General features: G+C 58.9%; 44 protein-coding genes and 1 tRNA gene. 16 read left to right on the forward strand and 29 right to left on the reverse strand.

What is annotated here, in order from left to right; genetic code table 11:
• Window positions 1-574 (forward strand): IS630 family transposase (locus AC1Q7F_RS31065; RefSeq protein ID WP_492512425.1); only part of this gene is annotated, 574 nt, incomplete at its 5' end.
• Here AC1Q7F_RS31065 and AC1Q7F_RS31070 read toward each other — a convergent pair.
• The 8 genes from AC1Q7F_RS31070 to AC1Q7F_RS31105 form a co-directional block, all read right to left on the reverse strand.
• Window positions 534-974, reverse strand: coding sequence for a hypothetical protein (locus AC1Q7F_RS31070; RefSeq protein ID WP_492512426.1), 441 nt, complete (start codon window positions 972-974; stop codon window positions 534-536). The two genes, AC1Q7F_RS31065 and AC1Q7F_RS31070, sit on opposite strands and share 41 nt — an antisense overlap.
• A 44-nt stretch (window positions 975-1018) precedes the next feature.
• Complete coding sequence (locus tag AC1Q7F_RS31075) at window positions 1019-3118, reverse strand: UvrD-helicase domain-containing protein (protein WP_492512427.1); 2100 nt, start codon at window positions 3116-3118, stop codon at window positions 1019-1021.
• A 34-nt stretch (window positions 3119-3152) separates the two neighbouring features.
• The gene (locus AC1Q7F_RS31080) at window positions 3153-4697 is read right to left on the reverse strand and encodes an AlbA family DNA-binding domain-containing protein (protein WP_492512428.1); all 1545 of its coding nucleotides are present in this window, start codon (window positions 4695-4697) and stop codon (window positions 3153-3155) included.
• Between the two features lie 18 nt (window positions 4698-4715).
• Window positions 4716-7736 (reverse strand): site-specific DNA-methyltransferase, encoded by a 3021-nt coding sequence (locus AC1Q7F_RS31085; protein ID WP_492512429.1) that lies wholly within the window; start codon window positions 7734-7736, stop codon window positions 4716-4718.
• A complete protein-coding gene (locus AC1Q7F_RS31090) occupies window positions 7736-9613 on the reverse strand; it encodes a GmrSD restriction endonuclease domain-containing protein (RefSeq protein WP_492512430.1) in 1878 nt (625 codons plus the stop codon). The genes AC1Q7F_RS31085 and AC1Q7F_RS31090 overlap by 1 nt, the downstream gene beginning before the upstream one ends.
• Window positions 9613-12633 carry a BPTD_3080 family restriction endonuclease gene (locus tag AC1Q7F_RS31095; protein ID WP_492512431.1) on the reverse strand — a complete coding sequence of 1007 codons (3021 nt, stop codon included), beginning with the start codon at window positions 12631-12633 and terminating at the stop codon, window positions 9613-9615. The genes AC1Q7F_RS31090 and AC1Q7F_RS31095 overlap by 1 nt, the downstream gene beginning before the upstream one ends.
• A gap of 200 nt (window positions 12634-12833) precedes the next feature.
• The gene (locus AC1Q7F_RS31100) at window positions 12834-13355 is read right to left on the reverse strand and encodes a hypothetical protein (protein WP_492512432.1); all 522 of its coding nucleotides are present in this window, start codon (window positions 13353-13355) and stop codon (window positions 12834-12836) included.
• Window positions 13355-14107 (reverse strand): hypothetical protein, encoded by a 753-nt coding sequence (locus AC1Q7F_RS31105; RefSeq protein ID WP_492512433.1) that lies wholly within the window; start codon window positions 14105-14107, stop codon window positions 13355-13357. The genes AC1Q7F_RS31100 and AC1Q7F_RS31105 overlap by 1 nt, the downstream gene beginning before the upstream one ends.
• A gap of 235 nt (window positions 14108-14342) precedes the next feature.
• Here AC1Q7F_RS31105 and AC1Q7F_RS31110 point away from each other — a divergent pair, with 235 nt between their 5' ends.
• Window positions 14343-15551: an IS256 family transposase gene (locus AC1Q7F_RS31110; RefSeq protein WP_492512434.1), complete on the forward strand. Its 1209-nt coding sequence runs from the start codon at window positions 14343-14345 to the stop codon at window positions 15549-15551.
• Window positions 15552-16110: 559 nt separating this feature from the next.
• A complete protein-coding gene (locus tag AC1Q7F_RS31115; protein ID WP_492512435.1) occupies window positions 16111-17223 on the forward strand; it encodes a site-specific integrase in 1113 nt (370 codons plus the stop codon).
• Between the two features lie 95 nt (window positions 17224-17318).
• Here the strand turns inward: AC1Q7F_RS31115 and AC1Q7F_RS31120 are convergent, their stop codons facing one another.
• The 5 genes from AC1Q7F_RS31120 to AC1Q7F_RS31140 form a co-directional block, all read right to left on the reverse strand.
• On the reverse strand, window positions 17319-18071 hold the full coding sequence (locus AC1Q7F_RS31120) for a hypothetical protein (protein WP_492512436.1): 753 nt from the start codon (window positions 18069-18071) through the stop codon (window positions 17319-17321).
• 5 nt (window positions 18072-18076) lie between these two features.
• Complete coding sequence (locus tag AC1Q7F_RS31125) at window positions 18077-18880, reverse strand: hypothetical protein (protein WP_492512437.1); 804 nt, start codon at window positions 18878-18880, stop codon at window positions 18077-18079.
• Window positions 18881-18968: 88 nt separating this feature from the next.
• Window positions 18969-19769, reverse strand: coding sequence for a hypothetical protein (locus tag AC1Q7F_RS31130; protein WP_492512438.1), 801 nt, complete (start codon window positions 19767-19769; stop codon window positions 18969-18971).
• Between the two features lie 134 nt (window positions 19770-19903).
• On the reverse strand, window positions 19904-21985 hold the full coding sequence (locus tag AC1Q7F_RS31135) for a matrixin family metalloprotease (protein WP_492512439.1): 2082 nt from the start codon (window positions 21983-21985) through the stop codon (window positions 19904-19906).
• A gap of 518 nt (window positions 21986-22503) precedes the next feature.
• The gene (locus AC1Q7F_RS31140) at window positions 22504-22821 is read right to left on the reverse strand and encodes a helix-turn-helix domain-containing protein (RefSeq protein WP_492512440.1); all 318 of its coding nucleotides are present in this window, start codon (window positions 22819-22821) and stop codon (window positions 22504-22506) included.
• Between the two features lie 174 nt (window positions 22822-22995).
• Between AC1Q7F_RS31140 and AC1Q7F_RS31145 the strand changes: the two genes are divergently transcribed.
• The 6 genes from AC1Q7F_RS31145 (at window position 22996) to AC1Q7F_RS31170 (ending at window position 32333) form a co-directional block, all read left to right on the forward strand.
• Window positions 22996-23721 carry a hypothetical protein gene (locus tag AC1Q7F_RS31145; RefSeq protein ID WP_492512441.1) on the forward strand — a complete coding sequence of 242 codons (726 nt, stop codon included), beginning with the start codon at window positions 22996-22998 and terminating at the stop codon, window positions 23719-23721.
• 332 nt (window positions 23722-24053) lie between these two features.
• Window positions 24054-26105: an AAA family ATPase gene (locus AC1Q7F_RS31150; RefSeq protein ID WP_492512442.1), complete on the forward strand. Its 2052-nt coding sequence runs from the start codon at window positions 24054-24056 to the stop codon at window positions 26103-26105.
• A gap of 323 nt (window positions 26106-26428) precedes the next feature.
• The gene (locus AC1Q7F_RS31155) at window positions 26429-26617 is read left to right on the forward strand and encodes a hypothetical protein (protein ID WP_492512443.1); all 189 of its coding nucleotides are present in this window, start codon (window positions 26429-26431) and stop codon (window positions 26615-26617) included.
• A gap of 50 nt (window positions 26618-26667) precedes the next feature.
• A complete protein-coding gene (locus tag AC1Q7F_RS31160; protein ID WP_492512444.1) occupies window positions 26668-28332 on the forward strand; it encodes a recombinase family protein in 1665 nt (554 codons plus the stop codon).
• A gap of 448 nt (window positions 28333-28780) precedes the next feature.
• Window positions 28781-30562: an ATP-dependent nuclease gene (locus tag AC1Q7F_RS31165; RefSeq protein WP_492512445.1), complete on the forward strand. Its 1782-nt coding sequence runs from the start codon at window positions 28781-28783 to the stop codon at window positions 30560-30562.
• Complete coding sequence (locus tag AC1Q7F_RS31170; RefSeq protein WP_492512446.1) at window positions 30555-32333, forward strand: ATP-dependent helicase; 1779 nt, start codon at window positions 30555-30557, stop codon at window positions 32331-32333. The genes AC1Q7F_RS31165 and AC1Q7F_RS31170 overlap by 8 nt, the downstream gene beginning before the upstream one ends.
• A 456-nt stretch (window positions 32334-32789) precedes the next feature.
• On the opposite strand, the gene AC1Q7F_RS31175 is transcribed toward AC1Q7F_RS31170, so the two are convergent.
• The 3 genes from AC1Q7F_RS31175 to AC1Q7F_RS31185 all read right to left on the reverse strand — a co-directional run bounded on the left by AC1Q7F_RS31175 (window position 32790) and on the right by AC1Q7F_RS31185 (window position 34765).
• Entirely contained in the window at window positions 32790-33845 is a 1056-nt protein-coding gene (locus tag AC1Q7F_RS31175) for a relaxase/mobilization nuclease domain-containing protein (protein ID WP_492512447.1), read from the reverse strand.
• A complete protein-coding gene (locus tag AC1Q7F_RS31180) occupies window positions 33842-34198 on the reverse strand; it encodes a plasmid mobilization protein (protein ID WP_492512448.1) in 357 nt (118 codons plus the stop codon). The genes AC1Q7F_RS31175 and AC1Q7F_RS31180 overlap by 4 nt, the downstream gene beginning before the upstream one ends.
• Before the next feature lie 273 nt (window positions 34199-34471).
• Complete coding sequence (locus AC1Q7F_RS31185) at window positions 34472-34765, reverse strand: helix-turn-helix domain-containing protein (protein ID WP_492512449.1); 294 nt, start codon at window positions 34763-34765, stop codon at window positions 34472-34474.
• Window positions 34766-34937: 172 nt separating this feature from the next.
• On the opposite strand from AC1Q7F_RS31185, the gene AC1Q7F_RS31190 reads away from it, so the two are divergent.
• The 5 genes from AC1Q7F_RS31190 to AC1Q7F_RS31210 all read left to right on the forward strand — a co-directional run bounded on the left by AC1Q7F_RS31190 (window position 34938) and on the right by AC1Q7F_RS31210 (window position 38652).
• Window positions 34938-35348, forward strand: coding sequence for a hypothetical protein (locus tag AC1Q7F_RS31190; RefSeq protein WP_492512450.1), 411 nt, complete (start codon window positions 34938-34940; stop codon window positions 35346-35348).
• A 74-nt stretch (window positions 35349-35422) separates the two neighbouring features.
• A complete protein-coding gene (locus AC1Q7F_RS31195) occupies window positions 35423-35839 on the forward strand; it encodes a hypothetical protein (protein ID WP_492512451.1) in 417 nt (138 codons plus the stop codon).
• A 160-nt stretch (window positions 35840-35999) separates the two neighbouring features.
• Window positions 36000-36680, forward strand: coding sequence for a hypothetical protein (locus AC1Q7F_RS31200; RefSeq protein WP_492512452.1), 681 nt, complete (start codon window positions 36000-36002; stop codon window positions 36678-36680).
• A gap of 13 nt (window positions 36681-36693) precedes the next feature.
• Complete coding sequence (locus AC1Q7F_RS31205) at window positions 36694-37197, forward strand: hypothetical protein (RefSeq protein WP_492512453.1); 504 nt, start codon at window positions 36694-36696, stop codon at window positions 37195-37197.
• Window positions 37198-37203: 6 nt separating this feature from the next.
• Window positions 37204-38652, forward strand: a complete 1449-nt coding sequence (locus AC1Q7F_RS31210) for a type IV secretory system conjugative DNA transfer family protein (protein WP_492512454.1) — start codon at window positions 37204-37206, stop codon at window positions 38650-38652.
• 8 nt (window positions 38653-38660) lie between these two features.
• On the opposite strand, the gene AC1Q7F_RS31215 is transcribed toward AC1Q7F_RS31210, so the two are convergent.
• The 8 genes from AC1Q7F_RS31215 to AC1Q7F_RS31250 form a co-directional block, all read right to left on the reverse strand.
• Window positions 38661-39008, reverse strand: coding sequence for a hypothetical protein (locus tag AC1Q7F_RS31215; RefSeq protein ID WP_492512455.1), 348 nt, complete (start codon window positions 39006-39008; stop codon window positions 38661-38663).
• Window positions 39009-39162: 154 nt separating this feature from the next.
• A complete protein-coding gene (locus tag AC1Q7F_RS31220) occupies window positions 39163-39495 on the reverse strand; it encodes a hypothetical protein (protein WP_492512456.1) in 333 nt (110 codons plus the stop codon).
• A gap of 23 nt (window positions 39496-39518) precedes the next feature.
• Entirely contained in the window at window positions 39519-39806 is a 288-nt protein-coding gene (locus AC1Q7F_RS31225; protein WP_492512457.1) for a hypothetical protein, read from the reverse strand.
• 74 nt (window positions 39807-39880) lie between these two features.
• Complete coding sequence (locus tag AC1Q7F_RS31230) at window positions 39881-40165, reverse strand: zincin-like metallopeptidase domain-containing protein (RefSeq protein WP_492512458.1); 285 nt, start codon at window positions 40163-40165, stop codon at window positions 39881-39883.
• Window positions 40113-40490, reverse strand: coding sequence for a hypothetical protein (locus tag AC1Q7F_RS31235; RefSeq protein ID WP_492512468.1), 378 nt, complete (start codon window positions 40488-40490; stop codon window positions 40113-40115). Before AC1Q7F_RS31235 ends, AC1Q7F_RS31230 begins: the two co-directional genes overlap by 53 nt.
• Before the next feature lie 59 nt (window positions 40491-40549).
• Window positions 40550-40825: a hypothetical protein gene (locus AC1Q7F_RS31240; RefSeq protein ID WP_492512459.1), complete on the reverse strand. Its 276-nt coding sequence runs from the start codon at window positions 40823-40825 to the stop codon at window positions 40550-40552.
• 8 nt (window positions 40826-40833) lie between these two features.
• Complete coding sequence (locus tag AC1Q7F_RS31245) at window positions 40834-41118, reverse strand: hypothetical protein (RefSeq protein WP_492512460.1); 285 nt, start codon at window positions 41116-41118, stop codon at window positions 40834-40836.
• Between the two features lie 113 nt (window positions 41119-41231).
• Window positions 41232-42146: an ArdC family protein gene (locus tag AC1Q7F_RS31250; protein ID WP_492512461.1), complete on the reverse strand. Its 915-nt coding sequence runs from the start codon at window positions 42144-42146 to the stop codon at window positions 41232-41234.
• A gap of 375 nt (window positions 42147-42521) precedes the next feature.
• Between AC1Q7F_RS31250 and AC1Q7F_RS31255 the strand changes: the two genes are divergently transcribed.
• Window positions 42522-43769 (forward strand): AAA family ATPase, encoded by a 1248-nt coding sequence (locus AC1Q7F_RS31255; RefSeq protein WP_492512462.1) that lies wholly within the window; start codon window positions 42522-42524, stop codon window positions 43767-43769.
• 2 nt (window positions 43770-43771) lie between these two features.
• Entirely contained in the window at window positions 43772-46348 is a 2577-nt protein-coding gene (locus AC1Q7F_RS31260) for a S8 family peptidase (protein WP_492512463.1), read from the forward strand.
• A gap of 73 nt (window positions 46349-46421) precedes the next feature.
• On the opposite strand, the gene AC1Q7F_RS31265 is transcribed toward AC1Q7F_RS31260, so the two are convergent.
• From AC1Q7F_RS31265 to AC1Q7F_RS31285, 5 genes are all read right to left on the reverse strand, one after another.
• On the reverse strand, window positions 46422-47348 hold the full coding sequence (locus AC1Q7F_RS31265) for a nucleotidyl transferase AbiEii/AbiGii toxin family protein (protein WP_492512464.1): 927 nt from the start codon (window positions 47346-47348) through the stop codon (window positions 46422-46424).
• The gene (locus tag AC1Q7F_RS31270) at window positions 47338-47745 is read right to left on the reverse strand and encodes a DUF6088 family protein (RefSeq protein WP_492512465.1); all 408 of its coding nucleotides are present in this window, start codon (window positions 47743-47745) and stop codon (window positions 47338-47340) included. Before AC1Q7F_RS31270 ends, AC1Q7F_RS31265 begins: the two co-directional genes overlap by 11 nt.
• Before the next feature lie 118 nt (window positions 47746-47863).
• The gene (locus AC1Q7F_RS31275) at window positions 47864-48409 is read right to left on the reverse strand and encodes a hypothetical protein (protein WP_492512466.1); all 546 of its coding nucleotides are present in this window, start codon (window positions 48407-48409) and stop codon (window positions 47864-47866) included.
• Window positions 48410-48586: 177 nt separating this feature from the next.
• The gene (locus tag AC1Q7F_RS31280; RefSeq protein WP_492512467.1) at window positions 48587-49897 is read right to left on the reverse strand and encodes a tyrosine-type recombinase/integrase; all 1311 of its coding nucleotides are present in this window, start codon (window positions 49895-49897) and stop codon (window positions 48587-48589) included.
• 170 nt (window positions 49898-50067) lie between these two features.
• Window positions 50068-50144, reverse strand: a tRNA-Met gene (locus AC1Q7F_RS31285).
• Window positions 50145-50276 lie beyond the last annotated feature (132 nt).

The following is a 50276-nucleotide window of genomic DNA, read 5'->3' on the forward strand; positions in this document are numbered from 1 at the left end:
CCGCGCTATCGCGCTTACGCAAAGACTCCCAGCTACCGACCACCAAACACAAGGCGGCTCACACCGGACGCGTACGGACGAGGCCCGTGTCGGCCAGAAGAACAAGATCACCCGGCGCTGGGCCAAGTGCGGAACCCGCCCCGCAGCACCCCACGATCAGCGCACCAAGTCGGCCTATATCTTCGGCGCCATCTGCCCCGAGCGCGGCGTCGGTGCCGCCCTCGTCATGCCTCGCTGCGATACAAAGGCCATGCAATGGCATCTGGATGAAATCGCCTCCCAGGTGGCACCCGGCGCCCACGCCGTGCTCATGATGGATCGGGCGGGGTGGCACACAACCGACAAACTGGCCGTGCCTGCCAACATCACAATTCTACCGCTGCCGCCCCAATCCCCCGAACTCAATCCAGTCGAGAACATCTGGCAGTTCATCCGCGACAACTGGCTATCCAACCGGGTCTTCGAATCCTACGACCAGATCGTCGCCCTCTGCTGCCACGCCTGGAACCGTCGCATCAATCAGCCTTGGAAAATCATCTCCATTGGCCACCGTCAGTGGGCACATGGGTTCTGATCAGTGCAAATTGGTATAAGCTCAACAGGAACTCGCGACCCTGGGCGGAACGGCGCAATTCACGTTTCCAGAACCCGAGCCCTTTGGTTGTCAATTCCTTCGCCGTCTGCCACCCGTAACGGGCACCCAGTTTCAGGAAAACCGGCTCCCATGCCCACGGATTACCGTCATAAAAACGTCGCCACCATTCCGCCGCAAAGAGGCAGAAAAGTGCGGCAAGATGGCTTTCCACCCGACTATGGTCGATACGCGCGGCGGTCAAGCGATCCGACAGGGACACCAGTTCGGCATCGGTGCAGCGGTAAGCGTAAAGTGGCCGCCCGTCCGGGGCGCTTAGGCCGCGTTGAGCCAGAAATTCACTGCTCAGCCACCGCATGGCGAGAAAGTCGGCCTGGCTCAAGTTCCTCTCTCCCTTCGGCTGATTGACTGTCACATAAGGCTGGATCAAGACTCCATCAGGTCGGCCAGAAACTCCGACCCCGGCTCGATCCCGGTGATGCAGACATGGTCGCGTGCGCGGGTGCAGGCGACGTAGAGCAGATGCCGCTCCGTGTCGAAAATCTCGTCCAGCTCGGATTCTTCACCGGCGGAAGAGATACGTTCCTGAAGCGGAATGACTTCATCGTCGCAGGCCATGACGGACACGGCCTTGAACTCAAGGCCCTTGGCCAGATGCATGGTGCCGACGGCAATCCGGCCAGCATCCCCATCGCCACGGTCCTGCAACGTGATCCAGGGATATCCTGATTTCTTCACAGCCGACTTCGCCCGGTCCAATTGATCGGACGTACGGACAAAGATGCCAACCTCCTCCGGCGCTATTCCCTTGGCCACGACGTCGCTGATCCAGGCCGCGACATAGGCGATCTCATCGTCTGCCGTATCGAACAGACCGACATCCGGCTCCGGCCCATCAAAGACGGAAATAGTGCCCTTGCGCTGATCTTCCACCCCATCGACATCGCGCACATGGGCGGGCAGCAGAAGGTCGGCACGTCGGCGGATCTGGTGCGAGGTGCGGTAATTGACCTTCAATGTCCATGATCGCCCGCGGACATCCACCCCCTGCGACAGCCAGGAAAAGGGCTGCTGGAAGATCCGCTGGCCCAGGTCGCCAGCAAAGAAAAGGTTGTCCGAGCCATTGGGCACCAGCGCCGCCAGGAAGCGGAGCTGCGGGATGCTGATATCCTGCGCCTCGTCAATCACCGCCGCCGTAAAAGGCTTCTTCTCTCGGCCCCGATGATACTCGGCCACCCGCGCCACCGCCTCTGCCCAGGTGACAACGTTGCGCGCCTTGAGTATGGCCTGAGCCTGCTCAAACAGCGCCCACAACGCCTCGCGCTGATTGCCGCCAATCCGGGTGCGTCGGCCCAACCGGGAGACATCGCGATAGGCTTCCCAGGTGCGAAGCTGCCAGGCATCGACAACGTGCCGCCATTCATTCATCAGGAAACGGTGGGCAAAGCGGGTTTCCCCGCGTTCCTGCGTGGCCGTCTTGATCGCGGTTTCAACCTGGGAGGCGGAAGCGATATTGGGCGTGATGCCAAACGCCTCCTCAAACAACCCATGGGCGACGCCGTCCACATAGGTGACAGTGATGCGCGCCGCCGTGGCGCTATCTTCCCCCAACAATCGCGACAACTTCGCCTTCAGGGCATGGGCCAGCGTCTTGGAGAAAGTGGCCAGCAGCACGCGTGCATCGTCGGAGCGGCGGGCCAGATGCACAGCGCGGTGCAACGCTACCACCGTCTTGCCGGTACCGGCGGACCCGGTGACGCGTGCCGGCCCGCCGAAGCGCCGTTCCACCAGGTCCCGCTGACTGGGGTGCAGAAAGACCGTCCATTTGTCCCAGGGATAATCCAGCGCCTGGCGCAGTTCATCCTGGTTGGTGACCGTGCGGAACCGGCGTTGGGCATCCGGGTGGGCGAAGGGGTCGGATGCAGGCGGAGCCACCACAGGCAAGGTCGGCTGCCCGCCAACCGCCAGTTCCAGCAAGGCCTCCATCGCCTCCTGCGGCAGATGCCCTTCCAGGTCGAACAGCCCATCCTCGTCCGTCTGACGCACCCAATCCAGCCAGTCGGGCGGCACACCGAAGCGCAGCAACGTCGCATCGTCCAGATGGTCGAAGATGCCGCGCACCGGGGCAACCGGTGGGGTGAGCGTGCCCTGTCGCGGACGACCGCCCGAACCGCTGAACGCCCCCTCCTCCACCACATGGTGGATGAATTCCACGAACTGGGCGGCGCCTGTGGTCGGGTGCGCCTCAATCCGCCGCTTCTCCGCCCAGAGATAGGCGTCGTCATGGTGGGCGGCATAACAGAGCAGGAAATTACCATCGGTCTTGTGAACGACGATCCGCAGATCGTCATTCACCCGCACAGTCCAGAAATGCAGATCGCGCGACCGTTCCACCCGATGGAACTTCAGGCCCGGTGCCGATGGGTCGATCTGCAGGTCAAAGGCCGTCGTCTTGGCAGCCTTCTGCTCCTTCACCGGCAGACGGGCGAGGCTTTGGGTGAAGCTTTCGGCGATACGGAATTCCATCATACAACTTCCTAGCTCACCTCGGCGATGAACTTCAGCCTTCAGAACCTCTGATGATCTGCTGATGCCAGACTACATCCACATAGGCAATGGCATATGATAAATTCCCAATCTCCTTAGAATTCAACGGCATGTCCAGACAGTGAGCAAGAGTAGGAAGAATAAAATCTGGGTTAACTTCTCCAACTTTCAGCGTCATAGCGGCCTTGGAAAATTTTACCGCCGCAGCTGCGTCTCCTGGCTTCGCCAACGTTCCGTCAAGAATTTGTGACCGTTCTGGTTCCGCTGAAGCATCACTAACCAGTCTCGCAACAGATGGAATCTCAAGTTTCTTAATTCGATCAATCACGCTTTGCAGATGTGATTTGCGATTATCCTGTTCTGCCTGAAGAAGACCAATTGCATCTGAAATTTCCAATCCAGCTTGTCGGATGAAATAATATACAGGTAGCCAAGTCTTTGTAGAATGCGCTAATCTTGTAATGTACATATTGGGATTTCGGACTCTTGATCTATTTACAAATTCATGTTGAACGTCCAAATCGGTAAGATGCTCTTTGACCACGACGGTATCGACGTCTTCCAACTGCGTCAGGGAAATGGGCTTCATATCTCCGACCAGCCGCATGGTCGGTGCTCCTTCACGGTCGGTGAAGTGCCCCTCCGCAACGAACTTCAATTTAGGAATCAGCGATTCATCGATGAGGAATTTACCTGCGTAGCCGGAAACCTCACCCCGCACCGTATCCAGGACGGCAACATTCTCCACACCAGATGCCTCAATTTGCCTGAAGATGTTCGCCCAACGCTTCTCTGTAACTTTCGTGCGCTCATCCAGTATATTGGTCAACTCCGAGTACTTTATTCGACGCGTTTCGCTTGGATATCGATAATATATATCTGCCTCTTTTAACTCCTTTCCATCTACCTTCGTACAAATGACTGGCTTTTTCTCTGACTCTCTAACATATATTACAAGTATTGACTTGCCGGCGATAGTATATTCCGCCTTCTCCCAGACTGGTGCCGGAACGAATATGTCCACCATGTATCTGTTGAGGTCCGCACCGTCGAAGCGGCTGATCGTGTTTGCGTCCAGTCCGACGATCTTCTTGTCCGAATCACGAATACCAAACAGCAGAAAGCCACCCCGGCAATTGGCAAAACCGGCAATTGTTCGAGCATAATCTGCCCTGCCATCACCTCTTCTGTGGAAAGCCTCCTTGCACTCAACAGCCGTCTCATCGACGTAGAGAATATCGACCGTCCCGTCCTTCAACCGGAATAAGTTGCGAAGATTGACTTGGTGCAGAGGGTTTTGGGCCATGAACCCGTCCCGCGCCTCTACCGGCGACTTGAAAGTTCGCAGGTAAACCTCAACTTGTTGTCGAGTGGCCGGCGGCACATCGCCATGACACTGGCCCTTCTCAATCTCCGCAAGCCGCCATGGGTTTACGGTGCGCTCCGGCCGGGTAAAATAGGAAACGATCTGGTCTTTGGTCAGCGTTCCCTCAGCCAGCATGGCTTTGATCAACGCTGCCTCCCAGTCTTCTATTCCGCGCGCACCCTTCTTTTCCATGGCGACTCCAGTCCCACGCTATACCCGATAAACCTTCATCACCTCATCCCCAAAGTGGTTTATCACCTTCACCGCAATGCGACCAGAGGTCGGTCGCGGGAAGGGGCGGGAGATGTCGCGGTAGAGGCTTTCCCAGGCTTCTTCGTCGATCTCTGCCTTCAACGTCGTCTTCAGCGACTTGTACGGGTCCTGCGCACCCAGGAAATAGGCGTGGCGAACGAAGAAACTCTCCTCGTCATAGTCGGTGTCGATGAACCAGGCGGCGATGTCGTCGGTGCCGCCGGCGCGGACTTCGCCCTTTTGCGGGTCGAAAATGTCCAGGCCCAGGATGCGGACGCGCAAATCGCCATCGTCGGTCTTCTGGATCTCGATATCCGGTTCGCCGAACACGACGAACAGGTTGCCGGAGCCGGTGTTCTTCAGATCATCGGCCATGTGCAGGTCGGGGTTCATGCGGGCGCGCACGATCTGCAACGGGCCCATCTTGGCCAGTTCCGAGGCATGGGCATCGAAATTGAAGGCGCAGGCGATCAGCAGTTCGAAGCCCGCATCCTTCGCCTCCCGCGCGGCGGCGGTCAGGTCGGGGCGGGAGACGGTGCCGAATTCCGGGCCGATGAAGATGGCCGCGCGCCGTTCCCGGTCGCCTTCCATATAGCGGCCATCGGCGGCGACATATTCGCCGGGCCAGGGGATGATGCTGGTAAAACTGATGCGGTCCTTCTTGTCGCCCTGATGCACGCCACTGGTCTTCAGATGGTCCAGCACCACGGTGGTGAAATCCGTCTCCTCCCACTTGTGCGGGGATTTCTGGCGGGCGGGTGCAGAGGTGCGGCGGGGCGTGGGCAGACCGGCGTCAACCGCGTCGGCGGCGACCAGATCGTCCCACAATTCCTCCTCATCCGCGGGCAGCACGCGGTGGGGGGACAGGCTTTCCACGGTGAAGGGGCCGGCCACGCGCGCACGCGCCGGGTCGTCATAGGGCTTGTCGTAGAGATATTCCTGTTCCGCCTTGTCGGCGATGGATTTGTCGACCTCCCGCTGCCGGTTGATGCGCGCCTCCCACCATTGCCCATGCAGGGCGATGGTGGCCGGGTCTGTCCAGGGCTCGTCGGGGAATTCCGGCAGATTGTCCGCCCGATAATCGCGTTTCAGCAGGGCGTTCAGCTTTTTCAACTGCGCCGCCACCGACGCCCCTTCCGCCCGGCGTTTCAGGATGGTGGCGTGCAGGGTCTGCGCCGCCTCCGGCCAGGGGTCGGCGGCGCGACGGGGGATTTCCCATTCCTGCCATTCCTGGTTTCGGCCCAGGGCCGCGTTCAGGTCGCGGCGCAGCGGTTCCAGAACCTGCTGCCATTCATCCCAGATCACGTCGATCTGAGTGTTGTTGGCGATGGATTTCAGGGTGATGTGGGGGACGCGGCGATAGACGAAGCCCTGGCGGATATCGCCATATGTGGCCCGCTGCACCGGCACGGTGCCCGCCACCTCCGCCTCCTTCACCAACCCTTCCGGCGTGTCGGTCAGATAGTAATAGGGATAACGCGCGCCCATCAGCCGGGCACGGGCCAGCGCCAGGGCCACCCGCGAGGTGTCGATGGTGATCCACCGCCGCCCCCATTGTTCGGCGACATAGGCCGTCGTGCCCGATCCGCAGGTGGGATCAAGCACGAGGTCACCGGGGTCGGTGGCCATCAGGAGACAGCGTTCTATGACTTTCGCTGCCGTCTGGACCACGTATGTTTTATCTTCGGAGCGACTTGAGAATTTGACATCCGACCAAATATTGGAAATCGGTCTAACAGGAAAATCGGCAATAAACCGAACGTAACTCAGCATCCTACCGCGTCTCTCGATCCGCTTCGCCTTTATGAGCCGCGGAAACCCTTCCAATCCGGTTTTCCAATACCCGGTAATTGGCCTAAACGTTTCCCCCTCAAACTCCACCGGAAAACTTCCTGGTGGGCGTTGAGAAACAATATTATCTTGCCTATAGACACGGAAATCATCGGGAAGATTTTGCCGATCAGAAAGCTCATCCGGCAACAATTTTCTTCTTAAGCCTTCTACATCCACTTTGTTATATTCCGCGGCGCCGGGATCACCCAACTTATCGATCCAGATCGGTCGAAATTTGCTTTTAAGAGATTCTACACTCTTGCTGTACCAAACAATATGATCGCAAACATTCGGTAGAAGTAGGTCCTCTTGAGCCGAGGTTTTCGCCACTGTTACCTGAGAAACAAAATTATCCTCTCCAAAAATCTCATCCATCATCGCTCGCACGCGATGGACATTCTCATCCCCAATCTGGACAAAGACTGAGCCGCTTTCCGTCAGCAGGTCGCGCGCCACCGTCAAGCGGTCGCGCAGATAGGTCATGTAGGAATGGATGCCGTCTTTCCAGGTGTCGCGGAAGGCCTTCACCTGTTCCGGCTCACGGCTGATCTGGTCGATCTTGCCGTCCTTCACATCGCGGGACCGGGTTGACACCTGCCAGTTGGAATTGAACTTGATGCCATAGGGCGGGTCGAAATAGATGGCCTGCACCTGACCCCGCAGCCCCTCCTTCTCCGCCAGCGAGGCCATGACCTGCAAACTGTCGCCCAGGACCATGCGGTTGGCCCAGTGCTTGTCATGCTGGTAGAATTCCAGCTTGGCTTCCTCGTCCGGCAAGCCGTTGAAGTCACTGAAGAAATCGAACTGTGCGCCCACGGCCCCGCTATCCGCCGCCGCGCTGTGCCGGCGCAGATCGTCGATGATGGCCTGGGGATGGATCTTTTCCTGGATATAGATGGGCGGGGCCTGCACCACCAGGTCGGACCAATCCTGCTGATCCTTGCCACGCCAGACCATTTGCGGGTCCAGATCGGGGTTGCGCGGACGGGTCGTGCCGGGTTCCAACGGCGTTTCGCGCGCATAGGTGACGGGCTTGGGTGCCGCCTCCTCCGGCTCAACAAAGCTCTGCTGTTCGGCCGTCGGGATATTCTTCCGCGTCGCCTGCTTATGGGTCAGGCTGTCGACGTCCTTACCGTTGCGCGCCATCACGCGATCTCCGCTTCAATCAAATTGCTCATGTCGTCGGCCCCGTCATCCTGTCCGGCGACATCCTCTTCGACCTCATCGGCCCCTTGTTCTTCGACCACGGCCTTGCCCAGGGCATCCGCGACAATCCCCGCCAGCGCCGCAATACGGGCATTGAAGAAGGCCTGGAAATCATCATTGCGCAGGTGCGCGGGTTCGATCAGGTGGGATCGCAGGATGTCGTCCAGCGCGTCGGACGTCAGCCCCTGCTGCTGTTCGATCCGCCGCAGATAGACCGAGGGCGCATGACCCTGGATGGCACTGTTCGATGCCTTCGACAGAGGGGTCTTGTTGACGATTGAATTGAAGATGTCGGGCGCGATGCCCTGCTTCTTACACCAGTCCTGGGGAAAGATATGGTGAATGTCGATGCTGTCTTTGGCGAAGGTCATCAATTCCGTGGGGCGCCCCGTGATGAAGTCACGGCAACCGGCCCGCATGACCAGTGCATGCAGCCCCTTGTACGCGGCCGACAGGCGGGTACGCAGGGACCGCAGACGGTCACGCTGGAACAAGGCCTCGTCCAGCGATCGCGGATGCGGGCCGGAACCGGACAACCACTCCACCAGTTCCGGCACATCGCGAGCCAGCCGTGATTCCGTGCTGGCGCCGTAAAGCTCGCCCAGCGTGATCGACCAGAACCAGCGCGACAGCTTCTCCTTCGCCGCCACGGTCAGCGCCGATTTGCCCAGGATGGCGAAGGTGGCGGCCAGGCCCACGGTCAGGGCCGGATAGGGCACGTCCTTGTGCCAGATGATCTTATGTTCGTTCAGGAAGCCGGCCGCTTCAATGAAGCCCTTTTCCACCGCATCGGCATGGGCCTGATAGGCCTGCAGGGGCAGGCCCAGCAGGGCATCGCGCTTGCAACTGACCTGGGGCAGTTCGTTGATCTCGATCCTGCCCTTGTCCCGCATCAGCTCCGCCGCGCGGGCAAGGCGCTGCTGGCGGGTGTGCAGCAGGGTGCAGGCTTGCAGGAAATCCGTGCTGGCAACCTGGGTCACCACATCGCGGCGGTTCGGCGCGCCGATGATCCGACCGCGCCGCGCCGCCCAGTCTTCCCGCAGGTTGGCGCCGCTGCCGGCATAGATGGCGGTGACCAGCTCGAAGGCATCCAGCTTCTTGCCGCCGACATTCACCTTCTCGAACACCAGACAGATGGCTTCGCGGCTGTTGCGCTTGTCCAGGCGGATGATCGGCATCTTGTAGCGTGTCACAGGCTCGACCACGCCCCGGTCGAAATCCCGCTCAAGATCGGATACGTCGCGCCCCCGCGCCCGCCAATAATCGCGCCAGTCATAGAACCAGTTGCGGCTGTCGAAGATCTGGTTCAAGGGGAAGGCATCATTCTGGAACTGCCCTTCCGGCGTGGACAGATCGGTGGCGATGTCGCGGCCGAAATTGCGGCGAATGATCTTGTCAGCGGGGGTGCCGATGATCGTGTCCTCGAAGTCAGCACCACCCGCCACGGCCTTCCCGATGTCGATGAAGTAGTAGCGTTCGACCATCGTTCCCTTCGGCGTGCGCGTGCGGACCGGCTCGGTCGACCGCGTCGCCTGATAGAGGGAAGTGATGCGCTGCTGTCCATCCAGCAGCAGTTCGGACGGGCCAACCTGCTTCGCCGGCACGCCGGCCAGCAGGCGGGGCTTGAACGCCACCTCACCGCCGGTCTCCAGGGTCAGCAGGGCACCAACCGGAAATCCCTTGGCGACGGACGCGATCAGGCTGCGCACATCCGCATCGTTCCAGACATAGTCGCGCTGGAACTCCGGCAATTGCAGCCGACCGTCCTCGACATGGCGCAGGATATCCTTCAGATCCTCTCTCGTGGCGTCGAACATCAGGCGGCCTTGGTCAAAAGGTGGGACTGGATCAGTTCAGCAAAGCGCTGTTCGATCTCGAACACATGGTGGAACTCGGCAAAGCCCCAGCGGCCATAGCGGCCCAGATTGTTCACGCCGGGCACCCAGAGGTTATTCATCGTCTCCGCCTTCAACTGCGCATCGCCGCGGCGGTAACCCTTGATCTCCACGATCAGGTTCAGGGGCACCGGCCCGCCATCGTCGATGCGCAGGATGAAGTCGGGGATGTACCGGCGGGGCGTGTGGCCATCACGGTAGGGCACCTCAAAACCCAGGCCCTGGTTCTTTACATAGGACAGCACACGGGGGTGCGCCTCTGCCACGCGGGCGAACTCCGCCTCCCAACCGCTGTCGCAGACGACCAGATTGACATGGCTATGCCGGGGGCTGGTTTCCCAGCGGTCTTCCTTGCTGGTGGTGAAATTGACGAAGCGGCTGGAACCGGTGGGGTTATAGGGGTCCAGGATCGCCTTGATGCGGCGCTCCCCCTCCAGTCCGGCCTGACAGGCCAGATAGATACGCTCTGCTGCCTGATCGGCCATTTCCTGATACATCAACTGCGCCGGGAAGGTGCCACCTGCACATTTCAGATACCCATTGTCCAGCCACTGCTTGGTGATGCGTTTCAAGGGGCCGAACAGGTGCAGCTTCGGCTCCTCCCCCGGATCGCGGAAATGCTTGAACAGCAAATGCTTGGCAAGGTTATAAGCGATGGTACTGGGCCGGACCGATTGCAGATGGTCGACATTCAGCGTCACCCCCTCGCCCACGATCCCTTCCAGCAGCACCGAACAGGGGCCAACCAGTTCCGGCGTCAGGTACAGGGTGGAGTTCTCCGTGAAGGTGGCCGACAGCCGATCATTGGGCAGTTCGACACGGTAGCCCTCCACACGGGGATAGGTGATCTCCAGCCCAGCCCGTTCCTTCATGGCGAAGACCCGTACCGTTTCCCGCGGGGTGGCGGGCTTGGCGATGACGGGCTTGGCCGTGAAGTTGAAGGGGATGCCCAGCACGTCAGCATATTCAGGATTGAACAGGCCCTGGTCATTCAGTTCGTAGGACTGGCGGCGCAGGGCGCGGCCAACCACCTGTTCACACAGAAGTTGGGTGCCGAAGGCACGCAGGCCCAGGATGTGGGTGACAGTGTTCGTATCCCAGCCTTCGGTCAGCATGGAGACGGAGACGACACAGCGGATCTGCTCGCCCAGGCGGCCCTTGCGGCCCACCGTATTCATCACTTCGCGCAGCAGGTCCTTGTCGGTCAGCTTGTCAGCGGCACCGGCACCGTCACGCTGCACCTTCTCCCGCTTGAACTGATCGATTTCCTCGGCCGCGGCGGCGCGGAATTCCGGGTCCAGTGCCCCGTCGGATTCCAGTTCCTCACTGTCGATCAACAAGGTACGCATGCGCGGCAGGCGGTTTCCATAGTCATCGTAGTTACGGAAATGCTCCAACCGGCCCTGGTTGAACTGGGTGTTCCCGTTCTCATCCTGTCGCGTCCAGCCGGAGATGAATTCGTACACCAGCTTGGAAGACGACGTGTTGTTGCAGACGATGATGAAGACCGGCGGCACGCCGATGCCCTTCTCCTCCCACAACTGGAACACCTTGGTGTAATGGCCATAGAGGGCCTCCAAGGCAGTTTGAAGTTCGGACCGCAGACTGCGGGGGTCCAAGTCGGCCCCGCGGGACTTCTTCGGCATTTTCTTGCCGATATGCTCCCACAGGTTCCGGTAAACCGGCATCTCCCCCGTCGGCAGGTTGTCGGCGACGGGAACGCGGGGCAGCTTGACGATGCCGCATTCAATGGCATCCATCAGCGAGAAGTCGCTGACCGTCCATGGGAACAGCGTCCCTTCGGCATAGCCGGAGCCACGCAGGAAGAAGGGGGTGGCCGACAGATCATAGACAGCGCGGACACCCAACTGCCGTTTCACTATTTCGATCCCGGTGATCCAGAGACGGGCCGCCTCGTTGTTCTTGTCGGCCTCCTTCTTCTCGTCACCGGTCAGCTTGGTCGCATCGCCCGGCCTTTCCCGATAGCAATGGTGCGCCTCGTCATTCAGCACGACGATGTTCTTGAGACCCATCAGGTCGGGCATAACGCGCTGAAGCATCTGCCCTTCGGTCTCGGTAGTGTTCAGCTCACCATCCCGGCCCTTCAGCAGGGCGCGCCCGAGCTTGGACACATCCATCCGTTCACGCAGCTTGAATGCGTGATAGTTGGTGATGACGATCTTGGCCTTGTCGATATCCGGCAGCATGTCGGCCGGCACCAGCTCCCGGTTCTTATAATAGCTGTCGGGGTCATTGGGCTGCAGGACACGCAGGCGGTCCTTGATGGTGATGCCGGGGGCGACCAGAAGGAACCCCTTGCTGAACCGCCTGCTGTTGGGATGACGGACGGCGTTCACCGTCTGCCAGGCGATCAGCATCGCCATGACGGTCGTCTTGCCGCTCCCCGTCGCCATCTTCATAGCCAGGCGCAGCAGCTCCGGGTTGGCCTGCTGATTGGCGCCTTCGACATGCGACAGATACTTTTTGTACTGGGAAACGGTTGGGGCGACCTCAGTCAACCAGATGATGGTCTCCACCGCCTCAACCTGACAGAAGAAGGGACGAACGCTGGCGAACTCATGGCTGCGCCAGTGCTGCAGCAATCTGGCCGTGGCTGGTGTCACCTTCCAGTCGGCCGAATTTGGCAGATCACGCCAGGATGCAACGTGCTGTCGGATCTCATTGATGATCGGGGTCGGGTTGTATTCGATGTCAGACGTGGAAAGCCCGTGCTGATCAGCGAAGACAAATCCGGACTGGTCCGCTGGAGTGGACTTTCCTTTCCGTTTCGGCTTCGGAACAGGCGTCATCAGTTCCGAACGGCGACGTCCGGCGATTGGCGGGTTGTCGGTGGGCTGTCCGTCCGAATCAAGATGATGATGGAAACGCGGAACCTCGTATGGCGAATTGAGAATCGGCTGCTCAAAAAAACGCTCGCTCATCAACTCTCCCCCGGGTCCCGCCCTCAAATCCAGCCGCAGCCCTCGCGCGACCGTTGGACACTAATCAATGATCAGGGGGAGGGTACTCACCAATCGGCATCAAATCCAGCGGCCCGGCAACCGGAGATGCAATTCCCGATAGATGCATTCTATGGTATGCAGGGGAGCGATAATGCGCCTGAAATGAGGAGGTTATCGACTTACAGCGCAAGCTGCCCCTGAGCTTCCTCCGGTGGCGAAGGCAGTTCCCAACTGCTGATGGCCGTCAGCCCTGCCTTCCGGGCCAGGGCGACTAAAGCCTGGTCGTCGGCGTAAAGGGTTGTCGCACGTTCCGTCAAGGCAATGGCGGCAACCTGGCGGTCAATCTTCACCTTCTGCCAGGGGGCAGACGAACCTGCTTTCTTGTCGCCCGCTGCCTTGGCGTCAGCCGTCATAGCGGCAGTCTCTACGGCGGCCTTCAAATCATAAGGCAGGATGGCAAAGCGGGACGTTCCGGTCAGGATCGACAGCCATTTCGGCCCCGCCTCGCCGGCATGCACAAGCACCTCCGCCAAAGCCGGGGTGGGAATGCCGATGGTTTCCCTCTGCTTGGACAGGCCACCGATGAGAAGTTCCACTCGCTGCTTCGCCCCCGCGAGCTTCTGACCCGTGGTCGGATCCAGCGGTACATCCACGTCGGGATCGAGCAGGAGCAGCAGGAAATTGGCGTCGAAGATGACCATCACTGCATCCTGTCGGCCTCGCCGCGCAGGTCGGCAAGGATCGCAAGCGGCTGTTCAACCGACCGCCAACCGCTGACGCCGGCCTGTCGCAGTCGAGCGACGACGTCCAGCAGCGTATCGTCATCCATCGTCTCGAGGGCGTGAATAATGAAGTCCACCATTCGCCAGGTGCCACCCGGCAGGCGCTGCCACCGCGCCTGACCGCTGACGCGCACGGGTGTCGCAAAAAGATGGGGTGCAAGCTCTCGTGCTATGACGCGGTTGGCATGGCAAATATGGACATGCCCCTCCACCCCTGATTCTCGCAAATGGACGGGCACAACGTCTCCCAGACCGCCGATTTTAACCAGTTCGCCTTGTAATGTTCCAGCCTGCGTGAAGGCGGGGTAGTCAGGTGGCTTGGAACAAGGACGGTCCCGGCCAGGGAAGAATAGGACTGTCGCCTTCTCGCCATCAATCAGGTTGCCGATGGCATTGTCGTTGGCCAGCATCCGGTCCAAAGCTTCAAAAGCACGCGATACGTCTGGCGGTGAGTCACCCTTCCCCAAGCCAGCGATGCGGATGTCTACGGCGGGTCGGGCAGCATTGTCGATCTTATGGACGAGTTCCAAGCTGCCGACGTCAAGGCGCACGAAATGAACGCTCTCCTCATTGCCGAGGAGCGCTGCGAGTGCCGCCATGTACTCCGCCAACCGCGCCATGGGGATGGTATCGGGGCGGAAGGCGTCGATCTTGAACCGCAACTCGTCCAAAGGTGCCTCCATTTCCTGATGATTATATGGGCGAGCAAGCGGCGTCCACCATAGTTGTGAGACGACCGCCGGTCAGTGCCGCGTTAACGTCCACGGTGGTGGTGGAAATTCACTGACCGGCTTTTGGTGGGGCATGCCCCACCAAAAGCCGGTTGCGGCGCTGGAAGGGGTGGTCATTGGCCGGATCGGCTAGAGTGGAGTTGCAACACTTCCTCAAGCACCAAGGACCCAACCAATGACCGATGACAATATGGCACTGGCCGATCTTCTCCAGAAGGCCGGCGAGGGTGATTTTTTGCGCACGCTGGCGGAAACGGTATTGCAGATGTTGATGGAAGCCGACGTTGACGGCCATATCGGGGCCGGGCGTCATGAACGCCATCCCGACCGGCTGAACTACCGCAATGGCTACCGGGACCGGGCGCTGGACACGCGGCTGGGGACGTTGAACCTGCGCATCCCCAAGATGCGGCAGGGCAGCTATTTCCCGCCCTTCCTGGAGGCCCGCAAGACCAGCGAGAAGGCCCTGGTGGCGGTGATCCAGGAAGCCTGGATCGGTGGCGTCTCCACCCGGCGCGTCGATGAGCTGGTGCAGGCCATGGGCCTGTCGGGCATATCGAAATCAACGGTGTCCAAGCTGTGCCGGGACATCGACGAGAGGGTCAACGCCTTCCTGGACCGCAGGTTGGACGGCGATTGGCCCTATCTGTGGCTGGACGCCACCTACCTCAAACAGCGCCAGGGCGGGCGCATCGTCTCCGTCGCTGCCATAATCGCCGTGGCCGCCAATACCGAAGGCAAGCGCGAGATCATCGGCCTGCATATCGGACCCTCGGAGGCCGAGATCTTCTGGAGCGATTTCCTGAAGTCCCTCAAGAACCGCGGCCTGAAAGGCGTGAAACTGGTCATCTCCGACGCCCATGAGGGGCTGAAGGCCGCCATCACTCGCGTCATGGGTGCAACCTGGCAGCGCTGCCGCGTCCATTGGATGCGCAATGCCCTGGCTTATGTCACCAAGGGCCAGAACTCCATGGCCGCCGCCGCCCTGCGTCAGGCATTCCTCCAGCCCGACGCCGAGGACGCCCACAAAACGTTCCGCCATGTCGCCGACCAGATGCGCGACCGATGGCCCAAGCTCGCGGCTTTCATGGATGCCAGCGAGCATGACGTGCTGGCCTATATGGGCTTTCCCGCCCAGCACCGCACAAAGCTGCATTCAACCAACACGCTGGAACGGCTGAACAAGGAGGTCAAACGCCGCGCCGACGTCGCCGGCATCTTTCCCAACGAGCCCGCCATCATCCGCCTGATCGGTGCAGACCTGCTCGAACAGAATGACGAGTGGCAAACACAAAACCGATACATGCAGGTCGAGGCCATGGCCGAGATATCAGCCCCTACCGAAAACACTCAAACCTTCAATTTGCCACAAAAGGCCGCCTGACTATTGGCCACCTCATACGCCAAGCAATTTTACACCACCTTGACGGACGCGATCAGTGCCGCGGAAAAGGGCACCACCACCCCCATGCCCTTGGCCCTCCGACGTGGCAAGGCCTGGGCCCGCTTCATATATCTATCAGACTTGTCCTTGAAGCAGCCACGAGAGCGCGCCCAGAAGACCCCAGGAACGGGAAACGAGGTCAAGACCATTTTCTGCAAAAGGGCGTGCTTTCGCTTCCTGGCGGCTTCCAGGACGCTTATCGGGGCAAGTTCAGAGCCTCCCGGGGGCGTATTTAGAACCGCGGGGGTTGGGTCCAGCATCCGCCAAAAAAGATGCACGGCCAAGAATCTTGGGGACTGTTCGTATGGCCGAAACCCGAACAGATGGGAACGCGGGGGCCACAATACCGCGACCCCCGAACCCGTCCGCGGAGGGGGGAAACTGGCTGGGCAACACGTTTCTACGCGTGCGGAACATCGCGTTTCTGCGCATGCAGAGCATCGCGTTTCCACGCAGACGGCCAGCGCTCCCAATTTGCGGAACAACGTAGGGGAAATTGATGAGCCCCGTCAATATGAGCCTTATCAGACGACACCAGAACCTCCAGGCTCGCCGCTCCAAGTTGAAGAGCTCGGGCCTGCTGATGCCACGAACCATCAAGAAGTATGAAGCCGATGCTGAGAGGCTTCGGACCCGCCTCGCTTCGATCCCGAAGGACCAGCCCTTGCGCAAACGGCTGATGACGGTCTTCACTGAAAATGCGAGCCGTCCGTCGTATGCCCGTGAGCTCCGTGCGGCGATGAAATATTCCATCATCGCCAAGCTGGACGAGAACCTCGCGAAGGCGTGGACCGCTATCGAAGCTGGCGATGCCCGGGCCGCCATCTCTGCTTTGGAAGAAGGAGAGCAAGGATGCCGCTGGGCGGAGGCAATCGAGCGGATGATCGCGGAAGATGACTGGAACCTCCCAAATCTGAGACCCCGCAAATCGAAAGCCGCCGTCCTCGCGCAATTGCCGGCCGGGTGGAGGGAAACGCTGCTCGAACACTTGAAGGGCAACGAGCATCGGTTCTGGCAAGCCGTAGGCGTGCTGGCCTGCACGGGGTGCCGGCCGGAGGAAGTGCGACTAAAGCTGGAGATCAAAACGCTGGATGCCGGCGCGGTGTGGTTCACCATCACCAGTGCAAAAGCTGGGAAGCACCGCCTCCGCCAAATTTTCATCCTCAAGGGGGATCACTTTTTCGATCTCGCGATGGACTTGGCCCGCGCCAATCAGATCATCGGACCTGGAGGCAGCGGGGACAAATTGCCGGCCCGCCTGGGTGATAGCGTCACCAGGGCATGCAAGAAGCTATTCCCGAAAACCAAGGACAACGTCTCACCTTACTGTCTCAGGCATCAACTGAGTGCAGATTTGAAAGCGAGCGGCTTCAGTCCCGAACATATCGCCATGGCCCTAGGCCATACGAACATCAACACGCAGTCGACCTACGGCAAGACACGCAACGGCAATGGAGGACGCCGCATCATTATCGAAACCGAAATTCTGGTCCGAGGTGTCCTCAAGGCCCACCGTTTCGCCACGCCGGCTGCCCTCGAGGCACGGCCTGAACTCTGCCAGGTCCCTCCGGATAACGACCCGACCCCGGAGGATGACGGGCCGTCGTTCTGACCATGCCAGGGCGGTGGCATGAAGGTCACGAATGATGGAGTCACCTTCATGCCACCACAACGGGCTCCCCGCGACATCGCCGCCGGGAGCTGGGATCACATCTCGGCCAGGACGTTGCCCTCGCGGTCCACAAGCCGGATCTTGACGATCTCGGCCTTCACGATCGTATCGCCCAGCTCCGCGCTTGACGCGAAGAAATAGACCTGCGTGCTCATGTTGTTGGAATACAGGCCCGCCCGCAGGGCTTCGATCTTCCTGGCCTGGGCTTCATCGGTCACCACGATATGCTTGAACTGCTCGGAGTTTGCGAAGTTCAGCTTGTAGCTGTATCCCGCCCCCTGGAAATAGACTTGGGACGTCGGATCGACGAACGCCTGGTGGCGGAACGACTGGGTCGCAAAGTCGTACTTGTCGAGCACCCCGCCGACCGTCATGTAATAATACTTGTTCCCCCGCGCTTTCTCGACCTCCGCGTCGATCCCCTGCCTCAGCGCCTGCATCAGATCGCGCCTGCGGAACTCGTCACTGGTGCCGGCGTATTCGGGTGAGACCACGGCGGCGACCTTCTGATAGTCGATGGGCAGCGTGCTGACCGCCAGATAGGCGAACATCAACCCCCGGCCGCCGGCCAGCTTCTGGTAGCTGGCGAGGGGCGTGGATCTGTCCGCCAGTGGCACCGCGGCGGCCGCCTTCTCTTTCACGGCCTCCTGGGCTTTCGCGACGGAAGTGGCGTCGGCGATGTTCGCGGGCGCCGTGTCCGCTGCCTTCGGGGCTGCCTCCTCCTTGGAGCAGCCCGGCAGGACGAGAGCGGTGCCGAGCAGGAGCGCGGCAATGCGATTGGTCTTCATGAGGCTCAAACCTTTGCGTTGGCGGCAAGGAAGTTGCGGACGCCGAAGATGGCGAGGCCGATCGCGACGATGGCGGCGACGTAAGAGCCGGAGCCCAGGGAGACAGCCTTCATGGCCATGTCCATCATCTGCGCGGCCATCTTGTCGGCCATGGCGGCAGCTTCCGCCCCGCCGAAGCTTCCGGCCAGGCCGCGCGCCTTCCCGATGCCGGCTTGGATGGAGAAGTAGACCTGGAGGGCAACGACGAGGATCAGCAGGAGCGGGGCCGCGTAGCCGATCTGCAGGTACCTGTTCGGATGGAAATGCGGCGCCAGCGGCGCCAGCAGGGCAGCGATCATCAACAGTCCCCAGAGGCCTGCGCCTTGGTGGTCCAGGCTTTTCAGCGAGTCCAGGGCCGTCCCGTTGTGGACCATCTTCATCACCTCGTGGAAGGTGATGCTTTCTTCGTACGTGGCGGTCACCTGTACCGCCACGGCCGGCATGAGCAGCCAGGCGACAGCCAGCAGGCCCACCGCCACCAGGGTGGGGATGCCCACCTTGGCCACGACCATCCCCGCATACTTCCGGCCGTGGGCGCTGGCGGCCTCCAGCGCGATCCGGCCCTGCTCCTTCGCCAGCGTGGCGTCGTCCACTGCGGCGACGCCCGTGACCTCGCCGTCTGGCCCCAGTTCCACGTCCACAACGCCGCCAACCTTCGGCGGAGTGGCGGAGCGCCAATGCCGTTCCAGCGTGAAGGACTTCTGGGCGCCGTCGATGGAGACGATCCCCGGTCCGGCGTTGGTGTCCCTGAGAATTCGGCCTCGCTTCACTTTTCCCTCCGGTTGCTGATCGCTTGGCGGGCGGCCCGCTGTCCGTCATGGTCCGCCCTGATTGCTCGGATTTGCCGGTGCCCCGGCGTCAGAACGGGTTCTCGGAGGGCTTCGCCTTTTCCAGTGCCTCCGACTGCACGCGCCCCGCGTTCTCGCTGATGTACGCGGCGTCGGCCTGGGCGGCGAGGTCGCGCCGCCGGAAGTCGTCGACGATGTGCTCCATCTGGATCACCCTGCCGCGCGCCACCTGCATCTTGATGCGCATCAGCACATCCACGTTCGGCTGGTCGTTGGGCCGCATGTCGTAGGCGTAGCCGTAGCTGACACTGTCCCCACACTGGATTTCCCGGCCGCCCACGAACGACTGGCAGTCCGAGAGCTTTCCGTCCTTAAAGCGCCACCAGTAGGTGTTCCAGGTCTTCCCGATATCCATGTAGAAGTGGGAGAACTTCCCAAACCCGCTCATGGTGAAATTGTGCATGTCGACGACGTCCGGCGCCTGCAGGATGTCTGTGATGTGATGCCAGGTCAGCGTGCGGCGCACGGCGATCAACTGGTTGCCGCTGCCTGGACCGGAAAAGTTGGCCTCGATCTCCTCGCGCGGCGTCGCCGCGTCCTTGGTGAAGATCAGCGTGAGCACGAACGCAGGCGATTTCCAGATCCGGACGGTGCCCGTGGACAGCTGGGATTCGTCGACTCGCGTCTCCTTGAGACCCAGCTTGGCGGCGATGGCCCGCACCTGGGCGGGCGACATGCCGGGGTGGATACCCGAAACCTCGACCTTGTGGCCGTCGATCACCGGAGCGGGCGGCGGGATGTCGGCCGCGCGCGCGGTGGCCGCTGTCAGCAGCACCGTCACGGCGGCAGCGATCATGAAGGATGCGCGCATAAGGCACCTCTACGAATTCAAGGCGTGGAAGAGATGTGGCCGTGGATAACCGGGGCCGCCGGCGTCATGTCGGCGACCAGCACGACCCTTGTTGCCAGGAGCGCCATCGCCATTTCCGCATCGCGCTGAAATCTTCAGCCGAAATAGGTCCATTCCCAGGCCATGTCGGCTGTGGCGGTGATCGCCCGCCCCTCGACGAGGCCATATGCCATGGCGTGGACGAACGGATTGACACCGGCGGTCTTCACATCGGGATTGGCGTCCAGGTAGGCGAAGAGATCAAACAAAGCCGATGGATCACGGCCTTCCCGCCAGCCGAAATTGATGAAGTGCGACCAGGCATCGATGCCGGCCGCCTTCACATCGGTGTTCTTGGCGAGATAGTAGGCGGCATCGAACAGCGGGGTGAAGGCCCGGCCCTCCGCCTTGCCATAGGCCAGGAAATGGGCATAGCCGGTGGCGAGGCCACCGGCCTCGACGGCCTGGGCAACGTCGGGATTGGCCGCAAGATAGAAGGTCTCGTCATAGAACGGATTGGCGGCCGTATCGATGGCTGCCCGGCCTTCGGCCTGGCCCCACCGCACCCAATGCTCCATGCCGCTCGCCAGAGCGTTGGCCTTCACGGCGGCGGCGACGTCGGGATGTCGCGACAGATAGAACCCCTCATCGAAGCTGCCGATCTTCGCCGACAGGGTGGCGGAGCTGTTCAGCAGCACCTGACCGTTCTTAAGGATAAAGACCTCGACGCCGGTATAGGTGTCCGAGCCGCCTTGGCCGGTCACGGTCATTCGCCCCGCTGAAAATGTGAAGGTAAAGTCCGACTTCACGCCGTTGAGCCCGGCGATGTCGATGCCCAGGCCACCATCGACCATGTTGGCGCCGCTGCCGGCGACGACGCGGTCGTTGCCCAGCCCCAGGACAAGGCGGTCGTCACCGGCTCCACCCCAGATGCTGTCATTCCCACCGTTGCCAATGATCTCGTTGGCAACAGCGTTCCCGTTAATCCTGTCGTTGCCGTCGCCACCCTTCAGGTTTTCAATGATGCCGATAATTGCGAGGTTGTTGATGCCCCGGTAGGTTACTCCGTCGGTTTCCCAGCCTCGCGGCGTATTGATCAACCTTTCCGATTCGGTCATACGCATATTGATTGACGAGACCGACTCCCCGGTCAGGTCGATACTCGATTGCATCGAATTGGAGGACAGGTCGATCGTGTCGGTGCCTCCGGCGTCGTAGATGATGGCATTGAACCCCGATTTCTCATCCCATGAGTAGGTGTCGCTCCCGGCCCTGTAGGCAGGGTTCGCACCATACAAGTGTTGGAGGGACAGGATGTCCAGGACACCGAGGGTATCGACGTCGGTCCGAAGGTACGTTCCGTTGGCAATGCCATAGTTCGCCTGGTCGTTGGTGCCCCAGAAGCCCATTGCCGACATGAACTTGCTCTGCCCGGACGACGGCAACGTGATGTACCCGTCGGTCGTGTGCTGCAATCCCAACGCATGCCCGATTTCATGCCGAATTACGGCAGCCAGCGACGCACGCTCCCTGGCGTCAAGCCCGCCGCTCGCATATCCATCAGCCCATGAACGGTCGATGTAGACATCTCCAGATTCCAGGAAATAGTCCACTTTGCTGATCAGCTGATCTGGGAAACTGGTCGTCGCAAGAGCTGATGGATAATACCCTCTGCCGAAGACGTTCATTTCGGTGATCGCAAATGACAGGGTCTTGCCTTCGATGCTGGAAGACTCGACGAATTTGATCCCCGTGACATCGGAGACCTTTTGCAGCTCCTCAATCACGATTTTCTTTTCATCGTCGCTCATTGGACGAAAGCTGGAGCTGGCGCCCAGATCGTCTCCATCCTTGAAGTAAGGCGGCAGGACCGTGGCGAAGTGATAGTTAAGGGTTACCGGCGACCCAACCCCGATGTCGGAGTTCAAGGCCTGCGCATGGGTTAGGCCTTTGCCACCCAACAGATCGGAATTCCAACGGCTCAACCCATTGGGAAACGAGCCATCGCTTGCCTGAAATTTGCGATAGTCGAGCAAAGCCCGGAGATCGAAGTCACCGGTGCGCAGGATATTCGACGGATCTGGAGCTGCTTGGGGCGCGGTAGCGGCGTGGAGTTCACCTGCTGCGGCCGAGCCGGCGCAGCAGGGGCAGGTTACGGCATGGAACTCCAACGGCACGGTCATCGACGTGTCGGTCATCATGTCTCCCTATGCATGACAAGCGCAAACGACCGCAACCGGCTGGCGCCGGGCGGGTGATAACGCGGCACAGGGACACGCGCCCCACGTATTCCCCAGCGCTGGGAGCGACCCAACGCCGTGAGCGGGTGTTTTATTTCGTGGGCCGCCCGACAAAGCGGGATGCCCTGTGCAACGCGCTGATCGCGCACCATCGTCGGGTTATCACGCCCTCGGACAGCCCCATGATTATGGCATGGGCGACCCAGAACTGGAAACATCTATTGCTGTCGGACGGCATATGCATGTTGGTGTTTGGTCAGCCGGCATATATGCGACGACCAGCTTCGGCTACCGGCCGTTCCGGCAACTTGCAAAAGGCATTCTTCAAACCAATGGCACCCAAGTCGCTATGCGCTTCCTAACCGGATCAATGTTCCATGCCGGACATGGCCATGTGGGTCCTATGGCCTCAACGATATGATGCCGTAAATCGACATATTAGAAGCCAGCGTGGCGTTCACGCTGGCATCAATCCCTCACTGAGGATCATCATCAACAAGATCGCGGAGCGCTTGCGCGACCGCAGACGGAATCGGAACCTCACCGCTTTCGTATCTGGAGATTTGGCGGGTTCGCTTGCCCAGGTCCGAAGCCAGATCTTCTTGGGTGCGGCCAAGCTTCCGGCGTAGTTCCCGGAACTCTTCCCGCGGCATGGCGCCATCGACCTTGAGTGAAATAATCTCAAGTGCCCTGCGCACACGCGATTCCACTGCTTCGGTAAGGCCTTTTTCCGCAAGCACTTCCTTCAGGAGCAGGCTCGCCTCAGCGATACCATCCCAATTTGGACGTGCCATCTGCTTTTCCCCACCTGAATCCAAGCAGCCCGCACCTTAGCCGGATTTTTCACCTTCGCAAGGGTGATGCGCTTGACATACGCAAAAATATGCCTTAAATAAGTCTAGTCACATTAAGGCTGGTCTAAAAACGACCAGACCTTATTAAGTCATCCCACAACTGGAGATCCAACCATGACTGCTGAACCCTCTCTCCTGCCGCCCGCCGTCATGGACATGATGGCGAGGACGATCAAGCGCCTGCGCCATCTTCCCACCCATTCGGATCCGATCGTCCCTCCGTCGTATCTGCGCCCCTATTGCGTCATCACCTCCGCCGTGAGATCGGACGGCCAGTTGCTGGAGACGGCGCTCTCGTCGGCGCTGCAGGAGGTCCCGCACCTCAAGGTGATCCGGACGCCGTCCATCTTCATCCCTGCCGAGGTCGACCAGTACGTCAGCGGCGCCGTCAGCCGCGCGGCATTGCTCGCGTCCGATCTGCATTACACCGACGGCGTGGGACGTAAGATTTCGCCCGACATCATCGTCATCGACAGCGAACGTGGAGCCATCGACTTCGTGGAATTCAAAAGGGGCTTGGCCAAGAGCGATGCTGGGAAAACCAGGCAGACAGTCCGCGACCTCCAATGCATGCGCCTGATCGGCAAGAGCTTCGCCCGCAGTAAGCTGGGGGTGCAGATCAACGAGACCACGGCGGCCGTGTGCGCGATCCATGGGGCGTCGGCAGTCCCGCCGGATCTGCTGGTCACGCTCCGGGAACTGGAACTGCGCTACGGCGCCGATTTGATCAGCATCGTCGAGCGCACGTACAAGGAGTTCGGCCGGCGTTTGGACGAACTGCTGTTCGAGCAGACGCTGGAGGCCGATATGGCCAACTTGCTGGGTCTGGCCAAAGCCTGATCGTCCCAGTTGCACATATATATAGAGAGTACCTGCTGGGATCGAAGACACATCCGAGCCACTGACCTGATCCATTCGTTGCCATCATGTTGGCTTGGATCACCGTCATGCCGCGCTCCGCGTCAGCTTCTTGCGATCCCGCATTCATCCCACATTGCAGCTGCCTCTGGATCCGGGGCCGTCAGTCCGGCCAGACCGTCAGCAACACATCTCCATGCTGCCCCGATGACGGGCGCGGCAACGGGAGGGCTGCTGGCTGCGATGTCCCCTTTTTGAATGCTTCCGATCAGTCCTGCCATTGGCGGGGCCGTCTCCTATCCACAGCAGGAACCATGATGAAGACCGATCCGAAATCCATCCCAATTTCTCTCGGCGCCCTCCACCGAGCCCAACAGGCGCAGATGGAGGCCATCATCGACGCCACCGACGCGCAGCAGCCCGGAACGCCTGCCTTCAGGTCGGCCGATGATGCCGCCGCCTGGGTGATGCTCGACCGCGCCCTGGCCGCAGCGCCGGCCTTCACCCAGGCACTCGACCGGGGCGGCATGACCCTGGTCATCGAGGTCCCTGGTCCGGAATGGATGAGTCCCATCCGGCGGGTTCTTGCAGCTCATCTCGATGACCCAGCCCATCATGATGAAAAATATTCCGTCGACGAGTTGCTTGCTGCGCTGGGCGGAGACGACGAACCCAAGGAACCGACGCCTCAACCCGTCCGCCCGCGCTGGACTTGGCTTCCATGCGACAAGGACACTGTCCGGACGCAGAGCGCCGATCTGGAACAGGCCGTGAACGCCCTGACCAACGGGAACGGGGCCTTGGTGATTACCGCCAACGCCGCCTATGTCCCCCCCAGCCTGCTGGTTAGTGCCGACCACCGGCTGGTGGTTGATCGCCTGGATGGGGCGGCCCTGTCACTGGCGGCGCAGGTTTTGGGGTTTGACCGCCCGAAGCAGACGCTGCCGAGTACCTTGAGCAAGCTCCTCAGCCCGATCGATCTGCGCCTTGCACGCCGCCCGGACGAAGATGGCGACGACTGGATCGGACGGCTGCGCCTCATCGGCGAAGCACAGATGCAGGAAGGCCGCGACGACGGTCCGACGTTGCACGATCTGCATGGTATGGACAAGGCGAAGGAATGGGGGCTGGACCTTATCCAGGACCTGCAGGACTTCACCGCTGGCCAACTCGGCTGGCATGAGGTTGATCGTGGTTGCCTGCTCTACGGTCCGCCGGGTACCGGAAAGTCGAGCTATGCACGAGCGCTGGCGCGCACGGCAGGACTGCCCCTGATCACGGGGTCGCACGGACAATGGCAGGCTGCCGGACATCAGGGGCAGATGTTGCACGCCATGCGGAACACATTCGAGCAGGCGCGCGCGGCAGCGCCCTGCATTATGTTCATCGACGAGATCGACAGCTTTCCGGACCGGGCTTCGCTTTCCGGACGCAACCGTGACTACACGCTGCAGATCGTCAATGCCCTGCTGGAGTTGCTGGACGGGGCGATGAACCGTCCTGGCGTTGTGGTCTTGGCCGCCGCCAACGCGCTTAACCTGGATGCGGCACTGCTCCGGCCGGGAAGGTTGGACCGGGTCATCCCGGTGCCGCTGCCTGACGAAACCGCCTTGGCTGGTATCTTGCGCTTCCACCTCGGCCCCGACCATCTCCAAGATGTCGATCTTTCCCCGCTTGTTGCCGGGTTGACGGCATCGGGCGCCGATTGTGAATTCTGGGTCCGGTGTGCCAAGCGCCTGGCCCGCCGGGAAAGGCGCTCCATGTGCATTCAGGATCTGGCCGCCCAGATCCCGCGCCCGCCCGAGCTTCCTACCGACATCGCCCGTCGCATCGCTACCCATGAAGCTGGCCACGCGGTCCTGGCTGCGATCGAAATGCCCGGGCATATCCAGCATGTGCTGATGCGGGGTATGGATGCCGGTATGAGTTTCACTCCTAGCCGGATCTGCACGCAGGAGGAAATCCGGATCCATATCCGGGTTTTGCTGGCAGGTCAGGCAGCGGAGGAACTGTTGCTGGGCGCTATCAGCACTGGCTCCGGCGGCCCGAGGGATAGTGACTTGGCGCAGGCCACAGCCACGGCCACGTCGATGCTGGTGTCATTCGGCTTTGGTGAAACCCTCTTCTGGGCCGGCGAGGTCGATAGCAGCAACGTGCCGGCCTACTTGGCCACGGACGCCGATCTCGCGGGCAAGGTCGACTGGATCCTCAAGGCTGAACACAAGAAGGCTCTCACCCTTCTTCGCAGCAACATCGCCATCATCGAAAGGATCGCCGATTTGTTGCTGGAACGCGGAACCCTCGACGGCCGCGAGGTCGAACAGATCGTCAGCGAGATGATGTCGGGGGCCCAGGTGGTCGCCTGACCAACGAAGGGTGGCCGTTGCCACCGGTGAGGAAGGGGAGAACGGCGGCATCTCCTGGCGGCGATCGGCATGGCCTGTCGTTACGGATGCTTTCAGGAGCCGCAATGGTTTATGCGCTTCCATGACGGCTGGCACCAGCGGGGGCAGAGGCGGCATAAATGGTCAGGTTTCGGCATCCAGCCAAGCCCTAATCCAACATGCACAAGAAGCATGTTAGGCGACTGATTTTGGAATAGCGGACGCAGACTGTTCGCCTGCTGTAGACCCGCGCATGTGCCTGGGAGATAGGCGCGTGGTGTGCCTGTCGTCAGCCCAGGTGACACATGATCCATCTCCGTCTCAGCCCCCTTCCCCCTGCCAATGACAGCAACAAGATGCCGCTCAGCGCTCATGCCCACATCCTTGATCCCGCCATCCTGGTGGTGGCGGCCGCGCTGGGGCGCAAGATCGCCCGCGACCTGCTGTCCATGGCGACTTCAAATGACAAACATCCCCATTCCGACAAGGCGTGATAGCCTTCTAAAGGATGGCCACTCTCCCGCCCAGACACGCCGGTGACCCCATGAGCTTTCGCGCCGTCATTTATGCGCGTTATTCCAGCGACCAGCAGAGCCCGTCCTCGATCCAGGACCAATTCCGCATCTGCCGGGAACGAGCAGCCCGCGAAGGCTGGCAGGTTGTCGCCACCTACCAGGATGCAGCCGTGTCCGGCGCATCGCTGACGCTGCGACCGGGCATCCAGTCGCTGCTCCAGGACGCACAAGCCCGTAGGATCGACATCGTACTGACCGAAGCCTTGGACAGATTAAGTCGCGACCAGGCCGATATCGCCATCCTGCACCGCCAGTTCCAGTTCTCCGGCATCAAGATGGTCACCTTGGCGGAGGGGGAGGTGAACGAGCTCCATGTGGGACTGAAGGGCACCATGAACGCCCTGTTCCTGAAGGACCTGGCGGCCAAAACCCACCGTGGTCTCCGGGGGCGTGTGGAGCAGGGCAAGGCTGGTGGCGGTTTGTGCTTCGGGTACGATGTCATCAAGGAGCTCGGAACCGATGGCGATCTGGTCCGCGGTGGTCGCCGCATCAACGAGGCGGAAGCAGCCACGGTCAGACGAATCTTCCAGGAATTTGCCCGGGGGGTCAGCCCCCGAACGATTGCCGCCAACCTGAACAAGGATGGGGTCCTCGGCCCCAATGGAAAAGCCTGGGGCGATACGACCATCCGTGGGCATGCGATCAGAGGAACAGGCACGCTCAACAACGAGCTCTACGCCGGCGTACTGGTCTGGAACAAGCTTCGCTACCTCAAGGATCCGTTGAGCGGCAAGCGTGTCCCCCGCCTGAACCAGGAAAGCGCATGGATCAGAACGGAAGTGCCCGAGCTGAGAATTGTTGACGATGAACTATGGCATGCGGTTCGGCAGCGACAGCAGCAATTGGCCATCCAGTACGAGCCGGCGATCACCGCCGCCCGGGCATCACATGCCAACCGTCTGAACGACAAGCACCGTCCCAGCTTCCTGCTGTCCGGGCTGCTGAAATGTGCCTGCTGCAACGACAACTATGGAATCGTTACCAACGACCGCTATGGCTGCCTCAACCGCTATCGGCGCGGCACCTGCCATAACAGCCACACGGTCAAGCGCCTGGAGATCGAAGCGCGGGTCCTGGATGGATTGCGCCATAAGCTTGTCTCCCCCGAAGCCATTGAGGTCGCCATCCGGGCCGGCATCGACCTGATCAACCAATCCAACCGGGAACTGCGCGCTCGGCAGCATGAGGACCGTCAGGCTCTGGCCAAGGCACAGCGCGGCATCGACGCCATGCTGGCGGCTATTGAGGACGGGCTTTACCAGCCCTCCATGAAGGCCCGACTAGCGGATCTGGAACAGCAGAAGGTTCAACTCGAAGCCCGGCTGTCGGAGGCGCCGACCGTCATGCCCGATGTCCACCCCAACATTGCCGGCCTCTACGCCAAGATGATCGAGCGCGTGACGGCGGCCCTGGAGGATCCCATTACCCGCGGCGAGTCCATGGAGGCGATCCGGTCGCTGATCGACAAGGTGGTGATCGAGCCCGGTGCCCGCCGTGGCGAGATACACGCCGAGCTTCACGGCAAATTGGCGGAGATCCTGAACGCAACAACCCGCCCAGATTTCTCTGGGCGGGTTGTTATAACGTCAGTGGATGCGGGGGCAGGATTTGAACCTGCGGCCTTCAGGTTATGAGCCTGCGCACCAATTTCAAGCGATATATCCATTTGATTGATTTTTATGGATTTTATCGCCTTTTCCCAACTCTATCCAAACAGTGCCCTAATTTCTGCCCTAGATTTTGTCGTCAGAACACCCGACCGAGGCCAAAATGCCCTAACAGCCGGGATCGGATAGCACGTCTCACACTCGTGAAGCAAAGCTCTTTCGTGGGAATTCTGTGATCACCCATAAAAAGGTATAACTCGTGCACGGCTCAGGACCTTGAACTGGGGGCTTCCTGCTACTCCTTTCACCTCACCAGCTGATAAGAGTTTCGTGGCCGGCACTGGGTGGCGCTCATGTCTTTTAATGCGTTCCATAGGCCGTCCTTTATCTATTATAGTGAGAAATCGCCATAGAATTTCCTTAGGGCATGACCGTACGCACCAACGGGTAGGCAAGTCCCTAGAGAGGGGGAAACGTGCGTCTATCAAAATTAAGCATCCATAACTTTCGTAACTTTGCGGCAATCGATATTCCGCTCGCCGGCAATATAGTCCTACTCGGAGAGAACCGCGTCGGAAAGAGCAACCTGCTCTTTGCTATTCGACTGGTGCTTGACCCCACCCTTCCTGACTCCGCACGGCAGTTGAAACTTTCGGATTTTTGGGACGGCTGTGATTTTGCGCAGAATCCGCAAATTGAGGTGCATCTGGATTTCGCTGAATTCGATACAGATGCTGCGCTGACAGCTTTATTGACCGACTTCCGTATCTCTGGTGACCCAACGGTCGCGCGATTGAGTTATATTTATCGTAAGAAGCCTGAGATCAGCAACGCACCGAAGTCGGGCGAAGACTGTGAGTTCATCGTTTATGGCGGTGGTGATGAAGCTCGTCCCGTGCCAAGCCGAGTCCGTCGTCGGATCGCACTCGACATGCTTGATGCTTTGCGCGATGCTGAAGGACAGCTTGCGTCTTGGCGCAATTCTCCCCTTCGCCCGTTGCTCGAAGATGCAGTCGGCTCCGTGAGCCGTGCTGAACTGGATGGTGTCGCCGCTGACCTTGAGAAGGCAACTAAGAAGCTGGAAGGCTTTCCATCGGTAAAAACACTCGAAAGTGCACTTCGTTCCGGTATTCTGGATTTGGCCGGTAGCACACACGATATCGACGCGCGATTGCGCTTCGGACCGGCTGATCCGTTGCGACTATTCCGCGCGATCGCGTTGTTTATCGACGGAGGCAAGCGGGGCATTGCCGAAGCAAGTTTAGGCTCTGCCAATGTGGCGTTGGTCGCATTGAAGTTGGCCGAGTTCGCATGGCGGCGCGAAAAAAACGAACGTAACTACTCGCTTCTTTGCATTGAGGAGCCCGAGGCGCATCTTCACCCGCAGTTCCAACGTGCCGTCTTCAACAAACTCTTCAAGAATGCTGATGCCACCCAGGCATTGATTGTGACCAGCCATTCGCCGACCCTCGCGGCGGCGGCACCGCTACGCTCAATCGTTAACCTTCGCAGTGTGAATGGTGCATCCAATGCCTATTCACTTGCCGCGCTCCCGGTAACTCCCGGTGAACTCGACGATATCGAGCGCTATCTAACCGCGACACGATCTGAGTTGCTTTTCGCGCGGGGAGTCATCTTTGTCGAAGGTGACGCAGAGGAAGCGCTACTGCCCGGGTTCGCAGAGGCGGTGGGCCATAATTTGGACCAACTCGGCATCACAGTTTGCAATGTCGCCGGGATCAACTTCATACCTTATGTAAAGCTGGCACAGAGCCTCGGCCTTCCATTTTCTGTTATTACCGATTGGGACCCCTTGGACGGGACTAAGCCGCCACTCGGTAAAACACGAGCATTGGGCATATGGGACGCCATCTGCGCGGTATCCGGGAAAGCTCCATTATCCCCGACAGATAGAGCAATGTGGGAGGCAGCCGACTTCACCACCTTTAGCGCCGGCTGGACATCGGCTGGCATCTTCATGAACAATCAAACCTTCGAGATTGCCATTGCGCAAACACCGAAACTGCAAGCGGCGCTCCTCGATATTCTGGACGAACAAGGTTTCGGCTCAAAGCGGACGGCACGCATCGCTTCCTGGCGTGACGGAACGACGCCTGTCAACCCTGACCAATTGCTGGCGATGATTTCCGATATAGGCAAAGGCCGTCTAAGCGCAAAGCTTGCGACAAAGGTGCCTGGCCTAAAGCCGCCTGACTATATCGCTTTAGCCATTAAGTTCGTGGTGGATCGTGTCTAGTCATCTCGCTCTGGCGCAAGCGCTGGCAGATCTCGAACGCAATCCGGAGCAATATGATGCGGCGCGAGAGCGTAGCCACTGTATCGTCTTGGCTGGTCCTGGTAGCGGTAAGACCAAAACCTTGACCACCGCCATGGCGCGAACGCTGATAGAAGATGTGATCGATCCGCGTGGAGTTGCCTGCATAACGTACAACAACGAATGTGCAATCGAACTTGAGGGGCGTCTAGCCAAGCTCGGCGTTACGGGCAGCGACCGCAGTTTCATCGGCACTGTCCACAGTTTTGCGCTCGCCCAGGTTATCTCGCCTTATGCACGCTGCATTGCAGGCCTCCTTCCTGATAACTTTCGAGTAGCAACGCACACCGAGGTTCGGGCTGCCGTCGAGGCCGCCTATGATGCTGTCATCAATGAAGCAGGTAACCCGCATGACCGTTGGCGCTTCGCAGAAGAGAAGCGCCGCCGCGATGTCGACCGCAGCCGACCGTCATGGCAGGGGCGTAACCCTGAGCTTGCTGCTTTCATTGAAGCCTATGAGGCTGAACTGCGCCGCAATGGGCTAATCGATTTTGACGACATGCCTCTGATCGCGTTTCGGATGATCAAGGACCATCACTGGATTCGTGACGCACTGCGAGCTCGCTTCCCAGTTCTGTTTGTAGATGAATATCAGGACCTGGGACATGCCCTCCATGAACTGGTCTTGTTGCTCTGTTTCGAGAGCGGCATACGTCTGTTCGCGGTGGGCGATGCCGATCAATCAATCTACGGCTTCACGGGTGCCAATCCCGAACTGCTGCGCAGCCTCACAGAACGCGACGACGTTAAGACGATCCGCCTGCGCTTCAACTATCGCTCAGGCGCAAAAATTATCCGCGCCTCTTTGGGGGCGCTTGGTGAGGAGCGCGATTATCACGGTGTTGATGGAGCACCTGATGGTGAACTGACCTTTTGGTCGGTTCAGGGGGACCATGACCGGCAAGCTCAACATATAGCGAAAGCCGTCTTGCCGGCGTTGCTCGGCCGGGGCTTTGAGCTTGAGCAAATCGCGGTTCTGTATCGTGCTGCTTGGCTCGGAGATAAGGTTGCCGAAGCGCTCGGAAGCACTGATATCGCTTTTGTCCGTACCGACGGGAATGCGCTTGTGAAGCGCAATTCGCGCCTTGCCAGATTTATCGAAGCCTGCGCCGGCTGGGTGACGGGCGGATGGCGCGACGCCAACCCATCTTATAGCAGGCTGCTCAGCCAGGCGCTCAATCTAGTCTATGAGGGTCGAGCAAGGGAGGCCGAGGAACAGGCATTGTCTCGCCAGTTGATCGCATTCCTACGAAGCGGCATCGACGCAGGCGAGACTACCCATACATGGTTGTACCGTTTCCGCCGTGAACTGATCGCCCCATGGCAGGCTATTACTCGCAACACGCACCAGGAATGGGAAGTGTGCTCGGAAATGATGTCACGGACCGATCCGGCTCAGGATCGTGACATGCCGCTCAATGTATTTGCTGGGCGGGTTGAGGGCAGCGGTCGTGTTACCTTGAGCACGCTCCACAGCTCCAAGGGGCGAGAGTTTGACGCAGTCATCATGTTTGGTATCAATGATGACGATTTCCCAAATTGGCGGGACAAGAAAAGTGACCGAGGGCTTCGTGAGGCGCGGCGGCTATTCTATGTGGGCGTGACACGACCTCGAAAGGAGCTGTGCCTCGTCTATCAAAAGCAGCATCACTCGCCCTGGGTTGCTGAGCTCTATCATCGCAGCCAGAATTGAGCTTTCTGCTCCTTCTGACTATGCTCAAAGTAAAATTAGAGTAAAACTCAAGATCAGAAATATTATATCAGTGCCCTGGTGGTGGGAACATAGCGAAGAACTTCCACAGCTTGTTCCGCCGCAGAAAATACTGGTACAGCTCATAGACCGTCAGCGGGCCGCTGCATCGGAGCGCCGGACGAATGAGCACGGGCAATTCGTTCTCGGTGACGATAGCTTGCTTCGGTCGAATGACGGGCTGCGATGCATACCGCCGCACACATTGGGCTGCGGCTCTTCTGACAAGCTGGCTCATGCGGTCGCGAATCGACCTTGAAGAAACAGCCGGGTAGCGCCGCCCCACTGTCCTTCCGGCATGTCGGACAGGGGCTGCCGTTTCCTGACGATGGTGCCTGCCGGTGACACCTATCGCGCCGACCCGAAAGATCGCGCCGGCATGACGGCCTGTAGCGGCTCTTATCGGCCCCTGGTGCGGCCACCACCGGGAGCCTCGTTTTGATGGTCAGGCCCCGCGTCGGGTTCGTGGTCTGTCCGTTCCTCCAAACGATCCAGAAGGCATTTGAGCCGGAACGGTCGGTTCAGCAAATCCTGCCGCCGCTGGAAGTCCCGCTGCGCTGCCGTGGCCTGGCTCACATAGTCGTCGCCGCGCGCATAGGCTTTGGTGAGCGACGCGGATGGGTCGCGTTGCCCGCCAGCTTTCCGCCCGGCCTGTATCGCCGCATCCCGCGCGGCATCGGCGGAAGGAAGGTTTTCGCGGTCGAGCGGAGCCATGAAGGCGCGCAGCTCCGCCGCCTTCACCCCTTCGATGCGCCGGGCCAGAGAGTGGATACCGCCCGCACGATCCACGATTACAAAATCCCTCCGGTCACCCAGGGCGAGCGTGTAGCGCATCCCCTCAAGAGCGGCCTTGAACGCTTCCGGCCCGTCGCTTCCCCGAAATGCCGCCGTCACCTCCGCTCGAACCTGCCTGCCGGTGATGCCGGTGCGTTCTTCCTGCCGCAGTTCGGAGCGCGATGGCGTGCGGGCTGGGCGCTCAACACCTACACGCTCGTGATGCGCGCCTTGCACCCGGTCATGGCCGAAGCGGCGCTCAAGATCGCGCGCGACTTCCTCGTGCTTACGGTAATTGTGGCTGTCGGGAATGGCCCGCATGCGCTCTATATCTATCCGCGACCAGACGACGTGAATATGCTCGCGCCCGAATTTCCGGTGCAGGATGACGGCGCGCGGCTGGCCGGTCAGACCAAGTTTCTCCTCAAGGGCGTTGATGGCGTCGGCGCGCTGCTGCGGCGACAACCGGTGCGGCGGCTCCGGGCTGATGGCGGCGTGATAGAATGGCTTGGTGCAGCGGGTGCCGACCGCGAGCGCGTCCATCTCGGCCAGCGCGCCGCGCAAATCCTGGGCGACGGTGCCCCGCGTCTCCAGCAGCGTGACGCGCTCGTTCTTCTCGGCATTGCCGAGATGGGCGGCAAGTTCCCTGGGGCCGGAACGGGATTGGCCCTTGATGATCATGGATCGCGCCCCAGCGCCTTCAGCACGGCGTCACGCATCTGCCGCAGCCCGTCCAGCGCCTCGGCGAAGCGACCGCGATCAACCGGATCGCCGAAATTGGCGAAGCGGGCCACCTGGTTCATGTTGTTGCCGATGGCACCCAACTGGCCCAGCAACCGGGCCAGTTCGCGGCGCTCGATCTGGGGGCGGCGCATCTGGCGCGGTGCCGGTGCGCCAAGCAGAACCTGCCGGGCGTAGCTGCCCGCCGTCAAGCCGGCACGGCTGGCCGCCGCGTCGATGGCTTCCCGTTCCTCCGGCGTGAGCCGGATGGTGAGGTGAGCTGTTCGGGCGCGCTTCTCACTGCCATGGCTCATGCATCGCGTTCCGAGGCCGGAGGAACAGGATGGGGAGAAGCGTCTTCCTAATCGGGGTGCACGGGGCAGAAGGCCCCTGCCAAGACGCGCGCACTACCGCGCATGGCTTGCCACTTACCCTTTCCGGTTTTGGCCTGTTCATGGGACACACTCCAGGAGGCCGGACGCTGACGCGAGCTGGTCGGATCATACATCGAATCCGGTCAGTTCAGGGCATGCGCCTCTATGCGGCGGAGAAAAATTTTGACGGCGCGTATGCGGCGACAGCCGTATTCAGCCGCCGCTCTTGCCGCGCGCCGAACCGGCCCGCCTGCCGCTGGGCAGTGGTGCAGGCTTGTCGCCCGGTTCCATCGCCGCGAAAAATTCCACGATCTCCACCCCCAGCGCGGATGCCAGACGTTCAAGCACATTGACCGTCGGGTTTTCCATCTCGCGCTCAAGGCGGCTCACATACGTCCTGTCCACCTCCGCATCGACGGCGAGCTTTTCCTGCGCGAGGCCCTGGGCGACGCGCAGGCGGCGGAGATTCCATGCGACGAGCTGCTGTGCGGATGGCCGGTCTGTCATGCCGGCAGCGGAACATCGTTGAAGACCAAGAAACCACGGACTATAGTCACGTATTAGAGATACCCGTGTTGCTCCGCGCGTGCGCCTGCCGCCCGCGCCAGCTTTTGTCCTTCACTGATCCGCTGTGCACCTAGTCCCTGTAAGCGCGTATGTCGCCATGGAGGAGGGTCAAATGCCTCAGGTTGTCGTGACGCTTGATGAAGCTGCCAACATAGCCGGCGTGATTTTCGGCGTGATCCTGGCGCTCCCAATAGCCATCCCGTTCATCGCCCCCGCCGGTCTGGCGGCTGTGTATGTATATGAGGAATGGGGATGGCACATCCTGTTCACCATCATGATCGGCCTCATCATATTCGCCGCCACTTGTGCCGGGGTGATAGCGCTGCTGCGGGCACTGCCCAGAGATGCCTCGGTCGGGCTGATCGCCCTTTATATCGGTGGTGTCTATGGGGTTTGCTTTCGTGAAGACATCGTCTGGGCGGTCTTCGTCGGCCTGATCGCCGGATGCATCGGCATCGCGATTGGCCAAGGAATCATGGACAGAATTGGGAAGCCCGCCGCAACGCCGGGCGGCACCGCCTGACCTGTTCGCCGCACCGCCGGTTACCGCTGTACCGAATTCCACGATCCAGTTGCTCCGCCCCAAGGGAGGATAGCATGAGCCAGTTGCCGCAGATCGTCGTGACCGCAGAAGAAGCCGGCGAAGGCTTCGTGAACTGCATCAAACTGGGCGCGGCGGTGCCGCCGGTTGCTCCCTTTGTCATTGCCGGCTACATGTCCGGTACACATGTATTCGAGAGCTGGGGATGGCATGCGCTGTTCGCCATCCTGTGCGGCGTGCTGGTGACCGCCACCATCTGCGCCTGCATGTGGCTTCTGCTGCGCGCCTTGCCCAAGCCGATCGCCATCGGACTGGTAGCCCTCTATATCGCCGGCACCTACTGGTACGCGGCGCATGAGAAGATGGAGATGGATCACATCTGGGCGGCCTTCGTCACGCTCATCGCTGGCGGGGTCGGGATTTGGCTGGGAACTGTTATCAAGGATGACGTTGCGGGTAAGTTCTCCGCATGACTGGATCAGCAGTACCTGTCCGCCGCGCCTTCGACAGGCCCCGAGCACATACCAAAATGCCGGAGCAAAGGGGTTGTGCTGCCTTCTACCTTCTATGAGCTAGACATTAGGAAAAAGGATATGCTTCCATAACCATGAAGTGGTAATGGAGCATCGTCCGATGACACATAATAGTGTAGGCGGCAAGATGGTCGCTATTATTACGGCAAAATCAGCGAGCCGCTCCCGGCGCCTGATTGCGGCGGTCTTTATCGCATGCGTTTCATTGACCGCATGCGACAGCGCCACAAAGGAGGAAACTGAAGCGAAAGCCGAAGCTCAAAAAGTGTGGGATAAGATTTTAACGCATTGCGGAGAATCTTATTATTACACAGGGTCGATATTTGATCGATCTGAGATGAGTTTTATGCCGACTGATCCGAAGAATATTTTAGTGGAATACAAGAAACCTTCATTTAACATCATATCTGCAAAGATATCCGAAGCAGAACGGATGAACGGCATTGAATACAATGGGCGCGCAACCATGGTTGCCGGTGTTTATCGCAGCGGAGGCGGTTCTTGGAGCGATGGCCCCGCATCAGAAGCGCGGAACGCACGCGAAATCATGAGCCAAGCTTTGCAGGGCGTGGGCGGCGATATGAGCTACATGGGCGTTTCCGGTGTCATGGCGCTCAATATCGTGAAGGTCAAAGGGGTGTGGACGGTCAGCCGAAGCTCGGCCAGTTTGACTGATACCATTGGAAAAACTTATTATCTTCAAAAGTTCGTAGAAGCCGACGCGCCGAAGTATGATTGCGCGAAGCTTGCAGAAATGCAGGCCGCACCCAACCGCCGCTGAAGCGGCGCACGCCATGGAACAAGAACCACCTAGAACAGGTATGGGGCTGGCAACCCGCTATGCTCTCAGCTTCGCTCAGGGGACTTTCAGGCTATTTACTGGCGGCGCAATTCTCTATGAATTGCACAGTCTGTTCCTGCGTTATTACGCAAACGAATGGATGGGAATTCAGTTCAACGGACCAAATAGATGCAGAGGCATAGATCGTTTTGCGAATGCGGATATGATTTCTGGCGCTACATTTTGCAATGACTTTATAAACTACTTTCCTTGGCTAAAACTCTACGCCAATCATCCCGTTTCTGTTATTTCCTATTACGGAACAGCGTTGGGGATCGTGCTGCTTATCGCCTGGATATGGCGCACGCATATCCGCCACCGACTCCGCTTTGGCCGAAAGGAAGTCGAGTCGCAGAAGGCTCACGGCGATGCGCGTCTCGCGACGGAAGCCGAAGCCATCGCGACGGCGGCGACAGGGGCCGGACGCCGTTCCTCAATTCATGATCAGGAGTTCTAGGCGGCCATGCTCAGTCCGCTCGGCGATGCGCGAACGACGACCGAAGCCGAGCTATCAGCCCGCACCGGCGCGCGCAAGAGCGGAAGCATCCGTCTCGGCCACTATTACGACACCCACACCCAGAAAGCCGGGAGTCCCATCTGGTACAATGGCGAGCGGCACCTGCTGGTGTTCGGCCCCAACGGGTCGGGCAAAGGCACACGCTTCCTGGTGCCTAACCTGCTGCATGGGCTTGAACAGCAATCGGTGATCGTGATCGACCCGAAAGGCGAGCTTGCCGCCGTCACGGCGGAGCATCGCCGCCAGCTCGGCCATGAAGTCGTGATCCTGAATCCGTTCAACGTGCTGGGCCTGGGCAGCGCCGGGTTCAATCCGCTGACCGGCCTCGATCCCGACGCGCCCACCTTCTATGATGATGCCGCCGCCATCGGCGAGGCGCTCATCAAGATCGAGGACAAAGACCCCCATTGGTCGGAGTCGGCGCAGGGCCTCGTTGTCGGCCTCATCATGTGGGAGAAGTTATATAACGGCGACCGTGCGAACCTGGAGAATGTTCGCGGCATGCTGACCGAAGCGAACGAATGGCAAGAAGAGGTCGGGCCAAACGGCACGGTGAGCAAACGGCAAATTGCCGGGCTGCGGGTAACCGCCGAACATATGGTCGCCAAGGGCGGCTTCGAGATCGCCAGCCTTGCCGGGCGTTTCATGGAAGAGAGCCGGGAGCTTTCCAGCATCCAGTCGAATGCCGACACGCAGACGCGATGGCTGCTGTCGCGCCCGATGCGAGACGATGTGAAGAAAAGCGGCATCGACTTCGCCAAGCTGAAGGACAAGCCAACCACCGTCTATGTGATCCTTCCCGCCGAGCGGCTGCGCACCCATAGCGTCTGGCTGCGGCTTGTCATCGTCTCGGCGCTGCGGGCGCTCTATCGTCCCGGCGGACGACGCACCCTTATGCTCATTGATGAGATGGCGGCGCTCGGACATCTTGGCCCGCTCGAAGACGCCTTCGGCTTGGTGCGCGGTTACCGCGTCCAAGTCGCCGCCATCTTCCAGGATCTCGCACAGCTCAAGGCACTCTACAAAGAGCGATGGGAAACCTTCATCGCCAATGCCGGCGTCGTGTTCGGTTTTGCGCCAAACGACCTGACCACCGCCGAATGGATGTCGAAGCGGTCGGGGCAGAGCACCGTAATCGTGAAAGGGATCAATCAGAACACGGGCACTTCGACCGGCGGGCAGGTCTCCGTCAGCTCGGGAGATGGGGCAAGCGATCAGCAGATCGGGCGCCCCCTGTTCCTTCCCCATGAGTTGATCGGTTTCGAGGAGGGAATGGGAATGCTCTGGCTTGCCGGCATGGGCAACAGCACGAAATTCTTCGCGCCGCCCTATTGGAAGATAAAGGAATGCCAGGAGCGGGCGCAGCCAAACCCATATTACCAGCCCGATAGTTGAGCGCGCCGCTACTCGCCGCGCCCCCGACCATCAGGAACACGACCGGCCTGATTGCCGTGAGCGTTCTCTGCCTCAAGACCCTTATTGCCCGAAAGGCGGTCAAGCCGGGCCTGCTGCTCAGGGGTCAATTCACCGTCACGTCCGTACCGTTGGGAACGGTCGAGCTTCGCTTGCTGATCGGGCGCAGGCTGACCCTGTTGGGTGTTCTGCCCGGCCTCGGTTTCCTTTGCCTTCTGTGCCTCGTCATTGTTGGGTTGGGGTTGGTTTTGCGCCTGGTACCACTCGGTTTGGCGCTGTTGCAACGCTTCCGAATTGCGCTTGAAGCGCTCGTTGGCGGCCGAGTTCTCCGAAGCCATGTCGGCGCCCCCTTGGCCGGTATGCTGCGAATGATGAAATTTTGTGGGCCGGGTAGGGCCGTCCTTAGACGGTGGGCCGTCGATGCCGGCGGGCATATCACTGCTCCCTGCGTAGCAACGCTAGGTGCAGGGTATGGGATATTGGTAAGCCGTGCTAGCCCGATTTGCCGCCGGAACTGCCGAGATCGCGCCGCCGAGAAAGAATCTGGTCTATCTGCTTTCGCGTCTCGGCAAAATCCGGATAGGTTTTGTATAGGAGTGGCATCAGATAATTAAATATATCTGTCATGCCGACATACATGTCGGAAATATGCGACGTGAATAAATCAAAGTGCTTATAGGAGCAGTCGCGAAGTTCCTCCAATTCCTTGCGTAGCTTATCATTCTCCTCGCCGATGCGCATCGTATTCGCCGATTCTTTTTTCAGCGCTTCGCGTATATCATCAAGTTCAGCCCTAAGCTCTTGTATGTCAGATTTTATGTGCATCAGTTCCGCAGTTCTGGTTAGATTTATTTTTTGTCGGAGCTACCGAGATCGCGCCGCCGAGAAAGAATCTGGTCTATCTGCTTTCGCGTCTCGGCAAAATCCGGATAGGCTTTGTATAGGAGCGGCATTAGGTAATTGAAGATATCCGTCACGTCGGTAGACATTCCACAGAAGTCATCCGATATTTTTGAAATATGCGACGTAAATAAATCGAAGTGCTTATAGGAGCAGTCGCGAAGCTCATCCAATTCCTTGCGTAGCTTGGCATTTTCCGCGCGCAGATCGGCAATTTCTTTTTCAGTGCTGTTCATGAGTGAAATTATACATAATCATTTATGTTATTTCTATCCTTTGGAAATCCTTTCCCTGTTGGTTAAGAGGCCGCCTAAGCGGCGGCCCCCTGGATCGGCATGGCGGCGGATTGCAGCCCGTGCAGGAAATCAACGGCGCGCTGGGCATGGGCGGCGGCGGTAAAGATGGCGCGCTTGTCGTCTTTCAGCACCTTCAGCCATGAGCCGATATAGGCGGCATGGTCTTCCCTCACCTCGGGGGCAATGCCCAGGTCGGCGGCAAGGAAAGCCGAACCCGTACTATCAAGCGGACACCTGATCGCCCCACTAATCGTCGCCTCGCCCCCGTCCATTGGGAGTGCGACCGGCCTGATTGCCATGAACGTTCTCTGCCTCGGGAACTTTACTGCCCCGAAGACGATCACGCCGGGCCAATTGCTCTGGGGTTAACTTACCAAGCCTGCCATATTGCGAAGAATGATCAGGCCTGGCCTGTTGTTCTGAGGTGGGTTGGCTGGCTGTTACCTTCTCAGTATTCATTTTTACTAGCTTTTCGTTATCTTCCTTCCGAAGCAAATGACTTGCTTCCAGCCGAGTCATTTTGCCATTGGCGGTTAATTCCTCCATCCGAGAATGGTAGGCTTGAATTTCTTCATCAAGTGAGTTTACCGGTTGAGGCGATGTTCCCTTGCCTTGCTGTGCCATGGTCTGCACTCGCATAGTGAGTCTTAGGTAATAGTATGCGAGATAATCCGTTTTGTCCTTTAGGAATGCGGTGGAGCACCTGGCGTTGGCTGATCCGCCCTGCCCAGGATTTCTTCGATCTGCTCAATCGTCTTTACGATCTCAGGCTCCTTATATAGCAGAGTATTAATCTTCTCGTGTGCGTGGCTAACTTCGGTTGCCAAGTTCAGAGTCCCATCTTTCAGAGCGCCAATCCACTTGTTCGTACCGTTAATTATCTGCCTTAGCTCACCAATTTCGATTTTCATTTCAGAAATTTGAGATTTTAATTCCATTATTTCTTTACTGTTTTCCATATCAGCCCTCATTTCTCCCGCCGGTCGAGCGGATTGAAGAATAATCCGTCACCCTTGCCGATGATTTTCTCCGCATCGGTCAAAGCGTCGGCGGTCTTGGGGAAAAGATTCATTTCAATAATGTCCAGACGTTCAGAGGCTTCACGTCGGCTAACGACCAGGGTGCTAATCAGGTCATTCATCGCGCCGGTCGTGTTGATGAAGCTCTTGGCCAAACGATCCATCCGCGAATAAAGCTCGTCGATCTTCCCCCTCAGTGCCTCATTCTCAGCAGAAAGCACATTGACGCGCATTTCAAGCTTCTTAAGGTCACCTACTAGAACTGATACATCAGTGTTTTGCATGGGCATATTATACACTAAAAATATCGTTATTTCCATTGAAACGAGACCGGGGATAGGGCCGCCTAGGCGGCGGCCCCTAGGATCGGCATCGCTGCGGGTTGCAGCCCGTGCAGGAAATCAGCGGCCCGCTGGGCATGGGAGGCAGCAGTGAAGATGGCGCGCTTGTCGTCTTTCAGCACCTTGAGCCATGAGCCGATATAGGCGGCATGGTCTTCCCTCACCTCGGGGGCGATGCCCAGGTCGGCGGCAAGGAACGCCGAACCCAGCTCGGCGACCAGTTCCTCGGCGGCATAGCCTTCATCGCCCCAGCGCTTGCGGCCAAAATCCCGGTCGAGCCGCGACTTGTGCCGCGTCCAGTGCGTCATCTCATGGGCCAGCGTGGCGTAATAGCTTTCCGCGTCCTTGAAGCAGGTGAAGGGCGGCATCTGCACATAGTCGGGATTGACGGCATAGTAAGCCTGGGTGCCGCCATGCCGGATGTCGGCCCCGGTGACGGTGAAGAACCGATCCACATCGGCGATGCGCTGAACCGGATCAAGCACCGGGGCAGCGGGCGCATGATACTGCGCCGGCAGCCCGTCGATCTGCTCGACATTGAACACTGTGTAGCCCTTCAAGAAAGGGATTTCGCGTTCGATCTCTTCTCCGGCTTCGGTGGTATCGGTACGGGTGATGCGGTTCGCATAGACGACAAGCGATCCCGTCTCGCCCTTCCTGACCTGCCCGCCCAATTCCTGAGCCTGTTTGTAGGTCATCCAGATGGGGGCGGCGAAGCCCTTCGCCATGGCTTCGCCCCACAGTATGACGATATTGATGCCGCGATAGGGCGTCCCGTTATGCCGCAGGGGCCGCGTGATGCGCCCGGCGGCATGTTCGGTATTCCAGGGCTTGAACCAGGGCCGCACTCCCTGTTCCAGGTCGGCGACGATGCGGTTGGTGATGCGGGTATAAAGGTCGGCTTTCTCCGTGGTGGTCATTTCCCTTGTCCTCATGTCCGGGTTGCACATGCAACCCGGAGCGAGGCTCGCGCCGGTGAGCGGGGTGTCCGGGGTCAAGGCCGGAAGGCGCGGAGGGGGATCACCCGGCCTGCACGGAACGCAGTGGAGGAAGGTCGGGGAGACCGCGCCTGACGCCCACGCATCGCGTGGGGAAGCCTTGATGCCGGCGGGGGCGCAGCCCCGTTTGTTAAATCAGCCTTGTCGTACTTATGATCTAGAGGCGCATAATCACTGCGGTTTTTGCATCATAAAACCGACTTCAGTCATCTGTGCGGCTTCTTATTGCATATCTATGAGAGATATGTCATAATCAACAACACATACCGAGTTAATAGCTTAGCGGAGCGCATAAAAATGGAGCATTTCGATATCATTTTGGCGTTGGCTCAGATTGCGCTTGAGGGCGACCCCAAGCGCGCGGGTCATCAGGTTGAACGTCTCCGTAACGCACTGGAGGGTGATAACAAGGAACAAGCCGCTAAGCTCGGACGACTTCTGACACGAAATGGCCGCCGTCAGGGAATGGCCCCTATGGCTCTAGACGAAATGCGCCTCACGGCTGAAGCAGCGCGCCGCCGTCTGCCTGGTGAGGTATTGACTGTTTCAACGCCCCTACCTCATGATCGTGAAACAAGCGCTCCATTGGTTAATGTTGTATTTCCAGATGCCATTGAGTCTGATTCGCCAATACTCAGTGCTCCCCTTACGTCTGCAATCGAAGATCTATTGATCGAATGGCGCCGATCTGACGAACTGGAACGCATCGGCGCATCCCCAAACACCAGATGCTTAATTTATGGTGCGCCGGGCGTTGGAAAGACAAGACTTGCACACTATCTAGCAAAGCGCCTTGATCTTCCATGTGTGGAAGCAAGATTAGATGGTCTCGTATCATCATTTCTTGGAACAACTGCAAGAAATATAGGATCTTTATTTGACTTTGTTCATCGCTACCGCTGCGTACTATTCCTTGATGAATTTGATGCGATTGCCAAAGCTCGGGACGATGCTCAAGAGGTTGGTGAAATAAAGCGTGTTGTAAATACACTCCTACAATCATTGGACCGGCGGAATGGACGAGGGTTTACGTTAGCCGCGACAAACCACGAACATCTGCTGGATACAGCTGTATGGAGACGTTTCGAAGTTCGGATCGAAATACCGCTTCCCTCGCCCGAAGTACGAGGTCAGTTACTTGATCGTTTTGTACGTCCTCTACGTCTCCAAGAGGCCGAGCGTAAATTCCTTGTGTGGGCAACAGAAGGTATGAGTGGTGCAGATATCGAGGCTCTCATTGATGCCGGTAAGCGCCATATTGTATTACATGGAAGTAGTGCCTCCGATGGAGGCCCAACTCGTGATGCTATAGCCCGAGGGAAGACGCTTTATGACGCACTTAGCCGTCAAGCTTTTCTGAATTCAAGAATGTTCACTCCGGATCGCCAAAGGCTCTTGGCAGGTAGTCACGGGTTGCTTGTTGATGCCCTTCTTGCGGCCAACTTCACCCAAAAAGAAGCGGGTGATCTTCTTGGTTTGTCACAAAGCGCTGTTTCACGGCGACTGAAGAGCCGTAGTCAAAACATGCAAGATCAGGAGCATTGACCATGGCAAAGGAAATTCAAGAACTTCGTCCTGTCCAAGTTTTTCTTGATACAAAGAAGTTTATTGGGATCGAAGATCCAAAGAAACCCCCAACTGGAAAGAGGGATTTCTACAAAGACAATGATCGAGGATTTTCTCGTCACAAACAGAAAATCCGTTCTACCATTCAAGATATTAGCCGCGTTCTCAAATCTAGAGAACAAGATGCCGGTTTTATTCATGTCCAAATGCGAGACGAAGCTTTGGGGAAAAGTTACCGTCCACTCGGTAGTCTTTTCACAGAATCGCATGGCTTTGCCCTTGTTGGAGCTGGGCACATTGGCGAATTGATGTTTCAGGTAACGCATGCTGCTTTGGATAAACTCGACAGCCTTATTGAAGAAAAGGCAGAGATCACCCCTAGGCTTGCACCTAATAAGAAAACAGGAGAATTAGAAAAGCGTATCTCTGGCTATCGAAGCGAGGTGGGGGCCATTAGCAATCTTAAACTCCATGACAATGCTGATAGGATATCTTTTTCTGCACAAGAAGCCGTTGCATGGATGGGACAGCCTGAAGTTATTGGTGGATATATTGTTGAGCTATTTAAACCAAGATCAGATTTGGCACCCAATGCTATAGCCGCGTTGTTGGAGAAATTCCACGCTGCGCTTTCCGCACTTCCATCGGGCATCTCAGCTCGAACTTTTCTGCCGAGGGAGGCCGGGGATGGATATGGTGAGCCTTCTCTTGCATTGAGCATTCAGCTCCTGACCAACCCTCAGCGAAAGGAAATCTGGCTTCCCGGCACAGGGGGGGCTCTCGCTGTTGTGTCAAAAGTACGGTCTGTTATTCAACCCTCTGAGCGCGACTTATTGCCTGCACACCATCAAGCGTTGCTGCATACTTTAGCTGAACAGGCTATCGTACGCAGCGTAGATTTGCCTCCGTTAATCGAAGCAGCGCCAGCCGCGCATCCAAGTAGTGCGGCACGCCCAATTGTTCCGGTGCCCGCGCCAAATGGGAAATACCCTGTGGTAGGCATTATCGACGGCGGTGTGGCCTCTATTCCTGAGTTGTTGCCATGGCGGGTCGGCGATGCAGGCGTTGTAGCTCCTGGCGATAAGGATGAGTGCCATGGCACTTTTATTGCCGGACTCGTCGTCGCTGCGGAATCACTTAATCCACATCTCGCTGGTCAAGTTGAGGCTCAGAGCTGTAAGTTCTTTGATCTCGATATATTTCCTCGTAAGGAACTGCGTCACCAATATTATGGTGGAGATATAGATTATTTCTTCGATCTTCTCGATGAGAAGATTAAAATTGCCAAGCGTGACTATAAAGTCCGTGTATTTAATCTTAGCTTTGGCCTAAGAACCCCTAATCCCCGTTTTGGGTATACGCCGCTCGCTGATCGCCTCGACAGGCTGGCTCTGATCAACGACGTCATATTAGTTGTGTCAGCCGGCAATCTTCCCCAAGGCCAAACGCGTCCGGTGTGGCCGAAGAAAGCAACGGACGCCACTGCCATGCTAGCGGCCTTTGGTAGCGGCTTACAGAATATCACACCTCCTGCCGAACATCTGCTCGGCCTCACCATTGGCGCAGTAAATCCGCCAGGGGTTAAGGGGCACGAGGGCTTTTTGCCTACGACTTATACTCGGCGCGGCCCCGGTGTCGGAGGCGCGCGTAAACCGGATCTTGCTCATTTTGGCGGCACAGAACCCAGTGCCTCGCTAATGGGTAATCAGACGGGATTGCGATCTTTTGCGCCTGACGGAGAATGCGTCGAAAACTGCGGGACTAGTTTTGCGACTCCTAATGCAGCGGCGACCATCGCTACTCTAGATCAGCGTCTCGAACATTCTCAGCCACGAGAAGTCTTGTTGGCACTTCCCATACATCGAGCGCTTAGGCCAAAGCCACTTACACATGCCGCATTGCGACACATATCACGGGAATTCGTTGGGTTTGGCCTTCCTCCAGTTGCTGACTCTTTGTTGGTCGATGATCCATATGCGATTTCACTAATCTTCAGTGAAATACTTCCGCGACGCAATAAATTGGAGTTCAGATTCTCCTGGCCTGCGAGTCTTGTAAATCCAGATGGCTCGTGCCGTGGTAGGGTGGATTTAACATTAGCTTACACTCCGCCCATTGATCCGGATCATAAAGATGAAGCGCAAAGAGTTCAGCTGGAAGCGCGCCTCTATCAGGAAAACATTCTGCCGGAGACTGGTGATACAGATTGGGACAACCAGCTCGAAACAGATGGGGCAGGCGTACCGAAAGGAATGAACAAAACTGAAAGCTATTTGCTCAAGACTGGGATCAAATGGAGTCCTATAAAGCGTTACGAAGCCAGCATGGTTCATGGGCGTGGAAATAGCTCCAACTGGATGCTGTATTTGGAATCATTAACGAGAGCGGGGGCTGCTTATCCCGCCGCTGGGGTGCCATTTGCCATGGTAATGACAATATCTGATCCCAAAAGAAGCGCCCCAATCCATGACTCTGTTCGCAATACCCTTGTAAATCAGGGACTGACTATTGCGGATATCACGATAGCGCATCGCATTCGCCCGCGTAGAAATCGGTGATGATCAGAAAGATGGGGGGCTCGTTTATCTTGTTCGAAGTCCTGTGGAAATTCTGTTGGGCGGGAGAATGAATTTATCCCTCCAGCAATTCCCGGATCGTCGCCACCGCTTCATCGAAGCTTGGCCTCTCCCCATAGACCATGCTCGTCATGAACAACTGATAACGGTTGCGGTATTCCGGCATGGTAGCAAGGGCAGATAGGGCCTTGTCGGTTTCGCTCTGGATGTCAGCGGCATAGGCCGGATACTGGTTGCGGAATTCCTCCGCGTCGGCGACGGATACCTCCGCCACCAACTGCCTCACCAGTTTCACGTCGATAACGCCGCGGATCATATGCAGGTCGTAGATGTGCCGCACCAGCGTCTTATCGACCAAGCGGCTGAGGCCGGCCAATTCCATGGCCGTTCGCCTGGTCAGCGACACCAACTTCTCCGCCGCCGTCTCATCAATGCTGACACAGGTAATCGCGGGCACCTCTGCCGGCTGTCCAGTGGCCTCGGCAACGAAGGATGATACGGGGCGAACGACGGCGGGTCGCCGCAGCTTGGCATAGGTCAGCTCAACCTGAATGGTCGGGCGCAGCTGGTCGGCAACCCCCAATGCCTCATAGGGCAGATGATAGGTGGTATAGCGGTTCTCATCGCGCGACCGCATGTGCGCCGAGTTCGACGGGTCGAATGGGAAATCGGCAGCAATGAGGGCTGCCGTTACCTTGTCTCGTAACGCCGCGAGCTGTCGCCGCTGCTGAGACTTGCTGATCGCCGCATCGCCTGGGAGGACGATCTTGAAATCCACGTCCTCGGACATGCGGCGCACCAGCCGGTGCGCACGGGCGACGGCTGTTCCCCCGGCAAAGACCAGCAGGAAGGGGCTGGCGTCCAGCACAGAGAGTGCACGGATCGCCTGAACGACACGGAAGTCCTTCGCGACGACAATGGTATTGGGCAAGCCGAAGAAGTCGGCAATGGCTTTCAGATTGACTGGTGATTTATCGCTCAAACGCCAACTCCATTGCCTTATACCGGAGGCGGCGGGAGAAGCGTCCGCGCAACCTCACAAGCGGCGTCATTGGAACCTGAGTAGAGCGCCCCTGATTATAGGCTTGCTCTGCCGACGACGGCTCCCACGGCACATTGAGCTTATCCAGCGCCTGCCGGGATACAGAGTCAAAACCTTCCCCGGCCAACATGGGCTGCCCGGTTAGGGGGGAAGTTTCAGCGCGAGCATAGACGCCATAGCCGAGCCGGATCAGCTTGCCCTCATCTGTCAGCCTGCGAAGGGTACGCAGCACCTGGCGTTCCCCGCTCAGGTCGGAGAATTCGCGCGTCAGAAAAACTGCATCGCTCTTCTGAGCGATCCGTTTCTCTATCTGTTGCTGTAGTGTCTGCCTCGGCATGGTCTCGCCCCCTGCAAAAACCTGACATTCTTTATATGCAAAAACCTGACAAATAGCAAGGGCTTCCAGAATAATATAATTATATCAATTAGTTAAATTGGCGATTATAACCTGTGCATCAGGTAATGCGTGGAAATTGCCCAAGCGGTACGATGGTTAAGCCAAGTCGGCGCGGATCGACGATATACTCGTCCTCGTCAAGATATTGGCTGTGCTTTCCCGGCCCCGCGATGATCGCATCAGCTTGTGCATCAACGCGGAGCAGAACTCCGCCCATTCCCTCGCTCGCGGCTAGACCCCTCGCAAATGTGACAGCGACATCCCGGCGCTGTGCCCAGCTAAAGCCGATCCGCCGTCCATGCCAGCAATCTAGGTTTTCACCCCGATAGAGGGTGAGCGCTGTCCCCTCATAAGGGGGTAGTAGGCGCCATAGGGCTTCAAGCATCAACGCATCATTTGCGACATGGGCGCGCACACGAAACCCGCGTGTCGTCCAATAAGTATGGAAAGCATCGGAGATGGCAGGGGATGGCACGAGTTCGGACTGCACGACAGCGGCTATTGCTTGTGGCCACTGACGCGTTTCTTCGATCTCCTTCATGACATTCGTCGCAGCGCTCCAGTCGTTATCAGACAGGGCGGCCATGAATTTCTTTACAAGCATGGGGCACATTTACCAGATGTCAGTTGCCGTTTCATCGCTGCGGTGTCTGGTGCCAGCAGGTATCCTGTTTTTCTTTTTGAGGGTAGTGGAAAGTCAGCACGATGGGGCCAAGCCCCAGAGGGCGCACCCGCAAGGGGTGCGCCAACCGAACCCGCCAAGCGGTTCGTAAGGGCCAGATTACAATTCCTCCCCGTCGGAAAGCCGGGCAGGCTTATTCCTCTTGTTGGGTCTGGTTTTCGGCTTCAGCACGTTGATCGCCGCCGCATCGAGCGTGTTCTTCAGATGGATCGCATAGTACTTTTCGATCATCTCGACGCTGGTGCGGCAGTTCTTGGCGATCTGGTAGATGTCCGCGCCTTCCATGAGGCGCATGCAGATATAGGTATGCCGCAGGCTGTAGGCGGTACGAAGTTTGCCGTCGCGGTCGGCCCGCAGGCCGGTTCGCGTCAGCAGATTATTGAACAGCCGGACGTGATTGCCGGGGAATACGAGGTCGGTCGGCTTCGGCAGTTGCGGTGTGGGTGGCGGTGGGACATTCCCACCTTCCTTCCGCCGGCGCTGCGCCTCACGGCGCGTCTCGCCGTGTGCCGGCCTGGGCCGGGCGAGCAGGCGGCGATAGACCCGCACTGCGCCCGGCATGCTCTTGCAATGGCCGACGCCGCGCTTGCCGCGCACCTCGATCTCCAGGATTTCTTCGCCGGTCGCATGATCCTGGGCGATGGACACGTCGCGATGTTCGAGGTTGAAGCCTTCATCGGGCCGTAGGCCCGTGTTCGCCATGAACAGGATGAAGTCGTAAACCTGTTCGGCATTCCATCGGTAATAGTCGCTGGCCGGCTCCTTGGCATAGGTGCGTGCCGCCTCATAGAGCTGCTTGTACTCTTCGGGGCTGAACCATGGCCGGTGGCTGAGTTTGCCCTGCGTCTTGTAGGGCGGGGACAGGTCGGGCAGGTGATCCAGCCAGCCATGACGGATGGCGGTCTTGAGCACCATCCGCAAGGTCACGATCTCGTCGTGGATCGTGCTGCGGGCCGGCGGCTTGGTTCTGGGCTTGTGCTGGCTTTTCGAGGCGGGGTTAGGCTCCGCATAGGTCGTCATGCGGTGAACCCGATATTCCTGCACCTTGCCGGAGGTCACCTTGTCGAGCGGCAGCGCGCCAAAGAAGGGCACCAGATGCACCCGGAGGCGGATGGCGTAGCCTTCCGTCCATTTGGTGCTGCGCTGGCCGTCGGTTATGACGCCATATTCCTTGAGGAACTGGTCAGCCGCCTTCTTGAAGGTCGGCCCGTCATCAAGGACGCCAACCCGTTCCTTGGCCTTGAGGGTGAGATACCAATCCTCGGCGGCCTTGCTGGCGGCTGCGAGGGCTTCCTGTTTGGTGCTGATTTGGCGCTGCCTGCCCCCTACGGAGGCGCGGGCCTGCCAGAAGCGGCTGGTGGGCTTCTGCGTGAGTTGGACTTTTCCACCCAGCAAATCAATCGTCGGCATGTGAACCTTCCTTTCGCGTTAGCGGGCGGAATGCGGTTCTTTGGGCGAGATTGACCACAGGCTATCAGGTTTGGCCTATGTGATCCAAGTGCCCTAAAACTGCTCTAGGGCATTTCCGACCTTTCGGTCGATGCCCTAGTAGGTCACTGCGTTGATTTCATTGGGGAAACTGGTTGCGGGGGCAGGATTTGAACCTGCGGCCTTCAGGTTATGAGCCTGACGAGCTACCGGGCTGCTCCACCCCGCGTCAAACCGGTCGCGTTTGAGCGTCCGGTAAGGGCGTAACGCCGGCTTTTTGGACCGGTGTTGTGTTTTGCATATGGTGAAGTTGTACCTGTTACGAGCGGACCTGGCGGCGACCTACTCTCCCGCGTCTTGA

The sequence above is a fragment of the Niveispirillum sp. GW835-FHT14G11 genome, assembly GCF_058793615.1.

Excerpts from the sequence above, each read along its gene's own strand:
- AC1Q7F_RS31195 (WP_492512451.1), top strand. The coding sequence starts at position 35,423 with ATGAGCCAGTTGCCGCAGATCGTCGTGACCGCAGAAGAAGCCGGCGAA.
- AC1Q7F_RS31235 (WP_492512468.1), bottom strand. The coding sequence starts at position 40,490 with ATGGCACAGCAAGGCAAGGGAACATCGCCTCAACCGGTAAACTCACTT.
- AC1Q7F_RS31075 (WP_492512427.1), bottom strand. The coding sequence starts at position 3,118 with ATGGAATTCCGTATCGCCGAAAGCTTCACCCAAAGCCTCGCCCGTCTG.
- AC1Q7F_RS31205 (WP_492512453.1), top strand. The coding sequence starts at position 36,694 with ATGGAACAAGAACCACCTAGAACAGGTATGGGGCTGGCAACCCGCTAT.
- AC1Q7F_RS31250 (WP_492512461.1), bottom strand. The coding sequence starts at position 42,146 with ATGACCACCACGGAGAAAGCCGACCTTTATACCCGCATCACCAACCGC.
- AC1Q7F_RS31145 (WP_492512441.1), top strand. The coding sequence starts at position 22,996 with ATGACTGCTGAACCCTCTCTCCTGCCGCCCGCCGTCATGGACATGATG.
- AC1Q7F_RS31245 (WP_492512460.1), bottom strand. The coding sequence starts at position 41,118 with ATGCGCGTCAATGTGCTTTCTGCTGAGAATGAGGCACTGAGGGGGAAG.
- AC1Q7F_RS31180 (WP_492512448.1), bottom strand. The coding sequence starts at position 34,198 with ATGAGCCATGGCAGTGAGAAGCGCGCCCGAACAGCTCACCTCACCATC.
- AC1Q7F_RS31280 (WP_492512467.1), bottom strand. The coding sequence starts at position 49,897 with ATGCCGACGATTGATTTGCTGGGTGGAAAAGTCCAACTCACGCAGAAG.
- AC1Q7F_RS31160 (WP_492512444.1), top strand. The coding sequence starts at position 26,668 with ATGAGCTTTCGCGCCGTCATTTATGCGCGTTATTCCAGCGACCAGCAG.
- AC1Q7F_RS31220 (WP_492512456.1), bottom strand. The coding sequence starts at position 39,495 with ATGCACATAAAATCTGACATACAAGAGCTTAGGGCTGAACTTGATGAT.
- AC1Q7F_RS31275 (WP_492512466.1), bottom strand. The coding sequence starts at position 48,409 with ATGCTTGTAAAGAAATTCATGGCCGCCCTGTCTGATAACGACTGGAGC.
- AC1Q7F_RS31085 (WP_492512429.1), bottom strand. The coding sequence starts at position 7,736 with ATGGCGCGCAACGGTAAGGACGTCGACAGCCTGACCCATAAGCAGGCG.
- AC1Q7F_RS31190 (WP_492512450.1), top strand. The coding sequence starts at position 34,938 with ATGCCTCAGGTTGTCGTGACGCTTGATGAAGCTGCCAACATAGCCGGC.
- AC1Q7F_RS31210 (WP_492512454.1), top strand. The coding sequence starts at position 37,204 with ATGCTCAGTCCGCTCGGCGATGCGCGAACGACGACCGAAGCCGAGCTA.
- AC1Q7F_RS31215 (WP_492512455.1), bottom strand. The coding sequence starts at position 39,008 with ATGGCTTCGGAGAACTCGGCCGCCAACGAGCGCTTCAAGCGCAATTCG.
- AC1Q7F_RS31100 (WP_492512432.1), bottom strand. The coding sequence starts at position 13,355 with ATGGTCATCTTCGACGCCAATTTCCTGCTGCTCCTGCTCGATCCCGAC.
- AC1Q7F_RS31185 (WP_492512449.1), bottom strand. The coding sequence starts at position 34,765 with ATGACAGACCGGCCATCCGCACAGCAGCTCGTCGCATGGAATCTCCGC.
- AC1Q7F_RS31270 (WP_492512465.1), bottom strand. The coding sequence starts at position 47,745 with ATGCCGAGGCAGACACTACAGCAACAGATAGAGAAACGGATCGCTCAG.
- AC1Q7F_RS31260 (WP_492512463.1), top strand. The coding sequence starts at position 43,772 with ATGGCAAAGGAAATTCAAGAACTTCGTCCTGTCCAAGTTTTTCTTGAT.
- AC1Q7F_RS31240 (WP_492512459.1), bottom strand. The coding sequence starts at position 40,825 with ATGGAAAACAGTAAAGAAATAATGGAATTAAAATCTCAAATTTCTGAA.
- AC1Q7F_RS31155 (WP_492512443.1), top strand. The coding sequence starts at position 26,429 with ATGATCCATCTCCGTCTCAGCCCCCTTCCCCCTGCCAATGACAGCAAC.
- AC1Q7F_RS31200 (WP_492512452.1), top strand. The coding sequence starts at position 36,000 with ATGACACATAATAGTGTAGGCGGCAAGATGGTCGCTATTATTACGGCA.
- AC1Q7F_RS31225 (WP_492512457.1), bottom strand. The coding sequence starts at position 39,806 with ATGAACAGCACTGAAAAAGAAATTGCCGATCTGCGCGCGGAAAATGCC.
- AC1Q7F_RS31080 (WP_492512428.1), bottom strand. The coding sequence starts at position 4,697 with ATGGAAAAGAAGGGTGCGCGCGGAATAGAAGACTGGGAGGCAGCGTTG.
- AC1Q7F_RS31135 (WP_492512439.1), bottom strand. The coding sequence starts at position 21,985 with ATGACCGACACGTCGATGACCGTGCCGTTGGAGTTCCATGCCGTAACC.
- AC1Q7F_RS31140 (WP_492512440.1), bottom strand. The coding sequence starts at position 22,821 with ATGGCACGTCCAAATTGGGATGGTATCGCTGAGGCGAGCCTGCTCCTG.
- AC1Q7F_RS31175 (WP_492512447.1), bottom strand. The coding sequence starts at position 33,845 with ATGATCATCAAGGGCCAATCCCGTTCCGGCCCCAGGGAACTTGCCGCC.
- AC1Q7F_RS31230 (WP_492512458.1), bottom strand. The coding sequence starts at position 40,165 with ATGGCAATCAGGCCGGTCGCACTCCCAATGGACGGGGGCGAGGCGACG.
- AC1Q7F_RS31255 (WP_492512462.1), top strand. The coding sequence starts at position 42,522 with ATGGAGCATTTCGATATCATTTTGGCGTTGGCTCAGATTGCGCTTGAG.
- AC1Q7F_RS31150 (WP_492512442.1), top strand. The coding sequence starts at position 24,054 with ATGATGAAGACCGATCCGAAATCCATCCCAATTTCTCTCGGCGCCCTC.
- AC1Q7F_RS31120 (WP_492512436.1), bottom strand. The coding sequence starts at position 18,071 with ATGAAGACCAATCGCATTGCCGCGCTCCTGCTCGGCACCGCTCTCGTC.
- AC1Q7F_RS31115 (WP_492512435.1), top strand. The coding sequence starts at position 16,111 with ATGAGCCCCGTCAATATGAGCCTTATCAGACGACACCAGAACCTCCAG.
- AC1Q7F_RS31095 (WP_492512431.1), bottom strand. The coding sequence starts at position 12,633 with ATGAGCGAGCGTTTTTTTGAGCAGCCGATTCTCAATTCGCCATACGAG.
- AC1Q7F_RS31110 (WP_492512434.1), top strand. The coding sequence starts at position 14,343 with ATGACCGATGACAATATGGCACTGGCCGATCTTCTCCAGAAGGCCGGC.
- AC1Q7F_RS31130 (WP_492512438.1), bottom strand. The coding sequence starts at position 19,769 with ATGCGCGCATCCTTCATGATCGCTGCCGCCGTGACGGTGCTGCTGACA.
- AC1Q7F_RS31090 (WP_492512430.1), bottom strand. The coding sequence starts at position 9,613 with ATGTTCGACGCCACGAGAGAGGATCTGAAGGATATCCTGCGCCATGTC.